The sequence below is a fragment of the Psychromonas algicola genome (assembly GCF_004378355.1).
Classification (GTDB): domain Bacteria; phylum Pseudomonadota; class Gammaproteobacteria; order Enterobacterales; family Psychromonadaceae; genus Psychromonas.
The window spans coordinates 1-53,158 of sequence record NZ_SNUB01000027.1 but is presented as its reverse complement, the minus strand read 5'-3'; the positions used below and the strand labels follow the sequence as shown (position 1 = coordinate 53,158).

52 protein-coding genes are annotated in these 53,158 nt (G+C 37.8%); 19 read left to right on the top strand and 33 right to left on the bottom strand.

All coding sequences use genetic code 11. From position 1 onward, the window contains the following. Window positions 1–177: 177 nt before the first annotated feature. Window positions 178–336 (bottom strand): hypothetical protein, encoded by a 159-nt coding sequence (locus tag E2R67_RS16670; protein WP_166739386.1) that lies wholly within the window; start codon window positions 334–336, stop codon window positions 178–180. A 756-nt stretch (window positions 337–1,092) separates the two neighbouring features. Between E2R67_RS16670 and E2R67_RS12815 the strand changes: the two genes are divergently transcribed. Beyond that, window positions 1,093–2,040, top strand: a complete 948-nt coding sequence (locus E2R67_RS12815; RefSeq protein WP_134291352.1) for an AEC family transporter — start codon at window positions 1,093–1,095, stop codon at window positions 2,038–2,040. A 152-nt stretch (window positions 2,041–2,192) separates the two neighbouring features. Here the strand turns inward: E2R67_RS12815 and ribA are convergent, their stop codons facing one another. Further along, a complete protein-coding gene (ribA, locus tag E2R67_RS12810; RefSeq protein WP_134291351.1) occupies window positions 2,193–2,789 on the bottom strand; it encodes a GTP cyclohydrolase II RibA in 597 nt (198 codons plus the stop codon). Window positions 2,790–3,176: 387 nt separating this feature from the next. On the opposite strand from ribA, the gene folE reads away from it, so the two are divergent. From folE to E2R67_RS12795, 3 genes are all read left to right on the top strand, one after another. Further along, complete coding sequence (folE, locus tag E2R67_RS12805; RefSeq protein ID WP_445177044.1) at window positions 3,177–3,818, top strand: GTP cyclohydrolase I FolE; 642 nt, start codon at window positions 3,177–3,179, stop codon at window positions 3,816–3,818. An 847-nt stretch (window positions 3,819–4,665) separates the two neighbouring features. Further along, window positions 4,666–5,961 (top strand): MFS transporter, encoded by a 1,296-nt coding sequence (locus E2R67_RS12800; RefSeq protein ID WP_134291349.1) that lies wholly within the window; start codon window positions 4,666–4,668, stop codon window positions 5,959–5,961. A gap of 352 nt (window positions 5,962–6,313) precedes the next feature. Continuing rightward, complete coding sequence (locus E2R67_RS12795) at window positions 6,314–7,336, top strand: sugar kinase (RefSeq protein WP_134291348.1); 1,023 nt, start codon at window positions 6,314–6,316, stop codon at window positions 7,334–7,336. A 114-nt stretch (window positions 7,337–7,450) separates the two neighbouring features. On the opposite strand, the gene E2R67_RS12790 is transcribed toward E2R67_RS12795, so the two are convergent. From E2R67_RS12790 to E2R67_RS12770, 5 genes are all read right to left on the bottom strand, one after another. After that, window positions 7,451–8,275: an ABC transporter ATP-binding protein gene (locus E2R67_RS12790; RefSeq protein WP_134291347.1), complete on the bottom strand. Its 825-nt coding sequence runs from the start codon at window positions 8,273–8,275 to the stop codon at window positions 7,451–7,453. Window position 8,276: 1 nt separating this feature from the next. Further along, on the bottom strand, window positions 8,277–9,155 hold the full coding sequence (locus tag E2R67_RS12785) for an ABC transporter ATP-binding protein (protein WP_134291346.1): 879 nt from the start codon (window positions 9,153–9,155) through the stop codon (window positions 8,277–8,279). 10 nt (window positions 9,156–9,165) lie between these two features. Continuing rightward, window positions 9,166–10,980, bottom strand: a complete 1,815-nt coding sequence (locus tag E2R67_RS12780) for an extracellular solute-binding protein (RefSeq protein WP_134291345.1) — start codon at window positions 10,978–10,980, stop codon at window positions 9,166–9,168. A 153-nt stretch (window positions 10,981–11,133) separates the two neighbouring features. Further along, window positions 11,134–12,174 carry an ABC transporter permease gene (locus E2R67_RS12775; RefSeq protein ID WP_208379531.1) on the bottom strand — a complete coding sequence of 347 codons (1,041 nt, stop codon included), beginning with the start codon at window positions 12,172–12,174 and terminating at the stop codon, window positions 11,134–11,136. Window positions 12,175–12,184: 10 nt separating this feature from the next. Then, entirely contained in the window at window positions 12,185–13,210 is a 1,026-nt protein-coding gene (locus E2R67_RS12770; protein ID WP_134291343.1) for an ABC transporter permease subunit, read from the bottom strand. A 412-nt stretch (window positions 13,211–13,622) separates the two neighbouring features. On the opposite strand from E2R67_RS12770, the gene E2R67_RS12765 reads away from it, so the two are divergent. Then, on the top strand, window positions 13,623–14,174 hold the full coding sequence (locus tag E2R67_RS12765; RefSeq protein WP_134291342.1) for a dCTP deaminase/dUTPase family protein: 552 nt from the start codon (window positions 13,623–13,625) through the stop codon (window positions 14,172–14,174). A 215-nt stretch (window positions 14,175–14,389) separates the two neighbouring features. Beyond that, window positions 14,390–14,722, top strand: a complete 333-nt coding sequence (locus E2R67_RS12760; RefSeq protein WP_134291341.1) for a DUF3392 family protein — start codon at window positions 14,390–14,392, stop codon at window positions 14,720–14,722. Between the two features lie 5 nt (window positions 14,723–14,727). Here the strand turns inward: E2R67_RS12760 and E2R67_RS12755 are convergent, their stop codons facing one another. The 11 genes from E2R67_RS12755 to E2R67_RS12705 form a co-directional block, all read right to left on the bottom strand. Further along, window positions 14,728–15,549 carry a GGDEF domain-containing protein gene (locus E2R67_RS12755; RefSeq protein ID WP_134291340.1) on the bottom strand — a complete coding sequence of 274 codons (822 nt, stop codon included), beginning with the start codon at window positions 15,547–15,549 and terminating at the stop codon, window positions 14,728–14,730. 205 nt (window positions 15,550–15,754) lie between these two features. Then, the gene (locus tag E2R67_RS12750; protein WP_134291339.1) at window positions 15,755–16,006 is read right to left on the bottom strand and encodes a TIGR03643 family protein; all 252 of its coding nucleotides are present in this window, start codon (window positions 16,004–16,006) and stop codon (window positions 15,755–15,757) included. 218 nt (window positions 16,007–16,224) lie between these two features. Continuing rightward, window positions 16,225–18,099, bottom strand: a complete 1,875-nt coding sequence (locus E2R67_RS12745) for a methyl-accepting chemotaxis protein (protein WP_134291338.1) — start codon at window positions 18,097–18,099, stop codon at window positions 16,225–16,227. 227 nt (window positions 18,100–18,326) lie between these two features. Continuing rightward, window positions 18,327–19,190, bottom strand: a complete 864-nt coding sequence (locus tag E2R67_RS12740; RefSeq protein ID WP_134291337.1) for a biosynthetic peptidoglycan transglycosylase — start codon at window positions 19,188–19,190, stop codon at window positions 18,327–18,329. Between the two features lie 67 nt (window positions 19,191–19,257). Beyond that, on the bottom strand, window positions 19,258–19,554 hold the full coding sequence (locus E2R67_RS12735; RefSeq protein WP_134291336.1) for an FKBP-type peptidyl-prolyl cis-trans isomerase N-terminal domain-containing protein: 297 nt from the start codon (window positions 19,552–19,554) through the stop codon (window positions 19,258–19,260). A 183-nt stretch (window positions 19,555–19,737) separates the two neighbouring features. Next, window positions 19,738–20,133, bottom strand: coding sequence for a GFA family protein (locus E2R67_RS12730; protein ID WP_134291335.1), 396 nt, complete (start codon window positions 20,131–20,133; stop codon window positions 19,738–19,740). A gap of 79 nt (window positions 20,134–20,212) precedes the next feature. After that, entirely contained in the window at window positions 20,213–20,617 is a 405-nt protein-coding gene (locus E2R67_RS12725; protein ID WP_134291334.1) for a hypothetical protein, read from the bottom strand. A gap of 98 nt (window positions 20,618–20,715) precedes the next feature. Next, the gene (locus E2R67_RS12720) at window positions 20,716–21,123 is read right to left on the bottom strand and encodes a hypothetical protein (protein WP_134291333.1); all 408 of its coding nucleotides are present in this window, start codon (window positions 21,121–21,123) and stop codon (window positions 20,716–20,718) included. Between the two features lie 39 nt (window positions 21,124–21,162). Next, window positions 21,163–21,606: a GNAT family N-acetyltransferase gene (locus E2R67_RS12715; protein ID WP_134291332.1), complete on the bottom strand. Its 444-nt coding sequence runs from the start codon at window positions 21,604–21,606 to the stop codon at window positions 21,163–21,165. A 26-nt stretch (window positions 21,607–21,632) separates the two neighbouring features. Then, window positions 21,633–22,316: a TetR/AcrR family transcriptional regulator gene (locus E2R67_RS12710; protein WP_208379530.1), complete on the bottom strand. Its 684-nt coding sequence runs from the start codon at window positions 22,314–22,316 to the stop codon at window positions 21,633–21,635. Window positions 22,317–22,432: 116 nt separating this feature from the next. Further along, on the bottom strand, window positions 22,433–22,924 hold the full coding sequence (locus E2R67_RS12705) for a MarR family winged helix-turn-helix transcriptional regulator (protein WP_134291331.1): 492 nt from the start codon (window positions 22,922–22,924) through the stop codon (window positions 22,433–22,435). A 173-nt stretch (window positions 22,925–23,097) separates the two neighbouring features. Between E2R67_RS12705 and E2R67_RS12700 the strand changes: the two genes are divergently transcribed. Further along, a complete protein-coding gene (locus E2R67_RS12700) occupies window positions 23,098–24,024 on the top strand; it encodes a DMT family transporter (RefSeq protein ID WP_134291330.1) in 927 nt (308 codons plus the stop codon). Between the two features lie 78 nt (window positions 24,025–24,102). Here E2R67_RS12700 and E2R67_RS12695 read toward each other — a convergent pair whose 3' ends face one another. From E2R67_RS12695 to E2R67_RS12640, 12 genes are all read right to left on the bottom strand, one after another. Continuing rightward, complete coding sequence (locus tag E2R67_RS12695; RefSeq protein ID WP_243837019.1) at window positions 24,103–25,368, bottom strand: allantoate amidohydrolase; 1,266 nt, start codon at window positions 25,366–25,368, stop codon at window positions 24,103–24,105. A 40-nt stretch (window positions 25,369–25,408) separates the two neighbouring features. Beyond that, entirely contained in the window at window positions 25,409–26,641 is a 1,233-nt protein-coding gene (pucG, locus tag E2R67_RS12690) for a pyridoxal-phosphate-dependent aminotransferase family protein (protein ID WP_134291329.1), read from the bottom strand. Continuing rightward, complete coding sequence (locus E2R67_RS12685) at window positions 26,634–28,220, bottom strand: gamma-glutamyltransferase family protein (RefSeq protein ID WP_243837018.1); 1,587 nt, start codon at window positions 28,218–28,220, stop codon at window positions 26,634–26,636. The genes pucG and E2R67_RS12685 overlap by 8 nt, the downstream gene beginning before the upstream one ends. Continuing rightward, on the bottom strand, window positions 28,217–29,413 hold the full coding sequence (locus tag E2R67_RS12680) for an amidase (RefSeq protein ID WP_134291328.1): 1,197 nt from the start codon (window positions 29,411–29,413) through the stop codon (window positions 28,217–28,219). Before E2R67_RS12680 ends, E2R67_RS12685 begins: the two co-directional genes overlap by 4 nt. Window positions 29,414–29,424: 11 nt before the next feature. Beyond that, window positions 29,425–30,432: a bile acid:sodium symporter family protein gene (locus E2R67_RS12675; protein WP_134291327.1), complete on the bottom strand. Its 1,008-nt coding sequence runs from the start codon at window positions 30,430–30,432 to the stop codon at window positions 29,425–29,427. Window positions 30,433–30,485: 53 nt separating this feature from the next. Further along, window positions 30,486–31,304: a MurR/RpiR family transcriptional regulator gene (locus E2R67_RS12670; RefSeq protein ID WP_134291326.1), complete on the bottom strand. Its 819-nt coding sequence runs from the start codon at window positions 31,302–31,304 to the stop codon at window positions 30,486–30,488. A 28-nt stretch (window positions 31,305–31,332) separates the two neighbouring features. Beyond that, the gene (locus tag E2R67_RS12665) at window positions 31,333–32,061 is read right to left on the bottom strand and encodes an amino acid ABC transporter ATP-binding protein (protein ID WP_134291325.1); all 729 of its coding nucleotides are present in this window, start codon (window positions 32,059–32,061) and stop codon (window positions 31,333–31,335) included. Beyond that, a complete protein-coding gene (locus E2R67_RS12660; protein WP_134291324.1) occupies window positions 32,048–32,698 on the bottom strand; it encodes an amino acid ABC transporter permease in 651 nt (216 codons plus the stop codon). The genes E2R67_RS12665 and E2R67_RS12660 overlap by 14 nt, the downstream gene beginning before the upstream one ends. An 11-nt stretch (window positions 32,699–32,709) precedes the next feature. Next, entirely contained in the window at window positions 32,710–33,378 is a 669-nt protein-coding gene (locus E2R67_RS12655) for an amino acid ABC transporter permease (RefSeq protein WP_134291323.1), read from the bottom strand. A 25-nt stretch (window positions 33,379–33,403) separates the two neighbouring features. Then, window positions 33,404–34,195 (bottom strand): transporter substrate-binding domain-containing protein, encoded by a 792-nt coding sequence (locus E2R67_RS12650; protein WP_134291322.1) that lies wholly within the window; start codon window positions 34,193–34,195, stop codon window positions 33,404–33,406. Window positions 34,196–34,431: 236 nt separating this feature from the next. Beyond that, on the bottom strand, window positions 34,432–35,364 hold the full coding sequence (puuE, locus tag E2R67_RS12645) for an allantoinase PuuE (RefSeq protein WP_134291321.1): 933 nt from the start codon (window positions 35,362–35,364) through the stop codon (window positions 34,432–34,434). Between the two features lie 173 nt (window positions 35,365–35,537). Next, window positions 35,538–36,608, bottom strand: a complete 1,071-nt coding sequence (locus E2R67_RS12640) for a BMP family ABC transporter substrate-binding protein (RefSeq protein ID WP_134291320.1) — start codon at window positions 36,606–36,608, stop codon at window positions 35,538–35,540. 245 nt (window positions 36,609–36,853) lie between these two features. On the opposite strand from E2R67_RS12640, the gene xdhA reads away from it, so the two are divergent. The 4 genes from xdhA to guaD are packed head-to-tail and all read left to right on the top strand — an operon-like array spanning window position 36,854 to window position 43,036. After that, entirely contained in the window at window positions 36,854–38,407 is a 1,554-nt protein-coding gene (xdhA, locus tag E2R67_RS12635) for a xanthine dehydrogenase small subunit (RefSeq protein ID WP_134291319.1), read from the top strand. Next, the gene (xdhB, locus tag E2R67_RS12630) at window positions 38,394–40,745 is read left to right on the top strand and encodes a xanthine dehydrogenase molybdopterin binding subunit (protein ID WP_134291318.1); all 2,352 of its coding nucleotides are present in this window, start codon (window positions 38,394–38,396) and stop codon (window positions 40,743–40,745) included. Before xdhA ends, xdhB begins: the two co-directional genes overlap by 14 nt. A gap of 4 nt (window positions 40,746–40,749) precedes the next feature. Beyond that, window positions 40,750–41,664 carry a xanthine dehydrogenase accessory protein XdhC gene (gene xdhC, locus E2R67_RS12625; protein WP_134291317.1) on the top strand — a complete coding sequence of 305 codons (915 nt, stop codon included), beginning with the start codon at window positions 40,750–40,752 and terminating at the stop codon, window positions 41,662–41,664. A gap of 49 nt (window positions 41,665–41,713) precedes the next feature. After that, a complete protein-coding gene (gene guaD / locus E2R67_RS12620) occupies window positions 41,714–43,036 on the top strand; it encodes a guanine deaminase (RefSeq protein ID WP_134291316.1) in 1,323 nt (440 codons plus the stop codon). Window positions 43,037–43,095: 59 nt separating this feature from the next. On the opposite strand, the gene E2R67_RS12615 is transcribed toward guaD, so the two are convergent. Genes E2R67_RS12615 through E2R67_RS12605 form a run of 3 tightly spaced genes read right to left on the bottom strand, consistent with a single transcriptional unit; the run spans window position 43,096 to window position 46,663 of the window. Further along, window positions 43,096–44,022 (bottom strand): ABC transporter permease, encoded by a 927-nt coding sequence (locus tag E2R67_RS12615; protein ID WP_134291315.1) that lies wholly within the window; start codon window positions 44,020–44,022, stop codon window positions 43,096–43,098. Further along, complete coding sequence (locus E2R67_RS12610) at window positions 44,023–45,114, bottom strand: ABC transporter permease (RefSeq protein WP_134291314.1); 1,092 nt, start codon at window positions 45,112–45,114, stop codon at window positions 44,023–44,025. Next, on the bottom strand, window positions 45,107–46,663 hold the full coding sequence (locus tag E2R67_RS12605) for an ABC transporter ATP-binding protein (protein ID WP_134291313.1): 1,557 nt from the start codon (window positions 46,661–46,663) through the stop codon (window positions 45,107–45,109). The genes E2R67_RS12610 and E2R67_RS12605 overlap by 8 nt, the downstream gene beginning before the upstream one ends. Before the next feature lie 477 nt (window positions 46,664–47,140). On the opposite strand from E2R67_RS12605, the gene uraD reads away from it, so the two are divergent. The 8 genes from uraD to E2R67_RS12565 all read left to right on the top strand — a co-directional run bounded on the left by uraD (window position 47,141) and on the right by E2R67_RS12565 (window position 52,703). Further along, window positions 47,141–47,641 carry a 2-oxo-4-hydroxy-4-carboxy-5-ureidoimidazoline decarboxylase gene (gene uraD / locus E2R67_RS12600; RefSeq protein WP_134291312.1) on the top strand — a complete coding sequence of 167 codons (501 nt, stop codon included), beginning with the start codon at window positions 47,141–47,143 and terminating at the stop codon, window positions 47,639–47,641. Then, entirely contained in the window at window positions 47,638–48,000 is a 363-nt protein-coding gene (uraH, locus tag E2R67_RS12595; RefSeq protein WP_134291311.1) for a hydroxyisourate hydrolase, read from the top strand. The genes uraD and uraH overlap by 4 nt, the downstream gene beginning before the upstream one ends. A 70-nt stretch (window positions 48,001–48,070) precedes the next feature. Further along, window positions 48,071–49,273 carry a urate hydroxylase PuuD gene (locus E2R67_RS12590; protein ID WP_134291310.1) on the top strand — a complete coding sequence of 401 codons (1,203 nt, stop codon included), beginning with the start codon at window positions 48,071–48,073 and terminating at the stop codon, window positions 49,271–49,273. A 651-nt stretch (window positions 49,274–49,924) separates the two neighbouring features. Further along, the gene (locus tag E2R67_RS12585) at window positions 49,925–50,398 is read left to right on the top strand and encodes a hypothetical protein (RefSeq protein ID WP_134291309.1); all 474 of its coding nucleotides are present in this window, start codon (window positions 49,925–49,927) and stop codon (window positions 50,396–50,398) included. A gap of 102 nt (window positions 50,399–50,500) precedes the next feature. Continuing rightward, the gene (locus tag E2R67_RS12580; protein WP_134291308.1) at window positions 50,501–50,917 is read left to right on the top strand and encodes a GNAT family N-acetyltransferase; all 417 of its coding nucleotides are present in this window, start codon (window positions 50,501–50,503) and stop codon (window positions 50,915–50,917) included. 89 nt (window positions 50,918–51,006) lie between these two features. Then, complete coding sequence (locus tag E2R67_RS12575; RefSeq protein WP_134291307.1) at window positions 51,007–51,813, top strand: alpha/beta fold hydrolase; 807 nt, start codon at window positions 51,007–51,009, stop codon at window positions 51,811–51,813. Window positions 51,814–51,884: 71 nt separating this feature from the next. After that, entirely contained in the window at window positions 51,885–52,361 is a 477-nt protein-coding gene (locus E2R67_RS12570) for a GNAT family N-acetyltransferase (protein ID WP_134291306.1), read from the top strand. A gap of 24 nt (window positions 52,362–52,385) precedes the next feature. Beyond that, on the top strand, window positions 52,386–52,703 hold the full coding sequence (locus E2R67_RS12565) for a hypothetical protein (RefSeq protein WP_134291305.1): 318 nt from the start codon (window positions 52,386–52,388) through the stop codon (window positions 52,701–52,703). Window positions 52,704–53,158 lie beyond the last annotated feature (455 nt).

Genomic DNA, 53,158 nt, shown 5'->3' with positions numbered 1-53,158 from the left:
GACTTTAATCCCTTTGATGCTTTAAGGGCGAATGCTTCTAACTCTTCTTTTTTCATAATTACCTATCCTTAATATGATTAAGTTAATGATAGGCAATTACACAGATTTTAGGACAGGGTCAAATCGCTCACCTCATTGTAAAGCTGCGATTTATAGCTTATTGCTAAAATCGCAACTTTATTCTTCCGATGTTATTTTTCTAAGCGCTTCATAAGCATCCTCCTCTACTAATTTATTTATATTAATGTCTACCGAATCGCTCCAAAGCTCTAATTCAAGCTGAATCGAAGAACACTGCGGTACAAAACTATTTCCTAATTGATTTTCTCTTTTCAAATTTTTCTCCATTATCTTCATTAACAAACTCATTAACTGATGACACTAGTTTAAAACATAAAAACAATGATCACAATCATTCCAATAGGAAAAACCTATCAATTAAACTTTAAATATAATGAATCATTTTTGATTGTGATAATTAACGAAATCCAGACTGCTTTTTATCTATTTAAGCGCTAAAGAAAACTAACGGTTAGGCCTTGCTTTTGTCTTTTAAAAATACTTATCCAAAAATTTATTAGAAAATCAATGTTCAATACGACTACGACAGCCCCGTCGTTTAGCTTTCCCAAACGGTGAAGGACTTTCAGCAACAGCAAACAGGACGTTTGCTGTAAGTTCATCCGGTGCATGGACGCACCGTATGAACTGGTGCGTTAGGAAAGCCCTTTATTGTTTGGAACAGAAAGCGATTCGGTGGCCAGTTTCTTTGTATCCTTTCTTTTCTGGTAAAAGAAAGGGTATCGCCGACAGGGCGAAAACACTGCTAACCAATACCTCACAGACAGGATGAGCGCAGACGAAGTCAAATGGTGATAACTCTCTTTGCTTATTACGGGTAAAAACTTTCTATTAATTAAATCTAAGATAAAAAAATGAAGGTTTTCCCTCCGCCCCACTGTTAACAACATTATCAACACAACTAAACAATTTTGAGATCGATTTGATATATACATTACATTTTCACTCTCATATACTAACTCTTCTTAGGTACTCCACCTTGACACGGCACTCCATTTTTAAGGCTCAGCAATGAATACGATTATTTTCATTTCACTGGTTATTTTGCTTGGTTTTTTAACGGGTCAAATCTTAAAACGTCAATGTCATCAGTACGTCGACCAAATTAGAACATTAACCGTATTCATTGCCATGCGAGTGACGATCCCATTATCGGTTATGTTAGCGATTTGGCAGTTAGATATTCAAAGCTGGTTATTTGCTTGGTTACCTGTCATTGGTACCACTTTTCTATTATTAGGGTTTGTCATCGGCTGGTTAGTGTCGAGATTCTTTAAGCTTAAAGATATTCAACATGCGGTAGTTGCACCGGCTGGTAGTTTTACCAATATGGGCGCTATTGGTGCTTTTGTTGTTTTTGTTTATTTAGGGGAATCTGGCTTTGCGCTTGTGCCATTGTTCAAACTCTTTGAAGAAGTGATCTATTTTGCTTTTTTATTCCCTTATGCAAGTAAGTTTTCAGCACAGCCCAACCTAAAAAAACGTAAGATATGGCAGGATCCAGTGCTACAAACCATGTTTGTGGCTTTGTTACTGGGAGCAACATTAAACTTAACGGAAATGACAAGACCTGACTGGTTTAGCTCTGTCACATCTGTGCTTATTCCTACGGGCACATTCAGTTTAATGATATCGATTGGTTTAGTTTTTCGTTTTAAAGCGATATTTCAACATTGGCGAATTGCATTAACATTATCATTATGTAAACAAATACTGTTGCCTATTATCGTATTAGGATTGATTCTAATAAGCGGACAAGCACATTTCTATGAGGGCTTGATGCTACAAGTTGCCGTGGTGCTTTCCGCAATGCCAATTGCATTCCTTGTGATTTTACCAGCTGCGCTCTATAAATTAGATCAAGATTTAGCCAATGCTTGTTGGGTGTTTAGCTCGCTCACTTTTCTTGTTATGTTGCCCTTTTTTCCTTTTTTGTTAACTTGGCTTCAGTCATTATGATGAATAAATCATAACGAACAAAAAAGGGGTTTAAAAAGTGCCACATAAATTATAGGGATAACAGATTGGCGTTAATTACTGGAGAAAAGTGATGTTCATTCTCTGGCTTTAACACTCTTTTTTAAAAAAGTTATGCCCAATTAACGACTCTCTTAATCGATTTTTAAATCGTGTTTACCATGAGACTTTTTACAACGTAAATAGCTACTGTTACCCTCTTTTAGGTGTAAAGCCGTATTCACTTGTTCAACAATATTAAAATCATCTTTTAATGCATTAATCTTTTTAGGGTTATTGGTAATCAAACGTAAATCGGTAATTTCTAACGCTCTTAACATTAGCGCAGCGTCTTCGAAACTACGTGCATCTTCTTCAAAACCTAAATGTTTATTGGCTTGATAGGTATCCATGCCTTGGCTTTGCAACACATAAGCATCCATTTTGTTATATAAACCAATGCCACGCCCTTCTTGACGTAAATAAAGGATAACGCCCCCCTGATCTTTCATCAGATTAATAGTTTCATCTAACTGCTCACCACAATCACAACGAGAAGAGTGAAAGACATCACCCGTTAAACACTCTGAATGCATTCGTACTAATGGTACCTGTTGATTTTTATCTGCTTGCTGAAAAATTAACGCAATATGTTCATGGTTTTCGTCAAACATAGTAAAGGTCGCAATCTCTGCATCTATATCACTGTGTAGGCCAACTTTCAGATTAATTCTTGCACGTATTGTATTCATGGGCTTCTTTATCAAATTAACAAAGGCGCTTTATTAGCGCCTTAAATATTATTATCTATTAACTTAGTATTGGGATATTTATCTCATTTTCAAGTAATCTTCACACTTATTATTAAAAGTGCAGCGTAATAGACCTAAGTGTTGTTTTATCATTTAAAATATTTCTATTAAAAAATCACAACTAATTCGATACTTAATATAGTTACAACTCCCACCGTTGAGTAAGCACAGATGACCCCAAAGCCTAAACAATGACAGCCTCTTTGCTTATTGTGGTAAAAATACATAACATACACTTCAAACGAAGTAACAAGATAATTGAACTCCCAAATAGATCTGAACAACTATTAATTTATTAAAAGAGAAAATATGTCAAAGCCAGCAGTAATGTTAAGTGAAGCAGCGATTCAAGTACGCGATGCGCTTATTGAGTGTGGATTAGAAACACCAATGATTGAAAATAAATACAGCCCTGCGGAACGTAAAGTAAAAATAGAAGCGCATATGCGGGCGGTTTTAGAGTTAATGTCATTAGACTTAACGGATGACAGTTTAGTCGAGACACCTAAGCGTATTGCAAAAATGTATGTTGATGAAATATTTTCAGGGTTAGATTATGCTAACTTTCCTAAAATCACCATTATCCAGAATAAAATGCATTTCGATGAAATGGTTAAAGTTAGTGACATCACAATGATGAGTACTTGTGAGCATCACCTTGTGACAATTGACGGTTTAGCAACCGTTGCCTATTTACCCAAAAAGAACATCATTGGTTTATCTAAAATTAATCGTATTGTTCGTTTTTTTGCTCAACGACCACAGGTACAAGAGCGCTTAACACAACAAGTCCTGGTTGCTTTGCAAACGCTACTAGAAACTAAAGATGTGGCCGTTAAAATTGATGCGGTACATTATTGCGTTAAATCTCGCGGAGTGATGGACTCAACCAGTTCCACAACAACCACTTCTCTTGGCGGTATTTTTAAATCAAACCCAGCAACGCGCCATGAGTTTTTGCATCCGTAAAGGGCTTAAATTAGGAAGAAGTGCGAGACATCCAAGCATTGATATCTAAAGTATCAAGTTGTTAACAATAATATTGTTCAATACGGCTGCGACAAAATTTAAAACACTGAATATAAATATCGAACTAACAATAAATTCAGGCTAGACCTAAAAGCTTTATCTCCCTCTTAATAAGGGTTTATCTATACAGAGAATTTAACAATGGCTTTGCCCTTTAAAACGGGCTTGCTTATGTGGAACAGAAAAAAGACGCAGGATATATTAATAATATCAGGCGAATTTGTATGAAAGTCGAAATAACGGAATATTGTAAAGTTGAGTTTTAGTTTTACAAATATTCAGCAGATAGAAGCAAAATAACCTCAATGTAAGTTCACACTTCATTGAGCTCCTCACTATGAATGCCTTTTTGCAATAAAAAATAAACCTTAAACAAAACTTCTAAGCTAGCTATTATTATGTGTTCTTAATATCCTCCAATATAAATGCTCCGAAAATTGATCTCAAATTAGCACTTATACTCCCTTCTTCTATTTACATTTTAAACATATGTATTACAAATAAAGATCAAAAATAAAATAATGTAAACAATTACAGAGACATATGTTTTATTTTTATAATAGATCATTAAATCACATGTATTACAAATTGTTATTAATGTTATTATTATTCTCTTACTTCGACTAACTAAATATAAATTAGATACTCATTATTAATTAATAGTCTCGTAAAGTTAACGCTTCATTATGGATGAGAGGTGTAATGCTTTTTAGAAAGCATTTATATGGAATGGAATATAAATACGCAGTGTCATTATACTGCACCTCAACATTTTATAGGAACAATAATGAAATTGAAAAACTTAAGGTGGTGGGTAATTGCTTTGATCGCATTAGCCACCATAATTAATTACATTGACCGTTCAGCGCTTAGCGTATTATGGCCAGATATCGTAAAAGATCTTTTCCCTCATAAATCTGTTTTAGAGCAAAAACAAATTTATGCCAATATCTCAATTGTATTTATTTTATCGTATGCTTTTGGCCAGGCTATATTTGGAAAAATATTTGATTGGCTTGGTACTCGTATTGGTTTTGTACTATCAATTGGTGTTTGGTCACTTGCAACAGCAGCTCATGCTTTTGCGCAAGGCGTGCTTACTTTTAGTATTTTCCGATCTATTCTTGGTATTGCTGAAGCAGGCAACTGGCCGGGTGCAGCAAAAAGTAATGCAGATTGGTTTCCCACTAAAGAGCGCGCTTTGGCACAAGGTATCTTTAATTCAGGTGCAGCTATTGGCGGTATTATCGCGATCCCATTGATTGCATATTTAACAGCTTTCTTTAGCTGGAAAATGGTATTTGTGATCATTGGTATTACTGGACTTTTATGGTTAATTCCTTGGATTATTTTAGTAAAAGCACCACCTAAATTACACCCTTGGATCACTGAAGAAGAACGAGAATACATTCTAACGGGTCAACGCACTTCTGAAGTTGAAGAAAAAGAAGAGGATGAATATAACCCATCAACAAGCGAGTTATTAACTCGTAAAGAAAGTTGGGGTGTTATTATTGCGTCAGCCGCTATCGATCCAATTTGGTGGTTATTTGTATTTTGGATCCCAATCTACCTTAATGAAGTTTATGGTATGGACGTTAAGTCTATTGGTATTTACGGTTGGGTTCCTTACGTAGGCGCAATGATTGGTGCTTGGTTTGGTGGTTTACTTGCTCAAAATCGTTTAAAAGCCGGTTGGAATGCCAATAAAACACGTAAATTAACCATTACCTTAGGTTGTGCGATCATGCTACCTGCTTTATTAGCAATGGCAGATCCTGGCGCACCTACCAATGCGGTTATTATTATGGCAATCATTTTATTTGGTTTCCAAACTGCGATTGGTAATGTTCAGACACTACCAAGTGATTTATTTGGTAAAAAAGCAGTAGGAACGCTTTCAGGTATCGCTGGAATGGCAGCTAAATTAGGTGCGCTAGGCTTAACTGCTTTAGTACCTATTTTGACCGCTGGCGGAAATTATACTCCTGCCTTCGTTATCGGTGCATCATTAGCCATTATTGCTGCGGCTTCTGTTTGGATTTTAATACCTAAGATTGAACCACTAAAAAGTAAGAAATAATTTTTAACGTTTAAAAAGAAGACTACTTGTTACAGTAGTCTTCTTTATTAATAAATATCGACTCTGTCATTTTTAATTTAAATCAATAGATTAACCTTACGTTTTTTATATACTCACCACTTGGTAAGTTCACCTCAAACGGTACACCAACTGCCCCAAACTCAATAAAAAAGACGGTATTTCATAAACCGCCCTACTGATTGTGCGAATCGATAGTTGATTGCTCTACTTAAGGTGCTCATTACTAACTATTAGCTTTGTTTTATCACGAAGCACTGGGGATTAAATTGACTTCAATTTCGATGGAAAAGTTAATCTGCTCCCCTATTCTCATATTTAAAAGGACCAACCGATGAAAGTATTAACATTTGGCGAAATGATGCTGCGTTTAAAACCATCAGGGTTTGAACGTATTCAACAAACGAACAACTTCGAGGCGGCTTACGGTGGCGCAGAAGCGAACGTCGCCGTTTCTCTTGCACAATTAGGACATGATTCAGCATTCTTAACTAAACTACCAGATAATCCATTAGGTGAAGCGGCAATCGGTTCATTACGAAAATACGGTGTTGATACTAATTACGTATTACGCGGTGGTCCTCGATTAGGTATGTACTTTTTTGAAAAAGGAAACGGCGCACGCTCAACGGGTGTTGTTTACGATCGTGCGGGAAGTTCAACGGCGACAGCTAAAGCGAGTGAATTTAATTGGGAGACATTATTAAAAGATATTGGTATTTTTTACTTTTCTGGCATTACTCCTTCTATTTCTAAAGAACTAGAAAATGCATTAAAAGCTGCACTCGATTACTGTAAAGCTAAGCAAATAAAAGTAGTTTGTGACTTAAATTATCGTGGAAAAATGTGGAAGCCAGAGCAAGCTCAAAAAGTAATGGCTGAATTAATGCCTTTTGTTGATGTGTGTATCGCTAACGATGAAGACTTTGAGGCTATGTTAGGTATTCGTGCATTTGATGGCGACCTTTCACATGGTATCGATCAAAAACAGGATTTCTTAAAAGGCATGCAGGAAGTCACTAAACGATACCCTAACTGTAAAGTTGTTGCGAGTGTATTACGTAATATCAATTCTGTAGAACAAAGTGATTGGATGGCGATTTTATACCAAAATGAATCTTTCTATGAAACGCCAACACATAACATCAATGTGATGGAAGGCGTTGCCGCTGGCGATGCTTTTGGTGCAGGTTTATTACATGCAATGCTAAACAAACTTGACCCACAAGAAAGCATCGAATTTGCCATTGCTGCCAGTGTACTTAAACTATCAATTAGTGGCGATTACAACTTAGTCACTGAAACTGAAATTCGTGCAGCAATGCAAAAAGGCAGTAACGCACGCCTAAGTAGATAGTTTTAATTGATACCGATAATTTCTTGGTTTCATAGAATAATTTACTCTTGGCTGTAAAAAGAAAACCATGTCTTATATAGACATGGTTTATTTGAGAATCACTTAAGAAAGGACTTATCGAGTGTTTGCGAGCAATCTTTTTTTGCGCTGACTTGGATGCGTAATTGGAATCGCATCTAACAGACGCTTGGTATAATCATTTTGTGGATTAGCGTAGATTTCTTTTACCAACCCTTCTTCCACAATTTTGCCTGCATTCATCACAATGACTCTGTCAGAGATGTGCTTAACTACAGACAAGTCATGAGAAATAAATATCATGGTTAGATTCATTTCTTGTTGCAGGTCGAGTAATAAATTAAGAATTTGTGCTTGAATTGACACATCAAGAGCTGACACGGACTCATCACAAATTAATAATTTAGGCTTAAGTGCAATGGCTCTTGCGATGCCAATACGTTGTCTTTGTCCACCTGAAAACTCGTGCGGATAACGTGTGACAGATTCTGCAGGCAATCCCACTTTTTCAAGTAATTCTTTTACCCATTCTTTTCGCTGTGCAGGTGTTCCTTGCTTATGAATAATAAAAGGTTCTTCTAGAATCATTCCCACAAAATGCCTTTGATTTAAAGACTCTAATGGATCTTGAAAAACGATTTGCATTTCTCTTCTAAGTTGTCGCATTTGCAAAGCATTGCAAGCAGAAATATCTTCTCCTTCAAACAGTATTTTTCCTGCTGTCGGTTCAATTAATCTTAAGATGGTTCTGCCTAACGTACTTTTTCCACAACCTGATTCGCCCACTAATCCCAGCGTTTCTCCTTCTGCAACGGAAAATGAAACATCGTCAACAGCTTTAATTGTGTACCCTTTACGGAAAATGCCTTTACCGGAGATAAAGTGTTGTTTAAGACCTTCGACTTTTAATAGTTCTTGCATTTTATATTCCTAGATCCCCAGTAAATTCAGGAAATTCAGCAGGATCAATCGGTGCTATTTTGATTTTCTGCTTAGGTTCATCATCCATATTTGGCATTAAGCTCAATAAGCGTTTGGTATAAGGATGTTGAGGATTGTCAAAAATAGAAAAAATATCAGCATTTTCAACGACTTTACCGCCGTACATTACTGCAACATCATCACAAATTTCAGCCACAACACCGAGATCATGCGTGATAAATATCATCGCCATCCCAGTTTCATCTTGTAGCTCACGCATTAATTCGAGAATCGAAGCCTGAACCGTTACATCTAATGCTGTGGTTGGCTCGTCACAAATCAAGATATCTGGTTTGCAAGCTAATGCCATGGCAATCATGACACGCTGGCGCATGCCACCAGATAAATTGTGTGCGTATTCAGCAAAGCGCTTTTCTGGCATCGGAATTTTAACTTTACGCAACATTTCAATTGCATGATTTTGTTGTTCTTTTTTGGACAACTCTGGTCGATGCAACTTTAAGACTTCAACAAGTTGACGACCAATCGTATGAACAGGATTTAAGGCTGTCATCGGGTCCTGAAAAATCACTGAAATGCGGTCTCCACGGATCTCGTGCATTTCATTCACAGACAAATTAGTTAAATCCGTGCCTCGAAAGTTAACTGAACCACCAATAACGCGACCATAGGGTTTAGGTAATAACCCCATAATCGACATTGCGGTAACACTTTTTCCCGAGCCCGACTCCCCCACCAAACCAATGGTTTGACCTGCTTTAACGTCAAAGCTAACGCCATGCAAAACTTTTGAGATGCCATCGTCGGTTTGAAATTCAGTTTCTAATCCGCGTACTGAAAGTACAATATCTGCTGACATACTAATAACCTTAAAGCTTGAAGTTTCTGTCAATGAAAGTCACAGGCTCAAAGGCCTTACCGTCTTTCATCGCTGCTAATGTTGCTTTTTTCTCATCAAGGTCGATCCAGAAGTTACTGATTTCTGTAGGGTCAAACATGATATAGGTTTTGCGAGTCATTGCGTTTTTAGGGAACTTGACCCAACGCCAGTAACCTTGGCGATCGTAAGGAACCATATAACCAGGTGCAATAACATGAGCAGCAGTTACCATTGCTTGGATATCTCGTGAAATCTGTTGTTTTTTTGCTAAATCAAACTCTGTTTTATAAGCCATGATCTTCGCATCTAACTCTGGAGAGCTAAAGTTAGTGAAGTTGTTCGTTTGTGCTTTATTTGCATTGTCTGAATGGAAGTATTCCCAATACGCTGGAATTGAACCACTACCCATATTTAAGAACGCAAGTTCATGTTTTTTCTCAAGCATATATTTGAATGATGAAGAGCCATCAACAAGGTTCATGGTGAATTCAAGACCTGCTTTTTTCGCTTGCTCTTTTAAGTAAGCGATACGAGGAGTCCAAGTTTGGTAACCATAAGTCACAGAAAAACTTAAGCGTTTACCTTCACTATTTTGTCGAATGCCATCAGGGCCAATTTGATCGAATCCCGCTTTAGCAAACAGTTTTGCAGCTTTTTCTGGCTCAAATGCAGCTGGTTTTGGTTTTTTAACATCGTAATCACCGTGACCCGTTCCCATTGCGTGTGGTTTACGTGAATAATCGCCACGTAGAACATTTTTAATCATGCCATCATAATCTGTTGCAGAAACGATACCTTCACGAATAATAAGATCAGAAAGCAGTGGCTTAGCAACATTCATCCATAGGCCACCCGCACCTTCTTCTAACTGGTTATATCCCCAAAATTTATGGATATAACCTTTTTGGTATGGTTCAGTATCAGCTTTGTTATGCCATAAATCAGGCAGTATAAGACCAAAAGTATCAAGCAGACCTTTTTCAAAATGTTTACGTGCAATGTCATTATCACGAATAACAGTGAAACTAATTTTTTCTACGTTATAACGATTCTTATTGTAGCGATTGCTATATCCCCACCAATCATCAACGTGTTTAAAGGTGATGCTTTTTCCTTTTTTAATCTTATCAATATAATAAGCAGCCGTTGTTGGCTCTGCTTTAAAGTTATATTTACGGACAAAATTGTCTGACATACCATCTTTATTTTTATCAGTAATAGACTTGAAAAAATGCTTTGGACGAGGTTGAAGACTACCAGTATCAATCATTAAGTTATCACGATCTTTTTTACTTACTGTTTTAACAGCAATGGTGTAATCATCATACTTAACAATAGTATCAAGCTCCGTTGTGTAATATTCATTGTACCAAGGTGCAACAATATCTTTTGAGCGGTAATAAGTAAGAATAAACAAATAATCATCTGCCGTTACCTTTTCACCGTCTGACCATTTAGCTGCAGGATTTAATTTAAAGTAAACGGTTTTATCATCTTTGCCGTACGCCCAAGACGTTGCTAAACCAGGGATCCATTTAAGTGTATTCGGATGGCGAGAAACAAGCGCTGGCGCGTTATCCAACATATAACTACGAAAAGCACCATTAGAGTCTGGACCAACTGTGCGCAATGTTTGAGGAAAGCTTAGGATGTAAGAACGTAGAGTTCCACCTTGTTTCGCTTGCTCAGAAGCAAATAGCGGCTCATTCTGATTTGATATCCAATCCAAGTCCGCTGGTAGCTGCTCTGACGCTGCATTAAAAGTAAACAATGACAAGAGGGAGATAATTGTAATACGTTTCATTCTGTATTCTTCCTTATTTAATATCTAAATATAATTTGAACAACGGGCTAACTTTAATATCACTTACTTTTTGTAAGCCTTTAAATAAAATGAATAAGTTTGATAAAAACTTCCTATAAACATTTAGTTATAATGTCCAAATTTATTGCTTTATTAGGTATATCTTGTGTATTTTTTAGGGTCAAAAGCAGCTCTTACCGCTTCACCGATAAAAGTAACCATAACCAGTACTGAAACAATAGATGTCACTACTGACATCACAATCCATGGCGCATCAAGGTTTGATTTCCCTTGTTGAAGTAACTCTCCCCAACTTGGCGTTGGAGGCATTAAACCTAAACCTAGAAAATCTAGAGCCGTTAATGCTGTAATATTTGAGGCAATAGTGAAAGGTGCCAAAGTCACAATCATTACCATGGTATTAGGTAATATATGTTTGAAAATAATACGAGGTGTTGATGCGCCTAACGCTTTAGCAGACTGCACATATTCTCGCGCAGCCTCTTTATAGGTCATGGTACGCATATACCAAGTGATCCCCATCCAGCTAAAGACCACGTTAATCATGACGAATAAACCAAATGTTGGCTGAACCACAGAGACAAGAATCATGATCACATATAAAAATGGCACCATTGACCAAATCTCTATAAAACGTTGGCTTAGTAAGTCGAATTTCCCACCAAAAAAACCCATAGCACAGCCCATGGAAATACCAATAATATAGGAAAGTACCATGGTCATTAATGCAAATCCCATTGCCGTTCTGAATCCATAGACCAATCGAGCTAACACATCTCGCCCAATGATATCTGTGCCCAAATAATGTTGAGTTGCTGAATCAGGGGCTAATGGTGGATAGCTTGCGCCATTAAAATCTTGTTCATAGGCATTCCAAGGAACAAGTGGCATAACAACATAGTTATCACTGTTTTCTTCTGCTTCAAATTGTTTTTTAAGATCTCTATAATTCACTTCTGCGCTGTAATTTAAGCCAAAATCTTTACCTATATAAACATCAGAAAAAATGGGAAAGTAAGTATTTCCTTGGTAACCAACCATTAACGCTTTGCTATTAATAAATAGTTCTGCAACTAACGAAAGCAACAATAAGGTAACAAGTAAAAGAAAAGACCAATATCCACGTTTAATTTCTTTAAAACGGTTAATTTTTTTTACGGTTAGTGGGTTCAAAGTCATCTCCTTAAGATCCAAATCTAACGCGAGGATCGACGATAGCAACACAGATGTCAGATAATATGTTACCGAGCAGTAGCATCGCGGCATTGATTGCGACAATACCCATTACAACAGGATAATCACGCTCCATAATGGATTCATAACCCAGTAAACCAATCCCGTTAATATCAAAAATAACTTCAATTAAAAATGAGCCTGTCATAAAAAATAATAATGAATTACCAAAATGGCTAGCAACAGGGATCAAGCTATTACGTAATGCGTGTGTTCTCACCGCAGTTTTAAATGGCAAGCCTTTAGCAATGGCTGTTCGGATGTAATCGGAGGACAGGTTTTCCATTAAGTTGTTTTTCATGGTCATGGTTAATGTTGCGAAATCGGCAATCAAATAACAAGTTAGAGGAAGCACGGCATGCCACATAATATCAGCAACTTGTTCCGATACGGTTTCTAAGTCGTCAAAACTATCGCTAACAAATCCGCCCATGGGGAACATTTCAATATTGAAAGCAAACCATGTGATTAAAAGTACACCAACGATATAACCAGGAAGTGCATAACCAACAAAAATTAAAACAGAAGAAACGGAGTCAAACACGGAACCATGCTTAAGTGCTTTAAAGTAACCTAATGGAATAGAAATAAAATAACTGATGAAAAAAGTCATCCCACCATAAAATAAAGAAACAGGTAAACGTTCAGCAATCATATCGGTGACAGGCTCATAATAACGTGTAGATTCACCAAAATCGGCATGAAGCAATTTATTAAGCCATTCTGTATAAGCAGTTAAAACAGGTTTATCTAGTCCATAAAAAGCGTTTAGCTCAGCCATTTGGCTTTCAGATAAAGCCGAGTTACTACCAGCCACCTTATGTGAAACAGTTCTATCCGATTGAGAATTCATTTGCGATAACATTCTTTCGACGGGCCCCCCCGGTACAACACGAGTGATTGCAAAAATCAGAATAGTAATCCCTAAAAAAGTAGGAATAACAAGGGCAAGGCGCCTTAAGAAATAAGCTAACAAAATATTTAATCCTTTTTTGTGAATTCATTTAACTGGTAAATACAATAAAGATAAAATTACATATTTTAATTAATTACAAGAAAATTAACTAAAAATAGAATGAGATTGAAGAGTCCTTTTTTAAGCTACTAGGATTTTTTAAAATCATGATGAAACATACCATAAAATATTGAAGATGAATTAACTTAAGCTCTTTGGAGCTCTCCATGTATTAAGAAGTTTCTAACATTAAACGGATGCTATTGAGAACTACTAAAACGTATAACTATTAACAACTCTATTCGCTTTATATAACTCCGATATAACTTTTTATGCTAATTTGTTAAAGCTTTACTCTTTGAGGCCGTTAAGTATATTAATTAACAGAATCTTAAAATAAAAAACCAAAGCAATTTTTCTAGGAGAAAATGACATGAAAAAAATGATCAAAACAGCTATCGCCACAGCAATCACAGCGTTATCGTTCAATGCACATGCTGAGGGTATCGCGGCATCACCTTTTACTTACCTTGAATATTCAGTAGGGACTGTAGATTATGATTACACAGGAGCAGATGATGGAGATTACTCTGCTTTATCTGGCTCTTTAGAATTACCTATGCTGCTTATACCAATTCTATCAGCTGAGTTAATTGATTTTGATGATTTGGACATTACAAAATTGGGTGCGGGCTCTTATCTCCAATTTGGTGATGCAACACATCTTTATGGTCTTGTTCACTACAATGATTATGATTCTGACTTTTTTGATAATGACTTCTCTTTAACAGTAGGCGTGCGTCATGCTGCTACGGAAAATTTATACATTAATGCAGCAATAACAGAATATACTGATAACGATTTTTTTGATGGAGTTAAATTATCAGTAGGCTACCATTTACATCAAAACTTCTCTGTATCAGCAAATTATGCGGCACTTGACTCTTCTGATGTTCTTTCTATTGGTGCTAGATTAAGCTTTTAACTGTAAAACCAATATACCCCTTACTTAAGCTGAATATATTAGCTTAAGTAAGGGGTTATTATATAAAATTAGGCACCTTTACATTCAATACAATGTTTTAACACCACAAATCAATAGATATTTTCAGCTAACCACCCCACCCAATGAGTACGATAAAGTATTGATCTGAATTTTTATCAAAGTAGTATTAAGCTTACGATTCTAAGAGGCATAATATGAATATTATTTACGATCTTAACTTACAACTAGCTCGACATATGAATTTACACCTAAGCGATATTGCTCTCGCGATCGTTGCAACATGCTTAGTGATTTATGGTAATAATCTTAATAATTATATTAAACGCACCGTTTCATCGTGGATTTTTATCGCGCGCATCTCGGCTTTTATTATGATGTGTACTTTTGGATATGGATTATTAACAGTTTGGCTACAGCCTGTATTAGAGATGCTATTGAAATATATTTCTTTACCTTATTTACCTATCTCAATCGCAGCTATTTTTTGTATGTTGGGTATTTTGGCAGAAAGAAAAAGACAGGTATAAAACAGCTAAAATACGACTTTATTACGCCCATTGTTTTTTGCCACATAAAGATTGTCATCAGCTTGTGCAAATAAGGCATCTGTTGATTGGCCACATGCACTGTAGTTTGAGACGCCAAAACTACAGGTAATGTCTCTCATTAAGAAAAAAGCATCGGCCTCCTGCCCCTCTTGTGAAGAAATTTGAGACTTGTTAATATCAATTGCAGTAACTTGGCTTAAGCCGTAATGCCCTAGATGTAATCTATCTTCAATTGTTTTACGTACACGCTCAGCAACACTAACAGCTTCATCTAAATTGCTATTAGGTAATAATATAAGGAACTCTTCTCCACCAAAACGATAGGCATGATCAGCTGGACGGATGGCTTCTCGAATCAACTGCCCAAATAAGGTTAACGTATCATCGCCAACACTGTGTCCAAAATTGTCATTAACCTCTTTAAACTTATCTAAATCACACATCACTAGTGAAAAGTCCGACACCTGATCATGATAAATTTGCTGTTCAAGACTCGCCAATTTACGCTGTAAATATTCTTTTTTGCGTAAACCGGTTAATAAATCGATAGAAAGGGAGTGGATAGCATTAAGATTTTTTGCAGCTAGATCAAAACGTTCATCAGACATATGCTGATTATGTGAATCCAAGAAGTCGTAATTCATAATATCACGATAAAAAACATCACATTGTTGCTCAAGTGAATTACGATTTTGATCCTGTTCAGAAGGTTTTTTAATAAAGGTTAATAGATTTAAAAAAGCATCGCCAAAGCGATACCCTTTATCTATTTGTAGTGATTCACCTTGATGGTTTAATACCTCCATTGTTACTTCCTTAATCACTATTCATCTCAACTATGGCAGATTATTGTACACGAATGTCTGTAATATTAAGACTTTCTATACATTTCTTGGAAAGAATATCACACCCTCGAAAAACAGACTCTGAAATTTTATAGTCCTATAGAATAGGTAAGACGTTAGGATCACCAGTCAGTTATGAGTTTAAAGATCATGTAGAAAGTTAATATTATCTATTCTTATATTGAGTTGGACAATAAGCTCTTTTAACTTCAGGAGATCTTAATTGAATATGTTTTGTTTTTCGGCCAGCAACTCGAGTACGCCAGATTTTAAAACTACCAGCCTTCATATTTTGACGCATAAATTGCACCACTTTCTTTTCATTTAAACCAAACTGCAACTCAATCGCTTCAAAGGGAGTTCTATCTTCCCAAGCCATTTCGATAATTCGGGATGTCTCGCTGTCTGTTAGTATCATAATCAAAGCCCAATCAATTGAATAATAGTGTAAACAATTAATACGGAGGAGAGCTCATTAGGGTTTAGTTTTTCATCGAGCTAGTCCATATGACACCCTCACAACCCTTTTCATATTAAAGAAGCACAAGAATGAATGTTACAAAAAAACGGCCTGTGTTTGCACACAAGCCGTTTTAGTATTAATAGCAGTAATAGTTTAACTTGTTTTAGTTTTTGTTAATCCATCACTTTAAAGAAGCCGATATCATCTTTTTGTGTTTGAGCTAGCTGCGCTAATTCTGTTGCAGCTTGCAACGCTTGATTAATTGACTGTACATTTTGCTGTACTAAGTCAAAGGCTTCCGTTGTATTTTTCGAGATATCTTCAGTTACACCAGTTTGTTGAACAGATGCAGTTGCTACCATCGCATTAATTTCAGATATTGCTTTAGTTGCTTGAGCGATATCTTCAAAGGCTGCTTTAACTTGATCAGCAAGTACTACAGAGCCTTCAATTAAATCAACATTCTGCGTCATATTGCTGCTAGCTTTTTCTGCTTGCTGTTGTAATTTAAGAATAATATCTTGAATACTAACTGTAGATTGTTGAGTTTTCGATGCCAAGCTACGTACTTCATCAGCCACAACCGCAAAACCACGCCCAGCTTCACCAGCACGAGCCGCTTCAATTGCCGCGTTTAAAGCGAGTAAATTTGTTTGGTCTGAAATACCATTAATAACATCGATAACAGTAACAATTTCAATTGTGAATTTTCTTAGCTCATCAACAATCATCGCAGTTTCTGCAACAGAAATACTAATATCGTTTGTTAATGCGATATTTTTCTCAAGTGTTACTTTCCCGCTTTCAATGTTACTTAAGCTGACTTTAGTTTCATCTTCTGCACTTACCGCTTTACTACTCACTTCTTGTGATGTTGTTGATAGTTCGTAAATCGCCGTTGATATTTGCTCAACTTGTTGTTTTTCACTTTCCATGTTCTTCAAGGTATCGTTCATGACTGCATTTAGCTCTTCAGAGGAAGAGGCAACACTTTCTGATACTTTCAATGAATTACATACAATTTCAGATAATTGATTTGAAAGTGCAACAAGCGAACGATAAATACCAGTATCTTTAGGTGACGGAGTTAATTTATCTCTTAAATCCCCATCAGCCATTTTTTCAATCAACTTAGCAATATCTTCTGGCGCACCACCAACTGGTTTTAATACCAATTTATCCATCACTACAAGCAAAATTAAACATGCGATAATGAAACAAACAAGTCCAATGATTAGAGAGTATAAAAGCTGCGTATTTGCACCTTTAGTAATTTTACTTGTTTCAATAAAAGTAACGTAGCTCCAACCATTAATATCCATTTGCCCCCAGAATGCAGAGACTTCTTCTTTTACTCCATCGATTTCAATTTTGTATGAAAGCTCAGGTGTTTCTGGTGTAAATTGTTCATAACCAGGTCGTAAATCTAACATTTTTTGACCAAGAGCATCTTCATAAGGTGCAATAATAACCGTGCCGTTATCAGTATATACAAATAGATCTTTTCTATCTTTTATATCAACTAAAAAGGTATCTAGCTGAATTGTTGTCATCAATGCCACATTAGCATTTACTTTATAAGCAATGGCAACAAAACGAAGTCCCTTTGACATATAGGTAGAAGATACATAAAAATCCTCATTTCTATCAAAAACGGCTTTATAATAACTACGTCCTTTATAATCTTTCCCAGTATTTGAACCATCTCTTCTGTAAGAAGAGCCGGATTTATCAAATAAATAAACACCATTACTACGTTCTTTAAGAATACCGTATACCGCGCTCATACCCGCTGCATTTTTAGGAGATAATTCTGGAGCACCAACTTCATGTTCTTCTAATTCAATAGAAGACAAGACTAATTTGTAGTTTTCAAATTTTTCTTTAATGCCCGCTTCTAATGTTGCATTTTTTTCACGAAGTATTTCTTTATTTAGATCCATACTTTCTGTTCTAAAAGCCAGAAAGTCTAAAAGAGCAATAGTGACAATAATTGCTGCGACGATGGCGCCAAGAGCAAGAATGACCTGTAGTTTAAATTTTTTCATATTTGAAAATCCTATTAGTTCTTTTCAAGGTATAAACAACGTAATACAACAAAGTGATGAATCTCATGATTATTATAAAGACTTTACGTTATTTACAGCCCCCCAAAACAAAGGGCTTCATTTAATATAGCAAAGATATTAGGAAATTCTAATTAAATAAAAAAAACAACAAAAATTTAATAAAAAGTTCACAAGTAATTGTTTGCAAAATTTCTGTTTTAGTTCAACTAGTTGAAGAAATAGTTCCATTTTAAATAACTTTGATATTGATTAGGGCTGATATATTCTTTATACAACATATCGGAGAAAATACGTCTCAACTTCCTTTGGTGCCGGGGTGCTAAGTGCTTGTTTTGAAAGATGCTGTAATGGTATTTACGTGGTGATGGTAACATAATTGCTAAAAATGCCCCCTCTGCCGCATTTATGTCTGCGGGGCTTTTACCAAAATAGTATTTTGAAGCATGTTTCACACCGTAAATATCAGGACCAAACTCAGCAACATTAAGATATAGCTCTAATATTTCATTTTTAGAAAGGTGTTTTTCTAGCTCTCGCGTCGTAAAAAGTTCTGATAGTTTACGACTAAAACTCTTCGAATTAGATCGCATATATACATTTTTAGAAACTTGTTGTGAAATTGTCGAGGCACCATAACTTAATTCTCGACGCTTTATATTTTCTCCAATTGCACTAATTAACGCATCCCAATTAACCCCTTTGTGTGAGAAAAACTGTCCATCTTCACTCATCACAATGGCATATAAAAGATCACGATTAACATTATCAATACCAACCCATTGGTATTCTTTTAATTTAGTTTTAGACTCTATTTTGCTTTGTACACTCTCTACGGCCACTTCACGCACATGTTGAAATGGCACTTTTTCTAAATCAGGCACTTTACTCAACACGCTGTAAAAATATAAGCATACAAGCAATAACAAAAGCCAAACAAAGGCACCGGTAAGCATTAATGTATTTTTAATCATGCGCCATGGTTTGATCATCATTGAATACAAATGTGGCTTTAATCTTTCTTTTACCGTTGGATTAGTAAAAGTCACTATCGCTTTTTGAGGTTTTTTCATTGAAAGCCTTATTTGGTTCTAATAACTAAAACGAAGTCTTTTATGAGATAAAAGATACTTGTTTACTTTAGTTTTCATTACCTTCTAATTGCATCAATTTAAATGCATTATGCGCAGCTTGCATTTCTTCTATGCTTAAACGTGGTTCACGGCCACTATTTGCATCTTCAATCGCTTGACGTACAACATCGACATCAAAAGTGATGCCAGCATCTTGAACTTGAGAAGCACTCCCAAAAGCAAACATATAGCTCACTTTCTTATCAATGGTATCCAACTCCATTTTTACAGTCTCTTCCGTATTGCACCCAGCTAGCAAAAATGTTGTCGTAAAAATGGTAGTAAAGACTATTTTTTTAATCATGAGGACTTCCGTATATAAAATAAAAGAGAATAGATTATAACGAATTGAAGCAAAGTAAAACAAAGAGCTACCAAAGATAGTGTGAAGCAACTGATAAATATTTATTTTATTAAACACTTACTCAATCTTTCTTATTGTTGTCACACAAAGCGCTAATAACTAATTATAAAAAATGAAATAGAGCTATCTATCTGCTGGATGATTCACACCATCATTAGTCACAACATCACCGAGTTCAAAGGGGTTAACGCCTTCAAGGCAACCAATATTATACCCGTATTCATCAGGGCTAGAACGACGTTGATGATGGGTGTAAATACCGCAGTTAGAGCAAAAATAATGTTTCGCTGTATTAGTATTAAATTGGTAAAGTTTAAGAAAACTTTCGCCTTCAACAATCCGAATACCATCTAATGCAACGGAGGCAACTATCGCACCTTTGCGTTTACAGATAGAGCAGTCGCAACGTCTAGGGTTTTCAATGCCATTAGGTAATGTTAATTCCAGTTTTACCGCGCCACAATGACACGTCGCTAAGTGCTTTTCTTGAATCTGAGCAGTACCGACAGATTTGATCATTAAGTTCACTCCTTGATTTATAATCTAGCTATTTGCTGCTTGCTTAAAAATACTCAAATAAATTATTAGCATTTTTTTATTAAGGTAAATCCAGACATGTAAATGAATCTGTTTGTATGGCTCCACCTTGATCGATTTTATAAACTAATATGCGTTCACCGCATTCCATATCCCAAGGTTTACAATAATTATAACTAATAGAACAAGTTCCATTGATACAGCCCGCACTCAGAGTCGTAGCAGTATGGCTCATGCTATCTCCGACCATTTTGGCAAATAACTTTCCAACATTTCGCTCTTCTTCATTGCTACAAGCAAAATTTTCATCTGTAATTTGCACATTAGATACAGCAATAAACTGAGATAGTTGAGTTGAGCTTGTATTCTCGTAATGAACATCAGCATAAAAGTCGATAAACTTTGAATACCAACCAATAAAGAAAAACAATGTTGAGAGCACAATAATAATAAGTATATTTTTCAAGGACGTTACCTATCTCGTTGTTGGCTTGATGAATACGTTAAAGCGTAAATAGATTTTAAAATACTATTAATAGGCATACCTTTCAAAAAGTTAAGAAGTTAGGCATCTTTTCCATAGTATTCATAATTTTCTTGTAATTTAAATGTTTTCGCTAATATAGGTTGTATTTCTTTCAACCAGGTTAGTGATTTTTCAGAGTGCCTTGTGTGCGCAATGATAACAACTGTCTTTCCAATGTCAGATTTAACAGCCAAACCTACATAACCAGTACCTTTAGCTGGCTCCATTTCATATAACTCAAGAATGATGGCTTCAGAACACTTTGCCGAGATGCTTCTATTATTTTTGATGCAGCCGAAAAGGTTAAGCTGATCATTTCGCCAAGCAACGAATTTATTTTTGTAAAATTCGTTATATTGTTGCTTTACTTCAATAGGTGCTTGCTCTTCTAACGGAATATCCGCTTCAACATCAATTGGTTTATTTATTACAATCCATTCGTTCATGATATTACACTCAATGTTTTTTTAATCGATATTTAGTGGTTAGGTATTGTTAGCAACACGCTCCATGTACACAAACTGGGCGTCTTCAGCTACGACTTGAAAACCAAATCGTCGATATAAACTCCCCACTCGACTGCCTTGCAAATAGCATAATTTCACTGGCTTTTGTTGCTCATCAGCCAATACTAAGCATTGATTTAAGATTTGACTGCCAATACCTTTACCGTGAAAGGCTGGTAATAAAAAGAACCTGCAAAAATAGAAATGCTCACCTTTATCTTGAAGTAAATAACAGCCTACTGCTTCTTCTGATATTTCAATGACTTTGGGGCGATCTTCATTCCATTCATTTTCATGCATATTGCGTTGGAATTTTTCATCCCAACCAAAAACAGATTTAATAAGATCAAATTCGGCTGCTTTTTTGAGTTCGAATAAAAATTCAAAATCACTACTTTGCGCTAAGCGAGTGGAAAATCTCAAACTAGCCTTCTAATAGCAATAAACATCTATTCTACGCCACAGCCTTTCAAAATAATTTGAGTGAGTAACTCAATCCCTTGTGCATAATCTTCATCATCAAGGCATTCTTTTTTCATTAAGATGCCCATTTGTAAACCGTGATCGGCATAAGCTTGGGTTGTTGACCAAAGCATAAACATTAAATGTTCAGGATTTGCTTGATCGATCCATTTTTTATCCATCCAACTGCGGAAAACGTCGCAAGTACGATCAAACTGATCTTTTAATTCAGCTTCTAAGGGTGCACGTAGAAAGTGTGCACCGTGAAGAATATCTGCAGCAAAGATGCGGGAAGCATTTGGGTTTTCTCTAGCTTGGTTAACTTTAGTGGAAATATAACTTCTTAAAGCATCTTTAGGGTGCATATCAGCAGTCATTTCATTCATGTTTTCCATCCAAATGGTTAACAAACGATTAATGACCGCTTTATAAAGCCCCTCTTTGGTTTTGAAGTAATAAAGCACATTCGCCTTAGGCAGACCAACGGCTTCTGCAATGGAAGCCACTGTCGTACCACGAAATCCTTGTTCAGCAAACATATCTTCTGCTGCATCAAGAATTTGCTGTAAGTTATCTTCGCGTATTTCGGTTAATTTACGACGAGGCTGTTCGCTTTCTTTTGCTATTTTTTTATTTTCTTTTGGGGCGGCTTTCTTCGCTATTTTTGGCATAAACAAGACGTCTCTTAATTAAAATAATTTTATTTAGATACACTGATTTAAAAACATTTAACAAATTTTAGGCTTTAAGGCACGCACCATTATAGCCAGTTAATTAACAAAAATGCTTACGATACGTTTTCAAACTGCTCTAACCATTTGTTTAATGTACCATTTAATAAGAGTTTGTCTTCAGAACTTAATGATTTAATTAATTCATCTAATACTGAGACATGTACTTCTATCGCTTCATCTATTAACGTACGCCCCTGATCTGTTAACGCAACGGTAACGCTACGGCGATCTTCTTCACTATGACAACGACTCACTAGACCTTTGTCTGCAAGCTTATCTAAGCGGTTAGTCATTGCGCCCGAGGTTAATAATAACGCCTCTGTAAGCTCCGAAGGTGTTAAGGAAGATTTATTTGCCGCCCTTCTTAATGCAGCGAGCACATCGAATTCCCCCAAAGTAAGCGAAAAACTTTTATGGCATTGAGTTATGTGGGTTTCTATATGTTTACTAATACGCAATAAACGACCGATTAATGCCATTGGCGTTGTGTCTAAATGTGGTTTTTCTTTTTGCCATTGCTCAACCACTAGATCTAATTTGTCCAAAAAAAGCCTCTTTCTATTTTTTATAACCCTAGGGTTTAAATATATCTTAATACAAAGATACTTTACAAGAAGAAAAAACAAGTGCAGAATCCACTACCTTCACATAAAGATACTTCACAAGAAACAAATTTATTAACCACTTATACTATTCGTAAAAGATTAGAGATACAAACATGAATATATTATTAGCAATGGTTGCCACCTTTTTCTGGGGCACAACCTATGCCGTAACTCAATACACATTAGAAGGTTGGCCGCCATTATTATTGGGTGCCATTCGTGCTTTACCTGCTGGTTTAATTTTATTAGCCATTAAGCCAAGTTTACCGAAAGGCTATGATTGGGTTGTATTATTGCGTTTGGGGGCGATTAATATTGCACTATTTTTTGGTTTATTATTTATTATGGCGCAAACATTACCTGCAGCAATTTCAGCAATGGGAATGATTTATGTTCCCGTTTTTGCTATGTTTTTCCATTGGTTAGTGCTTAGGAAGGCACCTTCTAAGTTACAATTATTTTCAGCTTTATTATTAATGGTTTTGGCTTGGCAGTTGTTTGATCCACAAAAAGTTCCTTTGAACGGTGTTGGTTTAGTCGCAATGATAACTGCCATTGGTTGTATTATCATTGGAAGCAATCTAACCCAGTCACTCAGCAACCGTATCGACTGGTGGACGGTATTAACTTGGCAGCTTATTTTAGGTGGTGCTTTGTTAACTATTTTGGCAAGCTTGCAAGCAACGGCTTACCCAGAACAATACGTTAATTCGTTAACTAATCTTAACATGCTCAATATTACTGGCTTGTTATGGTTACTCTCACTTAATACAGCGATTGCTTATGGTTTATATGTTTGGTTATTACGACGAATGACAGTGGTTGAATTTACTTTTGCAGGCGTGACAAACCCAATTGCAGGTGTTTTATCTGGGCTTGTATTAATGGGAGAATCTTTTAATGCGGAACAATATACGTTAATGGCTGCAATTATTTTAACTTCGTTAATATCACCTTTAGTGGGTAATTATCAAAAGAATCGAACCAATAAAAAAGCGAATAAGGCAGTGAATACACCAACACCTTCGCTTGCAGATTAACTTTTACAAATTAACTAAAGCAAAAATCGGGCGTGGTTATTAAAATCACGCCTAATTGATTAAACAGTTAATTAAAAACTAACTGTATTTAATTGCCATCTTCTTAATCATTTCTACTAAACAATCGAGTGCAACACCTACATCGCTTTCGATCACTTGCTCTCTTGGGTGATGGCTAATGCCTTTTTCACAACGTACAAATAACATACCGATATCAGTGATGTTAGTCATTACCATGGCATCATGTCCTGCACCACTGGCAAGGTAAAAAGCAGCTTTTCCTGTTTCCGCTTCAACCACTTCACCCCATAATTGCTGTAAGGTTTCATCACAAGGTACTGCTGTTGCTTTGTAGAGCTGCTCACTTTCAATGCTTAAGTTTCTGCGTTTAGCAATTGCATCTAATTGTGCTAATAATTCAAGCGTACTGGATTCCAACACATCTTGCTTTAAACTTCGAATATCCAATGTAAAAGTTGTTTCACCGGGGATCACATTCACAGCACTTGGTTTGACATCGCACTTACCGACAGTTGCTACAACATCGTGTTGCATAGCATAGGTTTCAATAGCTAAAATCATTTCAGCCGCACCGCAAAGTGCATCTTGCCGCATATCACTTGGAACGGTTCCGGCGTGTCCCGCCATACCACGCAATGTAAATTGATAACGCTTAGCGCCAGCAATACCAGTAACCACTCCGACAGCAAGATCTCGTTCTTCTAACACAGGACCTTGTTCAATATGCACTTCTAAATACGCTAACGTATCTTGCTTAGTACGCGCATCATTGCCAACTTCATCTGGTGATAATCCAAAATTCGTTAACGCTTCACCCATGGTAATTTGGTCTTTATCTTTAACCGCTAACCAATCCTGTTGGAAACAACCAGCAACACTACTGGAACCAATTAACGTGGTATTAAAACGTGTTCCTTCTTCATCGGCAAAGGCAACCACATCCACATGAAAAGGCAAATCAACATCCGCTAAAACATTTAAGGCTTCTAGGCCAATTAATACCCCTAAATTGCCATCATATTTACCTGCGTTACTCACGGTATCACTATGTGATCCGATGATCAGTGTCGGTCGTGTAGGATTTTTTGAAAGCTTACGCCCCCATTGATTTCCCACGCTATCTTGCCAAGTCTCAAGCCCAGCTTGTTGCATCCACACACCTAATTGTTGATGTGCTTGTTTATGTTCTGGTGTTAAATAAGCACGCAACAATCCACCTTGCATGGCGGTAAACTCAGCCATTCGGTCACACTGTTGCATTACTTTTTTAGCGGGCGCTTGCTTATTTTTTTGCATATTGTTTTGTATATTAGACAAAGCCATTTACCCCCTATCTGTTACTTGATGCATATTAACTTTCATATTAATTAGCGTAATGTGTCATCGCAGCTAACACCGCTTGGCCTGGATTAATCTTCGCTTTATATTTTAATAACAAGGCTTCTAATGACACTAACGTTGTTAATACACATTCTTGACGCGCGTTATAACCCATCGTACCAATACGCCAAATTTTTCCGTGTAGTGGACCAAATGAAGTGCCAATTTCAATACCAAAACGATGTAATAACTCCATACGTAATTTATCACCATCCAAACCAGCTGGAATATAAACACCTACCACGTTATTCATCTTGTATTGTTGATCACCAAACAAAGTTAATCCCATTGCTTTCAGACCATCCGCCATGGCATCACCGGCTTGCTTATGACGAGCCACAACATTATCAGCCCCTTCTTCTAAGAATAAGCGTGCGCATTCACGGGCTGCATATAACATGCTTGTAGATTCGGTATGATGGTTTAAACGTTCAGGTCCCCAATAATCCATGATCATCGCTAAATCAAAATAGTTAGATTGGATCATCGTTTCTGCACCAGCGGTGTGATGATCAGCACGGATACCTGCTTCAATATGTTTACGGCGATTAATCACTTCTGCGCAACGGTCACTTAATGTAATTGGCGCGCTACCTGATGGGCCGCCTAAACATTTTTGTAAACCAACAGAAACTGCATCAAGATGCCATTCATCTGCTTTTAATTCATTACCCGCAATCGACGCTGTTGCATCACAGTAAAATAGAATGTCGTTACGTTTACAAATCTCACCAATCTCTTTTAGCGGTTGGTTCATTGTGGTTGAAGTATCACCCTGTACCGTTGCTAATAATTTTGGTTGGAATGTTTTAATTGCTTCTTCTACTTGCTCTGGCGTACATACTTTGCCCCATTCAACATCAATGGTTTTTACAACACCGCCCACACGCTGAACAATTTCACAAAGCAAATGACCAAAACGCCCCATTACAGGAATCAATACTTTATCACCCGGTTTTAAAATCGACACCAACACCGCTTCAATACCTGAACGCGCAGTACCATTCACTAATAATGTTTGTTGGTTATTGGTTTCAAATACACCACGATATAGGGATTGAACTTGATTCATATAACCCGTCATCACAGGATCGTACTGACCTACTAATGCAGATGAAATCGCTTGGTGTACACGCGGATAAGCATTGATTGGACCCGGTCCCATTAATAAACGCTGTGGAGGATTAAGGGTTTCGAAAAGGTTTGTGCTACTCATAAATATCTCCAATTAAACTGCTTCCATCACTACGGGGATCACTGGTTGCTGATGTTTTGCCTTGTTGATCAAGTACAATTGCACCTGCGTGCCCCATTAATTCGTTATTATCTTCTACAAAAGTTACGTCATGCCCAAGCTCAATAAGTTGCTTTGCACTTTGCTCATAAAGGCTTTGTTCTAAACGCAAATTATTGGTGGTGTCGCCCCACGTTCGTCCTAATAACCAACGCGGTTTAGCAACCGCTTCTTTTAAACTATCGCCTTGATATAAATAGCGACTGAATAAACAAGCTTGTGTTTGTGGCTGTCCTTCTCCGCCCATGGTGCCGTAGACCATCCGACGTCCATCTCGTAATTCAGCATAAGCAGGATTGAGCGTATGAAACGGCTTTTTACCCGGCGCTAAAACATTATGATGGTTAGCATCAAGGTTGAAACTTTGGCCACGGATATTCCATAAAATCCCCGTACTTGGTAATACAACGCCAGAGCCAAATTCCCAGTAAATGCTTTGAATAAAACTCACCATAGTGCCGTATTGATCCGTTGCGCCCATCCAAACGGTGTCGCCCACTTTAGCTTGATGTGGCCAAGGAAGCGCTTTATCTAAGGTAATATTACTCACACATTGTTGGATTTTTTGGTCGCTCAAACAATCTTGTAAGGGTTGTTTTAAATATGCTTCATCGGTAATCAATTGATCACGAATGATAAATGCTTGTTTGGTGGCCTCCACCAGCAAATGCATATGATCGAGTTCGTTGTCGGCTTGTTCAACTAATTGATCATAAATTGCTAGAATCAACAATGAAGCTAAACCCTGTGTAGGCGCTCCAAAGTTATAGAGCTGACCTTTTGAGATTGAAACCGTTAATGGCTCAACCACTTTTGCTTGATGAGCATGAAAGTCAGCCAATGTAATTGGGCTACCCGCTTCCGCTAATTCTTTTGCGGCTTTTTGTGCTATTTCACCACGATAAAAGTCATCTAATCCTGCTTCAGCTAAACGCTTAAATGTCGAAGCTAAAGCAGTATTAACGACTTTATCACCCACTTTTAATGTACTTGAATTAGGTAAATAAAGATCAGAAAAAGCATTAGATGATTGCAAACGTTGTAATGTTTTTTCACTGGCATTGACTAAACTTTGTGTGACTTCAATACCTTGCTCAGCTGCATCAATCGCAGGTTGTAATAATTCGCTGAGGCTGAATTTTCCAGCATTGATTTGTAATGCTTTTTCCCAACCAGAGATAGTACCCGCCATGGTAATGGCTGATTCACCGCCACTTTCAGGTAACGTATCGCCATTCGCACGATAAGCATCAACATCAATCGATAGACTTGCAGCTCCGCAAGCATCAATAGCCACAGGCTTTTTACCCGCTTCACAAATCAACCAAAACCCATCACCACCAATACTGTTCATATGCGGATATTGCACAGCGATCATGGCAGCAGCTGCCACCATGGCTTCACTTGCCGTTCCACCAGCATCTAATACTGATTGGCCTGCTTGTGTTGCTTTATGGTGAGATGAAGTAAATGCTGTTTGCGTTTTCATATCAGGCTTCATGACAGACCACCTTCAATTAAGTATTTTGCAGTTTCAAAAAGGTCATTCTCTGACTCAGGTAAGCCTAATAAAGAAATACCACAAGGGCCTTCTTGCAAACCAGACATAGGTAAATGTAATTGTGGAAAACCACTTAAACCCGCAACACTAGTTAACCCCATTAAATCAGAACGATATTGATCTAGCTCTTCACCCGCTAAGGTTAAACTTGGAGGACCAGAAGGCGTAGTGGGCACTAACCATAAACCATCTTGTTGTTTGAACCTTTTACATAATTGTTTATGAAAATGCTCTTGGTTTTGTTTCGCTTGGTTATATTGTTCGATGGTAATATCACGAGACCATAATACGCGCAGGTAAATACTCGGATCCAAAGTGTGTCCATGTTCAGCTAACCATTGGTCATGTTCTTGGATAATTTCATAACCTTGAATAGTGCGGAACAATAAACTTAAGACATCTAAGTTAAGACCATTTTCAGCAAGAAAATCACTCTCTAATAAAACCAGACCCGCACCTTTACAACAAGCTTTTAATCGTTTTAAACGCGGCTCACTAAGATGTGCAGCTAAACTTTTATCAAGATACAAAATTTTAGCAGCCGTGCCCTTAGACTCAGTTGTATTGAGTGTATTGAACACCTTTTCCATTAACAAAATATCGCGAGTGAAAATACCCGCAGTATCAAAACTTTCTGCTAATTGAAAACAGTCCTTTAAGTCGAACTGATTGAGAGTGGGTCTTAAACCATATAAACCACAATAACTTGCAGGCACACGCACTGACCCCCCCGTATCGGTACCAATTGAAAAGTCAGCCTCTTTATTAGCAACGGCAACTGCGCTACCACTAGATGAGCCACCAGGCAAACAATTAGGCGCAATAGGATTAACAGGCGTACCGTAATGGATATTTTGACCGTTCAAACTGTAAGCTAACTCATCGGTTTGTACGCGACCAACACACTTTGCCCCACTCAATAACAATGATTGAATAACCGGCGAAGTATTAACCGCGGCCTTATGAGTATCCAACCAAGTAGGATTGCCCGCACCGGTTTTATAACCCGCCACATCAAACAAGTCTTTAAACACAAAAGAGTAACCCGATAAATCACCATCTTTAATAAGCACTAAAGATTGTGGCCCTTGTTCGCAGTAGATGCGTTTATCTAACGATACTAATTCATTCATAGCCTAAAACCTTATTTCTCGCTTGCTGCTAATTTTTCGTTATCTTCTTTTTGTTTTACGTAACGGTTCGCTAGCATAGCGCAATAGAAAAGCTGAATTGGGTGATAAAGCATAATAGGTAATAACAACATACCTAATCTTGGATCACCTGCAAAAATCACTTTAGCCATTGGAATCCCTGCAGCGAGTGTTTTTTTAGTGCCACAGAAAACCGCGGTGACTTCATCTGCTAACTCAAAACCACAACGGCGTGCACCCCACTGAATTCCATGTACCATGAATAACAAAATGAATAGGCAAAGTGCGAAAGAAATAGCTAATAATTCGATTGAGAATTCAGACCAAATACCGTTTGAAACAGAGTCAGAAAACGCATTGTAAACAATCAATAAAATCACGTATTTATCGACTTTTCCAACCATTGATTTATGTTTTTCAGCAAAGGTTAATAAGTAAGGTCTCGCTAACTGCCCTAAAATCATTGGTAATAAAAGCAGTTTTGCAATTGAAATAACAGATGCCATTAAATCAAGCTCAACACCTTCAAACCCCATAAATAGTTGAATGAGTAACGGCGTAATGAAAATCCCTAAAATACTTGAAAGCGACGCATTAAAAATCGCAGCAGGTACATTACCTTTACCTACACTGGTCATAGCCACCGATGATGAAATCGTACTTGGTAGAGCAAATAAATAACAAAAACCAAAAGCCAGTGCAGCAGGCATATAAGCTAAGAAGGTTTCACCAAAGATCACCCAAATTAAAGGGTAAAAGAGGAAAGTCGCTAATTGAATATAAATATGTAAACGCCAGTTACTAATGCCTTCTTTAATTTTTTTAGGCGACAAACCTAAACCGTGTAAAAAGAACACCAACGCAACACCTATCCCAGTTAATAGGTCAAGATGGATCCAACCTCCAGAACGGCCCACACTCGGCGTTAATACCGCTAAAAGAATAGCGACAACCATGCCGACTAAAAACCATTCTTTCTTTAATTTATTCACTATATTCATAAAATTACACTTACTTCTAATAAAATTGAGGTTGATTGATGATTAACAATTAACTATTCCAACTCATCGAGTCGAGAATAACTAGCACTGATTTTTCCACTAACTTTTACTGCTTCACTATTTAAAAATTGATAAGTTTGATTCGATAAATAAGAAATCAAACTCATAGGTACTGCATAACTGTCTAAAGACACTTGATTACTCATATAACACACTAAAAAATGTGATACTTTTTGAGCATACTTTTGTCCAGACTGATCACTGATTAATAAACAATTATGTTCAGAGAGCAAATCGATGATCTTGGAGAAATTAGTAACCCTTCGGCGAATACCAATAACGATAATAAAATCATCTTCTTCAATAGAAGCGAGATCTTCGCCAATGGTTTGCCCGGGTAAAGGTAATAAATCGACCCCTCCGCGACATTGCATCAGTTGCTGTCTAAAATGCATAGCTAAAGGGTAACTATTACGGTAACCAATGATTTTAATGCGCTTAGCATTTGCAATTCTGTTAATTAATGGCTTTAAATCCATTTCATTGAGTTGCGCCCATAACTGCTCTAATGAGCGCATTTCTTCCTGTAAACCCGATCCTTCGAGAGCATCCATTAATAATGGTTCTCCTTGATCTCGAGCCTTCAGTAATTCAGTTCTTAATTCGGCATGATCTTCATAACCTAATGAACGAATAAAACGACTTACAGTCGTTTTAGATACTGAGCAAGCCTCAGCAATTTCATTGGTCGATAATATTAAGACTTTATCAGGATGTGCCTGTAAGTAGTCCGCTAAACAACGGTTACTTTTTGTAAAAGTAGGATAATGTTTAGTAATTCGCTCGCTTAGCGGGTTATTCGTTCTTGTCATTAAGCACTCTCAAATTGAAATCAGTCGTTTATCTTACAACAGAAAGGAAGCTTTGCAATTCAGGTGTTTGAGGATTAGCAAAGACTTCATCACTTGCGCCCGTTTCCCATACTTTACCTTGATGCATAAATACAACTCTATCACCAACATCACGAGCAAAGTTCATTTCATGTGTCACTAAAATAAGTGTCATACCTTCTTCTTTTAATTGCTCTAATACATGCAATACTTCGCCTACTAATTCAGGATCAAGCGCCGACGTGATCTCGTCACATAGCAAGACTTTGGGAGACATCGCTAATGAACGAGCGATTGCAACACGTTGCTGCTGTCCACCAGATAAATTCGCTGGATAAGCATCTAATTTGTCACCTAATCCTACTTTTTCAAGTAATTTTTTAGCTAAGGCTTTGCACTCTTCAGCATCTTTTTTTAATACCAGCTGTGGTGCTAACATGACATTTTCAGCTGCAGTTTTATGCGGAAAAAGATTAAAACTCTGAAATACCATACCCACGCTACGACTCAATAAACGTAGTTTTAATTCATCGTCTTCAACCGCTTGATTACCTACATAGATGGCACCTTCTTGAAAGCTTTCTAGACCATTAATACATCTTAATAAAGTACTCTTACCCGAACCACTACGCCCAATGATAGAAATAACTTCACCTGCTTCCACTTTAAGGTCAACACCTTTTAAGACATGGTTTTCGCCATAATATTTATGGACTTTATCGATACTAACGAGTGGCATGATTTTTATTCTCCAAATAACGAGCTAAAACAGATAGAGGGAAACAAATAATAAAATAAAGTAAAGCGACTAACCCAAACACTTTAAAAGGTTCAAAAGTTGCGTTGTTTAACATGGTTCCTGCTTTGGTCAGTTCTACAAAACCAATGATAGAAGCTAAGGCAGTGCCTTTAACTATTTGCACAGAAAACCCGACTGTTGGTGCAATTGCCATTTTGATTGCTTGAGGAATAATCACGTGACGCATAGTTTGAGCATAAGTAAGCCCTAACGTACGACAAGCTTCCCACTGCCCTTTAGGCAATGCCTCTATACATGAACGCCAAATTTCGTGTAAATAAGCACTACTAAATAAAGTTAAAGACAAAATAGCAGCAGTCCAAGCATCAACATCAATGCCCAGTAATGACAAACCAAAAAAGGTTAGAAACAACTGCATTAGTAGCGGAACACCTTGAAATATTTCTACATAAACCTTAAAAAACACATTTAATGACGCATATTTAGCACTGCGTAAAAACGTTAAAATCAATCCAACAAGACCACCACCGATAAAAGCGAATAACGATAATAAAATTGTCCATCTAGCAGCTAACAATAGATTTCTCAAAATATCCCAATCAGTAAATTGCATCATAATTTTATTCCTTATAACGCTGGCGCTTTAAACATTACTTTACTTAATAAAGTAAATGCTTGGCGCATCAAAATAGCTAAGAAGAGATATATCACGGCAGTTACAATATATGATTCAAAGCTTAAGAATGTTCGGGATTGAACAAAATTGGCTGCAAAAGTAAGCTCTTCAAGCGAGATTTGTGAGACCACTGAAGACCCTAACATGACGATAATGCATTGACTCACCAAAGCGGGATAAACACGCTGATAAGCTGGAGGCAAAATAATATGTATAAAGATCTGACGATAAGTCAACCCTAACGTTCTTCCTGCTTCCCACTGTCCTTTAGGCGCGGCAAGAATACCTGCTCTAATAATTTCAGCGCTATAAGCCCCTAAATTAAAAACAAGTGCAATAATACCGGCTTCCCATGCGGAAAGTTTAAGACCTAATGCGGGCAAACCAAAAAAGATAAAAAACAGTTGCACAATAAAAGGGGTATTTCTGGTCATTTCGATATACACAGCACAAATACTACTTAACCAACGCTGCTGACTTATTCGGCCAGCGGCACAGTAAGTACCCACAAGTAACCCCAAAATAGTTGAAATCACAGTAATTTGTATCGTCATGCCGATGCCTGACAAAAATGTTGAAAAATAAGGAACTAACCCAGAAAAATTTACCTGATAGTCCATAATACCCCCTTCTATTAATGACAGACTATGCAGCTAGATCCGCAGGAAATGGTGCTTTAAACCATTTTTGAGAAAGTTCTTCTAGCACGTTATCTTGCTTAGCTTTTTTCACTAAACGATTAATCTCTTTAAGTAAAACGGCATCACCTTTCATTACACCAATGTAACAAGGAGAGTTCTTTAATAAAAATTTTGTCTTAGGTGCTTTACCAGGAAAACGATTAGCAATCTCAGTCACGACTAGATTACCCGTTGCAATAAGGCTAACTTGCGATGATAAATAAGCAGACAATGTTGAGTTATTATCTTCATAACGGTGAATAGTTGTTGATTTAGAAACTAATTTGCTTAGTTCTATATCTTCCACTGAACCACGTGTGACACCAACAGTTTTATTAGCAAGATCGTTTGCAGATGAGACTTTTACATCATCAGCTCCGAATACACCTAAAAAGAAGGGCGCATATGCTTCACTAAAATCGATCGCTTTCTCTCTTTCTGCATTTTTACCTAAACTCGATATAACAAGGTCTGCCTTACGAGTTTGTAAATAAGGAATTCGATTCGCACTAGTAACAGGAATCAACTCTAACTTAACCCCTAATTGTTCAGCTAAATAAGCCGCCATATCAATATCATAACCTTGAGGTTTAAAATCCGTTCCAATAGAACCAAAAGGAGGAAAATCCTGAGGAACAGCGACTTTTAACACACCTTTCTTTTGAATAGATTCTAATTGATTTGCTTGAGCAGAGTGAACCGTCAGTATTAGTAATAATGACGCACACGCACTTGATAGTAATTTACATAACTTCATTTTATATCTCCGAAAAATTAACTAATTGATAAAACAATTGAAACAACCAATCGCAATCTTGCAACGATTGTGCCAATTTAAAATGAAAAATTACGGCATAGAAAACAATAAGTTAAATAAAAACTATAATTAAATTTTGAACGAACTCTAAATAGAGTGGTGCAATGAGTCCCACAAATGGTGCAAACGCACCAATCATGTGTTGATTAAGTTTCCGATTTAAAAAGAATCAAGTCTTAAATTGAATAAGGATGCTCTTTCATCCAATGTATTGCGATATCTTCGCGTTTAGTTATCCAAACATCATCGAATGATTGCACATAATCGAGGAATTTTTTGAGCGCCATAAAACGACTTGGTTTACCGATAATGCGACAATGCAATCCGATCGACATCATCTTAGGTTTTGTACTTCCTTCTGCATAAAGGCAGTCGAAGTTATCTTTTAGATAATTAAAAAATTCATCGCCATGACTAAATCCAAAGGGAGATGAAAAACGCATATCGTTATTATCTAAGGTATAAGGGATCACTAAATGTGGGCGTGTTTTCTGTTCATCAGTAACATCAGCAACTTGCGTCCAAAAAGGTAAGTCATCACCGTAATAATCTGAATCGTAAGCAAGCTCTGGATGCTCAGCGACTAATGCGCGAGTATTAGGGGAATCACGCCCAGTATACCAGCCCATCGGCATTTTCCCGGTTAACTCAGTGATAATCTTTAATGCTTCAGCCATATCATGACGTTCTTCTTGTCTCGACGTCTTTTGATAGGAGATCCACTTTAAACCATGACAAGCAATCTCATGGCCATCTTCAATAATTGCTTGAGTGACTTCAGGGTTACGCTGTAGTGCAGTTGCAACAGCAAAGACCGTTAATGGCAATTCACGTTTTTTGAATTCATTTAATACACGCCAAACACCTGCACGAGAACCATATTCGTATAAAGACTCCATACTCATATGACGATCGGCATAAGCTTCTGCACCGGCCATTTCAGAAAGAAAGGTTTCTGAATGTTGATCGCCATGTAATACACAATTCTCGCCGCCCTCTTCGTAGTTCAGTACAAATTGGACTGCAATTTTGGCTTTATTTGGCCAATTTGCGTCGGGCACATTGTCTCTACCATAACCAATATAATCACGCGGGTTGTGTTGATCCATATATTGTTCCTTTGAGCTTCGGGCTCTGATTTATGAATAATCTATTGCTAATCATCTATTTAAACTCGGTTGAGTCAGGAGACGCTTAGCAATACATTATAAAAAATGAATAAAGGAGGTTTGCATCAAGCTAAACCTCCAATCAATCATTGTTCATTAATGGTTAAATGTGTTTATTTTAATTTACCGTCAACACCTTCAACGTAGTAATCCATACCCAATAATGCACCGTCTTGCATGACTTCACCGGCTTTAAGAATTAACTTACCTGATTGGTCTTTAATTGGACCTGTGAATGGATGGAATGTACCTGCCACGATTTTGTCTGAAAGTGCTTTAACTTCATCAGCTACTTTCTTAGGAACCGCTTTATTTAATGGTGCAATCTTAGTCATACCCGATGCTAGACCTTCCCATACATCACCAGACTTCCAAGTACCATCCATTACTGCTTTAACTTGTTTCTCGTAAAAACCATGCCAGTTATGAATAGCCGCAGTTAATTGTGCAGTTGGACCATAAGCACTCATATCTGAATGATAAGCAACGGCGTAGATACCTGCATTTTCAGCCGCTTGAACTGCTGCTGGTGAATCTGTGTGGAAAGTGATCACGTCTGCTTTTTGATCGATTAAGCTGTTTGCAGCTTCACGTTCTTTTGCAGGGTCAAACCAAGTATTTACCCAAACCACTTTAACTTTGATATCTGGGTTTACTGAACGTGCACCTAGTGTAAATGCATTGATACCACGTACGACTTCAGGAATTGGGAAAGCACCGATGTAGCCTAGTACATTTGATTTTGACATATAACCCGCAACCACACCTGTTAGGTATCGTGCTTCATAAATGCGGTCAAAGTAAGTCCCTACATTTTTAGAGCGCTTGTAACCTGTCGCATGTTCAAATTTAACATTAGGGAAATGTTTCGCTACTTTTAATGTTGGATTCATGTAACCAAAAGACGTTGTGAAAATAAGTTTATGACCACTTTGTGCAAGCTGCGTAATAACACGCTCAGCATCTGGACCTTCAGCTACGTTTTCGATAAAAGTTGTTTTGATTTTATCGCCAAACACTTTTTCTAAATTTAGACGCGCTTCATCATGTGTATAAGTCCAACCTGCTTCACCAGTAGAACTTACGTAAACAAAACCAACTTTAAGTGGTTCGTCATCAGCATGACTGAATGCTGCAAAGCTTAAACTGAGAGTTAAGCACAACATTTTGAAAATCTTACTCATATTCCTTCCCCTATTATTTGTATTTTTATGTTAAAAATTATTTAACATCGCTTTATCAGACCGACAACATATTAATCTATGTAGTCACTACTGTATTCATTTTCTATGCCAAACTAAGGTTGGTACATTGTATGCAAGCAATAAACTGACCAAATGGTCAAATTCTTTTAAATATTTTAAATTTAATGCAGAATGCATAGCTAAAGCCTTATTTAACAAGGCATAAGCGATAGAGAGAGGTTAACGTGATTCAGTTTTTACTTAACGATGAAATGATTGAATTAAAATCATTTGCGCCAAGCTTGAGCGTTTTAGACTGGTTACGCACCAATATGGGGAAAGTGGGTAGCAAGGAAGGATGTGCATCGGGTGATTGTGGTGCATGTACTGTTGTGATCGGTGATTTAATCGATGGACAATGGCATTACAAAAGCATCAATGCTTGTTTAATGCTATTAGGTAACTTACATGGAAAGCATGTTATTACTGTTGAAGCGCTTAGCACTACTATCAACCCAGATGTTGAAGATTTACATCCAGTACAAAGAGCCATGGTTGAATGTCATGGTTCACAATGTGGATTTTGTACTCCCGGATTTATTATGAGCTTATTTGTGCTTTATATGAATCACACAACTTATCCAGGAAAAGAAGCCGTGATCCAAGCGCTAGGTGGAAACCTATGTCGCTGTACCGGTTATCAACCGATCTTAAAAGCCGCTGAACAATGCTTTAGTTACGAAAATGATCCAATAAAAAACATAGCGCATGAAGATCATCGCTTTACTCAACAAGTTAAAAAACTAACGGAATCACTGCAAACATCTTTAGCAGCAAATCAAATTCCTTTAATTGAACATGGTGAACAGCATTTCTATTTACCGCAGAGTTTAACGCAATTATGCCAACTAAAAACAGCTTATCCTGAAGCGCAGTTTGTCGCGGGAGCAACGGACTTATCAGTAGAGTTTAGCCAACGACTCACTTATCAAGATCAACTTATCTCAGTGCGTTACTGTCAAGAGTTAATGCAATTTGAAAATGATGACACAGGCTTACATATCGGTGCAGCCTTACCTTACAGTGAATTTGTGGAACGCTTTTGTGAAGTTTACCCTGAAGCACATGAGCTATTTGAACGTTTAGGTTCATTGCAAGTAAGAAATGCAGGCTCACTCGGAGGCAGTATTGCTAACGCTTCTCCCATTGGCGATCCGGCTCCTTTATTAATTGCTTTAAATGCAGCCATTGAAGTACAAAGTACTCGTGGAAAGCGTGTACTCGATTTAGCAGAGTTTTTTGTAGATTATCGTAAAACCCAATTAGCTGAAGACGAAGTGATTGTGGCGATTCATGTACCTAAACGAAGACCAACGCTTAAATTAAGCTGCCACAAAATTTCAAAACGTATTGAAGATGATATTTCTGCAGTTTGTTTAGTATTAGCTTACCAATACGACGATGAAACAATACAGAAAGCACGTTGCGCAATGGGCGGAATGGCAGCCACGCCAGCGTTAGCTAAAAACGTAGCAGAAGCATTAAATGGTAAAACATTAACCTTAGAAAACCTGCAATTAGCAGCAGAGCAAATTGAAGTCGATTTTCAGCCTTTATCTGATGTACGCGCATCCTCTGAATATCGCATACAAGTTAGCAAAAACTTATTTTCTAGAATTTGGTATCAAACTCAAGAAGCGCCTCAATTCAAAAGCGCCAATCTTCACACTTCTAATGCTGTTCAAATTACCAATGCAGCGCCAATAATTCATACAAGGATCAACCATGCGGCACTTTGAAACAGACAAACCTAAAGGCCCTGCTGGCAACGCAATTGGTCGTTCTTTTGTACATGAAAGTGCAATTAAACAAGTCGCAGGAAAAGCCTTTTACATTGATGATAAAGCAGAAGATGTAAATAGTTTACATGCTTATCCAGTCTTATCGACCATAAGCTGCGGAAAAATATTATCAATTGATACTAAACCAGCGTTAGCTGAAGCAGGTGTTATTGCGATTTATAGTGCGAAAGATATTCCGGGTAAAAATGATGTCAGCCCAGTTTTCACAGGTGATATTTTGTTAGCTGAGGAAGTCATTGAATTTCATAGCCAACCTATTTTATTAGTGGTTGCAGAAAGCTATCAAAGCGCACGTATTGCAGCTCGAAAAGTAAAAATTGAATATGAAACATCAACGCCCGTGCTTGATATCAAAGAAGCCATTGCCAAAGAACATTGGGTTCGTCCCCCTCATGCCTTACACCGAGGTGATGCACAACAATCGATTATTGATTCAGCACATCAAATCAGCGGTGAATTAACTGTCGGCGGTCAAGAGCATTTCTATTTAGAAGGGCAAGTCAGCATTGCTTCACCTACGGAAGACGGCGGCATGTTCATTGAAACATCTAGCCAACATCCAAGTGAAGTTCAGCATTTAGTGGCCAAAGTCCTAAACCAACCCTTCAATTATGTGACTGTAGAAATGCGTCGTATGGGCGGTGGCTTTGGTGGTAAAGAAACACAAGCCGCACCGTGGGCATGTTTAGCTGCAATAGCGGCTTATTATACGGGCAAGAAAGTGAAAATACGCTTAGCGCGTGGCGATGATTTCCGAAGCACAGGTAAACGCCACCCTTTCTATAATACCTATCAAGTTGGCTTTGATGACGATGGTTTAATCTCTGGTGTAGATATTAACGTCAATGGTTTCTGTGGTTACTCTGCAGATTTATCTGACGCGATTGTTGACCGTGCATTGTTCCATGCGGATAACGCTTATTATTATCCCAATGCGCATATCAATGGTAATCGCTGTAAAACCAACACGGTAAGTAACACTGCATTCCGTGGATTTGGTGGCCCACAGGGCATGATAGTCGCAGAACAAATTCTTGATGATATCGCGTATTACCTTGGTAAAGATCCATTAGACATTCGTAAACTGAATTTATATAAACCGGGTCGTGATTTAACGCCTTATAAACAAAAAATCGATCAGTTTATTTTAAAAGACATGATTGAACAGGTTGAGCAAGAAAGTGATTATTGGTCTCGTATGCAAGCGATCAAAGACTTTAATAAAACCTCACCAATTATTAAAAAAGGCTTGTCACTCACGCCTGTCAAATTTGGTATCTCATTTACCGTTCAGCATTTGAATCAAGCTGGTGCATTGCTTGTGATCTATTCCGATGGCAGTGTCCATGTGAATCATGGCGGTACGGAAATGGGGCAAGGTCTAAATACCAAAATTGCACAAATAGTCGCGCAAGCTTTATCCATCGATATGAAACATATCTTGGTCAATGCAACGCGAACAGACAAAGTGCCGAATACCTCACCAACAGCCGCTTCAAGTGGAACAGACTTAAATGGTATGGCCGCTTTAAACGCTGCGAATATCATTAAAGAAAGATTAATCGAATTTGCTTGTGAACACTTTGAAGTGAACAAAGACACAATCCAATTTGTTGATAACCAATTAATTCACGATAAAGGCAAAATTAGCTTTGCTGAGTTAATTCAGTTGGCTTATATCAATCGTATTTCATTGTCAGCTACGGGTTTTTACGCAACACCTGAAATCTATTACGACAGAGAAAAAGCAGAAGGTCGTCCTTTCTTCTATTACTCTCACGGCATTGCATTGAGCGAAGTAGAAATCGATTTATTAACCGGTGAAAATACGCTAACTCGCGTAGATATTTTGCATGATGTGGGCAATTCAATTAATCCTGCATTGGATATCGGACAAATCGAAGGTGCCTTTATTCAAGGTATGGGCTGGTTAACGACTGAAGACTTACGTTGGAATGAGAAAGGTGAATTAGCGAGTAATGCGCCAGCTACTTACAAAATTCCAGCGATTGGTGATACACCTGCCGAATTTAATGTAAAGCTCTATGATTCACAAAATCCTGCAACAACGGTATTCAAATCTAAAGCCGTCGGTGAGCCGCCATTTATGTTGGGGATTAGCGCTTGGAGCGCAATCCGTAATGCTATAGCAAGCATTACAGATTACAAATATGCACCAAGTTTAAATACACCAGCCACCGCTGAATGTATTTTAAATGCGGTGCAGGTTGCCCAGCAATGGCAACAAAAACAGCAGCAAAAAAACCAAGGATAACAGTATGCTAAATAGTTCTATACAAGATCATAATCAAGCTTCTGCTCAAGGTTTACATCCACATAGCTGGTTGCAAGCAATCAACGAACTTGAAGCTAATGGTGACACGTATGCATTGATTACCGTATTAGGTACTTCAGGTTCAACGCCGCGTGCGATTGGCACGAAAATGGTGATCAGCGAAAAGAATATCTACGCCACCATTGGCGGTGGCCATTTAGAGTTTAAAGCGATTGAACATGCTCGAGAACTATTGAAGCAAGAGCAAACTTGCCAAGCCGTTGAAAACTTTCAACTCGGTGCAAGCTTAGGGCAATGTTGTGGTGGAACGGTTGTGGTGTTGTTTGAAGTGTTTGTGAATGACAAAATGCATTTAGATATCTACGGCGCAGGCCATGTAGCACAAGCTTTGATCCCTATTTTAGCGCAGCTGCCAATTCGCATTCGCTGGATTGATAGCCGTGCCGATCTTTTCCCTGCAGAAGTACCAAGCAATGTTCAAAAAGTTATCGATGAGCAACCTGTCGACCAAGTTAAATCAGCGAAAAAAGATAATGCCTTTTTGATATTGACGCATAACCACCAGCTAGACTTTGACCTTTGCCAAGCCATTCTTAAACGCGATGATGCTTTGTGGATGGGCGTTATAGGTTCAGACACTAAAGCCAAACGATTCCAATATCGTTTAACTCAACGTGGATTTTCAGAGCAACAAATCGAGCAGATGATTTGCCCTGTTGGTTTAAAAGAAGTCACAGGAAAACTACCGATGGAAGTGGCGATTGCTATTTCAGGACAACTCGTTGAATTGTATCAAAGCCAACAAACGAAACAGTCTAATCAGCAAGGCGCACAATGGAAATCGTTAACCAATAACCTAATTCATTTAAGCGCAGAACAAGTTAAAGCAGCAGGTTAATACCAAACACATTATTTAATGTAATTGGTAAAATTTAGAGGCATTTGAGATGACAAAAGCACAAGAAACGGTATTAGTATTCGGCGATGTTTTAGACTTTATTGGCGATCCAAACAAACTTGGAGAGCAGGCTCATCGTTACTTCTCACCCGGTGCATTATTAATTAAAAATGGAAAGGTGCTAGAAGCTGGCGACAAAAATGACATCCAGAATAAACACGCAAGTCTCTTAACGGACTCAAAAGTTGAAATTAAAGATTTCACGGGACAATTAATCCTTCCGGGCTTAATTGATACTCACATTCATTTTCCACAAACTGAAATGATTGGTGCCTACGGTGAGCAATTATTAACTTGGCTAGAAAAACACGCATTCCCAGCGGAACAACAATTTCACGATAGCGAATATGCAACCGGAATAGCCAATATTTTCATCGATGAACTATTACGTAACGGAACCACCACTGCTTTGGTATTTGGCACGGTTCACCCACAATCTGTCGATGCATTTTTCACTGAAGCACAAAAACGTAATTTACGTATGATCGCAGGTAAAGTGATGATGGATAGAAACTGTCCTGAAACCTTATCTGATACCGCTGAAAGTGGTTATCAAGAAAGCAAAGCACTGATTGAAAAATGGCATGGTGTTGATCGTTTAAGCTATGCAGTGACACCTCGTTTCGCTCCGACTTCAACTAAAGCACAGCTTGATAACTGCGGTAAATTACTCAAACAATATCCAGATGTTTATTTGCACACGCACCTTTCAGAAAACAAAGATGAATGTAAATGGGTACAAAGCTTATTTGAAGAAAATCAAGATTACCTAAGCGTTTATGAGGATGCAGGTTTAGTGAAGAAACGCGCTGTATTTGCGCACGGTATTTACTTATCAGATAGAGAATATAAAAGCCTAGCAGACAACCAAGCAGCTATATCACATTGCCCAACGTCTAACCTCTTTATTGGCTCAGGATTATTTAATTTAAAAGCCTGTGAAGAACATGACGTTACCGTTTCCATGGGCACAGATGTGGGCGGCGGCACCAGCTTTTCATTATTTCAAACCTTCAATGAAGCTTACAAAATACAACAATTACAAGATAACTCACTTTCAGCATTTAAAGGCTTGTACTTATCTACGTTAGCAGGCGCAAAAGCGTTAGATTTAGAAGGGACGATTGGTAATTTCCAACCAGGATGTGAAGCTGATTTTATTGTATTAGATAACTCGCCAACACCTTTTCTAACCTTTAGATTAAAACAATGTAAGGATTTAGAAGAAAAGCTATTTACCTTGATGATGTTAGGCGATGATCGCTGTATCAGTGAAACCTTTGTGATGGGAAAAAGTATCTACAAAAAATAACCAATGAGAGTTGTATAAGGCTGTTACTTTCACAACCTTATACAACTTATTCAAACTGATTAACTATTCTTATGCCACGGTTTACCCAATGCCATTGGCTCGAACAGTTTTAAGCGTTGTTTATCACGACTCAGCATCACTAATACCACTAAGGTAGCTACATAAGGCATCATCGCTAATAGGTTAGAGGAGATTGACCAATTAAGCCCTTGCGCCACAAGATGCATAATACTCGCAAAACCAAATAGATAAGCGCCCAATACAATACGCTCGATACGCCAGCTAGCAAATACCACTAAGGTTAACGCAATCCATCCTTTACCTGACACCATGCCTTCCGTCCACATTGGTGTATAAGCAATCGATAAATAACCACCTGCTAGTCCAGCCATTGCACCACCGAACATCACCGATAAATAACGAATGCGCATTACAGGCAAACCAATATTACTTGCTACCGTTGGATCTTCACCCACAGCGCGAACCGACAAACCTTGGCGGTGATAACGGAAGAATAAATACACAACCACAATCAGAACCCAGCTCAGGTAAACAATCGCATTTTGCGCAAATAGTGCTTTACCTATGATTGGGATATTTTGTAATTCCGTTTCCACTAAAGCAGGTAAAACAGTGATTTGCTTACCTTCATAATCATTACCTAAAAAAGCAGATAATCCGGTACCAAAAATAGTTAAGGCTAACCCAGCCGCTACTTGGTTCGCATTAAGGTGCAATGCAATAAAACCAAATAACAATGACATTGCCATACCCACCAGCATTGCAAAAACGAAACCAAGAAAATGATTATCCGTATGGTACATCGCAATAAACCCAGCGACTGCCCCCATCAACATCATGCCTTCTTGACCTAAGTTTAAAACGCCACTTTTCTCACAGACCATTTCACCTAATGCAACCAGTAAAAGCGGTGTGCCTGTTAGGATCATGGCGAATAAAATATTGGTGATTAAATTGATATCCATTTATTTATCTCCTTGAGTCGCTGTTGAGAGAAAACGAGGTAAGGTAAACACCACTCGATAACGGATCAACACATCACATGAAAGTAGGAAGAACAAAATCAATCCCTGCAAAATCCCAGTAATTGAACGTGGTAGATTCAACACCATTTGCGACATTTCGCCACCCATAAAGATTAACGCAATCAGCAAACCTGCTAGCGTGATCCCCAACGGATGCAAACGTCCAAGAAAGGCAACAATAATCGCAGAATAACCATAACCCGGAGAAATAGCAGGAATTAATTGCCCTGTTGTCCCCGTCACTAATACAGCTCCAGCCAATCCTGCCAGCGCACCGCCGACCAAAAACACCATCACGGCTAGTTTCGTTTCTTTGTAACCCGCCATACGTGCTGCAGGTTTATCCAGTCCAAGCACTTTAATTTGAAAACCTAAAAAGGTTTTGCTCATAAATACCCAAACCACAACCAGAGCCAATAACACTAATAACAAGCCGACATGCAAACGTGTACCTTCAAACAAAATAGGTAACAAAGTACTATCGCCAAACAAAGCACTTTCAGGGAAGTTATAACCGTTAGGATCTTTTAATGGTCCATAAACCGCCCACAGTAAAGTATTCAACGCGATGTAATTCATCATAATGGTGACTAAGGTTTCATTACAATTTAAACGCAGGTTAAGAAACGCCGAAATACCCGAACAAATCATCCCGCCGACCATACCTGCAATTAACGCTAATGGCATTGCCCAAAGGCTTGTTGAATCAACAAATTGTAATGCCATTGTTGAACTGACCACGGCACCTAATAATAACTGCCCTTCGGCACCGATGTTCCAAATAGAAGCGCGATAACATAGGGCTAAACCATAGGCACAAAGTAAGATTGGAATGGCAACCACTAATAATTCGGTAATACCGTACCAATCTGCAATCGGACTAATAAAGAAAGTATAAAGCGCAAGTACAGGATCTTTTCCTAATCCCCAAAATAAAAAGGTACCTGCAATCAAGGTTAAAAACACTGCTAACACAGGAGATAAATATCCCCACTTAACCGAGGCTTGACCACGTGCGACTAATTTAATCATGAGTTAGCACTCCTTGCTTACTTTCTACATTCGTTGATGCAGTATCAAAATCACCTGCCATCCATTGTCCTAACTTCACTAACGGTAACGCTTCAGGCTCTAAGAAATCAGAAAGCTCACCATCACACAGCGCACCTAAACGGTCACAGACTTTATAAAGCTCATCTAAATCTTCAGAGACAATTAAAATCGCACAACCACGATCCCTTAATTCCAAAATCGCTTGATGAATTGCCACTTGTGCACCAATATCCACTCCCCATGTAGGATGTGACATTAATAAAAACAACGGTTCTTGCTCCACTTCTCGTCCAACAATAAACTTCTGTAAATTACCACCAGACAAACTTTCAGCCGCATCATGATTACCAGCGGTTTTCACCTTGTATTTTTCAATAATATGGTCTGCCAATGCAGTAATATTCGCTTTGTTTAAAAAACCATGTTTCACTAAATCTGAATCAAAACTGGTTAACAACGCATTATCGCGTAAATCTAATTCAGGCACTGCACCTCGCCCTAAACGATCTTCTGGTACAAAAGCCATGCCTAAACGACGACGCGCTAAAGGCGATAAATGATCAACAAAATCACCCGCAAACTTAATGGCTTTTGAATGACGGTGAATTTCTTCGCCCGATAAGGCTTTAAACAATTCATCTTGTCCGTTACCCGCAATACCCGCGATGCCAACGATTTCACCCTTTTTAACCTGTAAATTAATGCTTTTAAGTGCGATATCAAACTGACTTAACGCCGGTGTTGATAGGTTTGCAATATCAACAAACACTTCCCCGCCCACTGCGCGTCGGCATTCATTACTAATGGCAATATCGTCACCGACCATCATACGCGCGATAGATTCCGAGGTTTCATCTTTAGGGTTACAATGCCCTGTCACTTTACCCGCTCGTAGAATGGTTGCGGAATCACAAAGCTCTGTCACTTCATGTAATTTATGGCTAATAAATAGAACGGAACAACCTTCTTTGGTCAGTTGTTTTAGTGTTTTGAATAGGTCGTCGACTTCTTGCGGTGTTAATACTGAGGTAGGTTCATCTAATATGAGTAGTTGCAGATCCAGTAACAAACAACGCACAATTTCAACACGTTGACGTTCACCTGTGGATAAACTTGAGATTCGGCGCTCAGGATCCAGTGGCATGCCATATCGTTCCGATGTTTTTTTAATACGCGCCGCTAAGGTTTTAGGGTTACCAGCTTCTGCGCCTAACACCAATGCAATGTTTTCGGTAACGGTTAACGTTTCAAATAAAGAGAAGTGTTGAAACACCATACCAATGCCTAAGCCTCGAGCAACAGCAGGTTCGCTAATCGACACTTCCTTGCCATTCCACACTATCGTGCCAGCATCGGGTTTAACCACACCGTAAAGCATCTTCATTAAGGTACTTTTTCCGGCGCCATTTTCACCTAATAAAGCATGAATTTCACCATGCTCTATATTTAGAAACACGTCATCATTGGCTTTACAACCGGGGTATTCTTTAGTGATCCCAAGCATCGCTAAACGCTTAACATTATTCATTGATAACTCCCTATTTTACACCCACTTTTTAAAGTGAAATTATGATTTGGCACGTTACGTGTTTAACAATACTAAGAGCCCATAACAAAATATTTAATATCAATATAAACAGGTTGATTTATTTAATAGTTAAAAAAGAAAAACACTTCCTTTTTTACACAACCTGTCCATTTGGTCAAAGTTGGTATGATATTAGCAATAACCTTACCAGTTATTAAATAATTGCATTGTGCGTGCTAGCGCGCCGTAAGCATAAGAAGCCTTATGTACCATGCAGGTTAACCTTAGAGAACATTAAACAAAACTCGCTTAATGTCATTATTTAATAAAAGCTGAGACAGTGAAAAATGGGCATTCGCACTAAATACGTTCATTTTAAGCTTGTAGCGCACCATTAAAGGGCTAAAACTCACTCAAATAGCACCGTTTAATGCGTTACGTGATAGCTAATCATATTTATTTTGCAAAGGAATAGTAATGACTTTAGATCAAATCAACAAGGCGAATTCAGAGCAAATTTACAGCCTCTTCGAAAACTGCTGTTGCGCGCCAAATTGGATACAAAAAATGATCGATGCTCGCCCTTTTTCAAGTAAAGAGGCTGTACTTGAGGCTTCAGAAAAGAATTTTGCACAACTTGTTGAAGCAGATTATCTCGCCGCTTTTGAAGGACACCCGCAAATAGGGAATTTAGAAACGCTTGCTAAAAAATACGCAAATACATCAGGTAGTGCAAGCCATGAACAATCTGGCATGTCTGCCGCTCAAAAATCGGTGCTTGAAGAGATGCAAGCACTGAATATCGAATACCTAGAAAGATTTGGCTTTATCTTTATTGTGTGTGCCTCAGGCAAAAGCGCACAGGAAATGCTGGATCTCATTAAAAGTAGAATCAATAACGATCGCCAAAGCGAACTCACTATCGCTGGTAACGAACAAGCAAAAATCACCAAAATACGTTTGGAAAAATTATTATGAATCAGAACCCAATTACGACACATATTCTCGATACATCACAGGGTAAGCCTGCTGCCAATGTACAAATTAAACTATTCGTTTTACAAGGTAAAGAATGGGTTACATTGTCTTCAGCCCTGACGAACCAAGATGGTCGCATCAACGATTGGCAAGATAACAGCTGGTATCAAGACGCAGCCATTGAAGATCTTTTTGGCACTTATAAAATCCTTTTTGAACTCGACCCATATTGGGAAACACAAAGCGCACCTGCTTTTTATCCAAGTGCTGAAATCACTTTCCGATTACAAGATGAAAGACATCATCACATCCCACTTTTACTCAATGCATTTGGTTACTCAACGTACCGAGGCAGTTAATTTATTCCCTTTGCTTGTAATAAGAATAAATAGATAAAACAAAAATAATTAGAAAAAGAAGGTAACTATTATGGGAAATTATTTAATTGAAATTGCGCACTTAGTATTGCGTTATTTTCACGTCATCGCAGGTATTGCATGGATCGGTGCATCATTTTATTTTGCATGGTTAGATAACAGCTTACAAACGCCACCCAAAGAAAAACAAGACAAAGGCATCAAAGGCGACCTGTGGGCAATACATGGCGGTGGCTTTTACGAAGTTGCGAAATACACCAACGGCCCAGAAAAAATGCCAACTACATTACATTGGTTTAAATGGGAAGCTTATACGAGTTGGATCACCGGTATTTTATTATTCAGTTTACTTTATTACGTAGGCGCAGATGCGAACTTACTAGACAGCGCGAAGAGTGACTTAAGTAAGTTTGCCGCTATTACGACTTCGCTTGCAAGCATTGCAATCGGGTATATTGTTTACCGCTTATTATGTAACTCGCCATTAGTTAAAAATGGCTACTTATTCACAGCAACTATAATTGCACTACTTGCATTATGGACATGGGGATTTGATCAATTATTTGCAGATAAAGCCGTTTATATTCATATCGGTGCATTAATTGGTACGTGTATGTCGGGCAATGTATTTCAAGTTATCATGCCAGGACAACGCTACCTTGTGAAAGAAGTAGAAGCAGGTCGAATTCCAGATCCAGCTGTAGGTTTAAAAGCGAAGTTATGTTCAATTCATAATAACTACGCAACCCTACCAATCATCTTCATTATGCTAAGTAACCACTTTTCACATACCTACACGCATCAATATGGTTGGGTTGTATTAGTCGCATTAATTGTTATCGGCATGTGGATCAGACATTACTTTAACCTTAAGCATCGTCACATTAACAAACCGTCGATTTTGGTATCTGGTATCGCTGCATTCTTTGCGGTCATGCTAGCCATTGCACCATGGGAAAGCTTTGAAACTAAAGTAAATACAGTACAAGTGTCAGATCAGCAAGCATGGACTATCATCGAGCAACATTGTACTGAATGTCACAGCGCAACGCCGACATCTCCGTTATTCACTAGCGCACCGCTAGGCTTTACCATTGATTCTATTGAAGCCGCACAAACGCACTCAGACAACATCTACACGCGTGCAGTGATCAATCAAGATATGCCATTAGGCAATATGAATAATATGACACCAGAAGAGCGCAAAACCCTAGCGATTTGGATTGAGAATTATCGCGTAGCGAAAGGGAAGTAATAACGATGGTTTGGTCAGTTGGATAACTGACTAAATCCTTCTGCTGATTCCCACAGTCCTTTGTGGGAATGCAAACTGTCAATTTGTATGGGTTGGGCTCGTCTACGCTCGTCATTGCTTTATAAATAATATTCGCTTTTTGTTTCGCCCTGTCGGCGACTCTACTTTCTCTCTGCCAGCAGAGAAAGTAAGCCAAGAGACTGGCACCGAATCACTTTCTATTCCAATCTACTCATTCATTTTAAACGTACCGTTTCGGACGTGCAAAGGACACGCATAGCTTAGTCCGCTCATAACACTATGCTGTCGCATAAATCACTCCATGCACTAGCCGAAACTAAGCCAAACGTCCTGTTTGGCTTTGCTAAAATAAGCTCCCAGATTGGGAAAGTTCAACGGTGGGGATGTCGTAGCCGCATTGAGTCATGCTCTATTATTTATAGGAAAACTTAATTCCGTGTCTCTACAGTAAACACGGAACTTTTCCGCCTTTCCACATGAGAAAGGTTTTATGTTTTCATTTAATAGTTTGATTTAATGCTTCATTACACTAAAGTAATGCCTAATTTATCAAATTAAACTATTCCGTATTTCCACCGTAAATACGGAATAATTCGGCTTAGTTACGCTGTTAGGCCTCAAGGAGGAACTATGAATGATATTGCATACGAACAATTTATTAATGTTGAAGCTGAAAAGTTAATTGAAATATTTGTTGGAGATGTTGATCAATTAGTTCAAATATTAAAAGCTCACCTGTATACAGAAAACTTTCTTGAAAAAATCATTTTAGCTACTTTAATTCGTGGCGATAAACTTATTGAGAAAGGTAATTTTTCATATCATCATAAACTTTTGATTTGTGAATCCGTTGATGCTCTACCTGATACGTTAGTATCTAGCTTGAGAAATTTGAATAAACTACGAAATAAATTTGCGCATCAAATGGATATGCAAATATCAGAGGCTGATGTGACTAAAGTAGGTAGTCCATTAGGTAATGAATATACAAAACTAAAAAAAGGTAAAGAGGGACGTGTTGGGTATTTATATTCCACATTATTAGTCACAATATGTTCAAAGTTAGCAAAAATTGCTTATCATATTGAGCATGAAAATGCCTAACAAGCACTTTAAACGGAACAAAAACAGTTGGCTGTTTCGCTCCGCTACACAATTATAGCCAACAATTTTTGCCCGCTTAAGTGGGCGTTACGAGGAGTGAATATGGATTTTATTCAGTCTGATAGGTTTGAAGAATCAGTTGCGATAATAAAGAAGAATATGGCTCCATATTACAAAGAGCTAAATTTGGTATGGGATGATGAAGCAAAGTTATCTCGTTATAAGGAATGCTCTCTCTGGGTTATTAAAATTATGAACACCGAAGTCGGGTTCTACATGGCTTACGAATATGAAGGAATGTTTTATATCGCTGAACTTCATATTGATTCAAATTATCGCAACAAAGGATATGGTACTGAAGCACTATCCAAAATTCGAGAAATCGCGGCAGAAAGTGGATATAAAGAAATTCGTGTTGGCGCTTTTAAGAACAGTGGTGCACTGAAGCTATATGAGAACTTTGGCTTTAGAAGAGAGGGCGAAACAGAATATACCCATGAGCTTGTTGCAACCACGTAACAAGCGCATGAAATATCGCGCACTCCGTGCGCTGGACTCGCAACAAGTTGCTCGCCATTTATGCGAGCGTTAGTGTTTAAGGAATATAAATGAAATCTGCGTGGTTGCTTTTTAGTCTTTTTTTTCCAGTGGTTGTTTTTGCCAAGTCTAGTTTAGTCACGGTAAATGGCTATGATGTCGAATACGAGATGGCTGGTAATGGCAAACATACCGTATTCTTAGAGGCTGGAGGTTCAGCAGGTTTATCTGATTGGGACCCTATTTTCAAAAGTCTTGCCAAGAACACTCGTGTTATTCGTTACTCTCGGATTGGAAACGGTGGCTCAGAGCTCGTTGTGAAGAATTATAGCTCTGAGGAGTATGCTGAAGAGGCTCGTTTAGTTCTTGAAGCTCTTCACATTAAAAAACCAGTAGTTTATGTGGCCCATTCATATGGCGCTTACATCGCTAGACGCTTTGCTGCTACCTATCCTGAATGGGTTTCCGGGTTAATGCTAGTTGAGCCAGCTTCAGAACATGATGTTGATATTATGAGAAGAATTGATCTTACTAAAGCAGAAAAAGAAATTGCTCAAGTGAAACTGGACGATATGAAAAACGGAATGTCTAACCAATACCTAGATTTCTGGGCTAAACGACCACTGCCCGGTTATCCAGAGATACAGGATATTCCTGTAACAGTCATTGCATCAATAAAAAAATATGAAAATCCTCCATTACTCTTTTTCACAGATGAAGCACGGGAAATGTGGGGAGAATTACACTCTGAATGGGCAAACGCATTTCCACAAGGAAAGGCTGTATTAACAAACAAGAGTTACCATTTCCCACAGAAAGATGAGCCAGATATGGTCGTTCAGGAAGTCATCGACTTGTTGGGGAGAATTAAACACTAACAAATGCAGTCAGCGGATTCGCTTCGCTCTCCGCTGCTGCAAGCGTTATAACTCACGAAGAGGTTCATAATATGATTAGTATTCGTTTGGCTAAATTCTCTGATATAGAGTCATTAATTCCCCTAAATTCTGAGGTGCAGTCATTACATATTGATATTGCTCCAAGTGTGTTTTGTGAAGTTAAAAAAGATGAGCTATCGAAGTGGTTTCAGGAACAAATTGAAGACTGTAATACGCAATTATATATTGCAGAAAATAGTAGAAAAGTTTTGGGTTACCTGATTATAAAAGTCATTAAACGCCCTAGTAATCCATTTATGCTTAAACAACATTACGCATACATTGATCACATGTGCGTAGATTCAGAATATCGAGGCAATGGGATCGGCCGTAAGCTTATTTCTGTTGCTGTTGCCTTTGCAAAAGACAGTGGAATAGGCCACATAGAACTAGATGTGTGGTCAAAAAATATCAATGCTAAAAATGCTTATAAAAAAATCGGATTCGAGGCTAGTAGAGAAAAGCTTATTTGCAAGGTTGAGTTATAACAAGAAAATCAACAAGGAGAAGTCATGGTTGAGTGGACTAATTTAACTGGTTGCTTTGGTGAAGGAACTCAAAACCCTTCAGACGATGATTTAAAGAAAGCTCTTAGTGAGCTTTTTAAATCACAAGATAACGAGCATCCAGATGCTTGGATAGAGTATGGTTCAGAAAATGGCCCGCTATATTCTGTATCTATATTTTCTAGTGGCTATGCACTCTACACAAAATACAGTGATGCAGACATGAGTGATGAGCTAGAAAACAAAAAAATTGAAAACGTAACAGAAGATTCTGCATTCGCTCTATGGAAGAATCTTATGGATGGTAATGAATCAAAAATATAACAAATATAGCCACAGGAAAAATAGTCTTCCCCCACTTTAGTGGACACCTTCTCATTACACTGAGGAGGTTATGTTGAGTAATCAACAAGAAGGAAAAGATTTTTCACTTGTTGGAAAGAGGACTTTGGACCGGCATTGATGGCAATTCGAAAAGCCTTAGATCCTCGTATTCAGCAGTGGCGTCAAATTAAAAAGTACGGGACATCCAAACATTGATTTCTAAAGCATCAATAGCTTAAGATAAACAGATTATTCAATGTGGCAGTAAGGTATTAAGACGTAATAATGAACATACGTAAATATTCACAACGAGATTACCATCAGAAGAAAAAGTCTTGGACATATATGGTCACTCTTTGTAAATCAAGTTCAAATTGATTTTTATTTATTATTTCACTGTCGATATTGTATAAAAAACTCGTCACCCTTCATTATTAAGGGATAACCTTTCTGGT

What these genes read in the sequence shown, in the direction of transcription:
- E2R67_RS12755 (WP_134291340.1), bottom strand. Translation starts at nt 15,549, where the DNA reads ATGGAGGTATTAAACCATCAAGGTGAATCACTACAAATAGATAAAGGG.
- E2R67_RS12745 (WP_134291338.1), bottom strand. Translation starts at nt 18,099, where the DNA reads ATGAAAAAATTTAAACTACAGGTCATTCTTGCTCTTGGCGCCATCGTC.
- E2R67_RS12650 (WP_134291322.1), bottom strand. Translation starts at nt 34,195, where the DNA reads ATGAAGTTATGTAAATTACTATCAAGTGCGTGTGCGTCATTATTACTA.
- guaD (WP_134291316.1), top strand. Translation starts at nt 41,714, where the DNA reads ATGACAAAAGCACAAGAAACGGTATTAGTATTCGGCGATGTTTTAGAC.
- uraH (WP_134291311.1), top strand. Translation starts at nt 47,638, where the DNA reads ATGAATCAGAACCCAATTACGACACATATTCTCGATACATCACAGGGT.
- E2R67_RS12800 (WP_134291349.1), top strand. Translation starts at nt 4,666, where the DNA reads ATGAAATTGAAAAACTTAAGGTGGTGGGTAATTGCTTTGATCGCATTA.
- E2R67_RS12700 (WP_134291330.1), top strand. Translation starts at nt 23,098, where the DNA reads ATGAATATATTATTAGCAATGGTTGCCACCTTTTTCTGGGGCACAACC.
- E2R67_RS12740 (WP_134291337.1), bottom strand. Translation starts at nt 19,190, where the DNA reads ATGAAAAAACCTCAAAAAGCGATAGTGACTTTTACTAATCCAACGGTA.
- E2R67_RS12565 (WP_134291305.1), top strand. Translation starts at nt 52,386, where the DNA reads ATGGTTGAGTGGACTAATTTAACTGGTTGCTTTGGTGAAGGAACTCAA.
- pucG (WP_134291329.1), bottom strand. Translation starts at nt 26,641, where the DNA reads ATGAGTAGCACAAACCTTTTCGAAACCCTTAATCCTCCACAGCGTTTA.
- E2R67_RS12750 (WP_134291339.1), bottom strand. Translation starts at nt 16,006, where the DNA reads ATGATACTAACAGACAGCGAGACATCCCGAATTATCGAAATGGCTTGG.
- E2R67_RS12610 (WP_134291314.1), bottom strand. Translation starts at nt 45,114, where the DNA reads ATGATTAAATTAGTCGCACGTGGTCAAGCCTCGGTTAAGTGGGGATAT.
- E2R67_RS12640 (WP_134291320.1), bottom strand. Translation starts at nt 36,608, where the DNA reads ATGAGTAAGATTTTCAAAATGTTGTGCTTAACTCTCAGTTTAAGCTTT.
- E2R67_RS12685 (WP_243837018.1), bottom strand. Translation starts at nt 28,220, where the DNA reads ATGAAGCCTGATATGAAAACGCAAACAGCATTTACTTCATCTCACCAT.
- E2R67_RS12615 (WP_134291315.1), bottom strand. Translation starts at nt 44,022, where the DNA reads ATGGATATCAATTTAATCACCAATATTTTATTCGCCATGATCCTAACA.
- ribA (WP_134291351.1), bottom strand. Translation starts at nt 2,789, where the DNA reads ATGAATACAATACGTGCAAGAATTAATCTGAAAGTTGGCCTACACAGT.
- E2R67_RS12590 (WP_134291310.1), top strand. Translation starts at nt 48,071, where the DNA reads ATGGGAAATTATTTAATTGAAATTGCGCACTTAGTATTGCGTTATTTT.
- xdhB (WP_134291318.1), top strand. Translation starts at nt 38,394, where the DNA reads ATGCGGCACTTTGAAACAGACAAACCTAAAGGCCCTGCTGGCAACGCA.
- E2R67_RS12675 (WP_134291327.1), bottom strand. Translation starts at nt 30,432, where the DNA reads ATGAATATAGTGAATAAATTAAAGAAAGAATGGTTTTTAGTCGGCATG.
- E2R67_RS12730 (WP_134291335.1), bottom strand. Translation starts at nt 20,133, where the DNA reads ATGATCAAATCTGTCGGTACTGCTCAGATTCAAGAAAAGCACTTAGCG.
- E2R67_RS12575 (WP_134291307.1), top strand. Translation starts at nt 51,007, where the DNA reads ATGAAATCTGCGTGGTTGCTTTTTAGTCTTTTTTTTCCAGTGGTTGTT.
- E2R67_RS12605 (WP_134291313.1), bottom strand. Translation starts at nt 46,663, where the DNA reads ATGAATAATGTTAAGCGTTTAGCGATGCTTGGGATCACTAAAGAATAC.
- E2R67_RS12790 (WP_134291347.1), bottom strand. Translation starts at nt 8,275, where the DNA reads ATGCAAGAACTATTAAAAGTCGAAGGTCTTAAACAACACTTTATCTCC.
- E2R67_RS12580 (WP_134291308.1), top strand. Translation starts at nt 50,501, where the DNA reads ATGGATTTTATTCAGTCTGATAGGTTTGAAGAATCAGTTGCGATAATA.
- uraD (WP_134291312.1), top strand. Translation starts at nt 47,141, where the DNA reads ATGACTTTAGATCAAATCAACAAGGCGAATTCAGAGCAAATTTACAGC.
- E2R67_RS12680 (WP_134291328.1), bottom strand. Translation starts at nt 29,413, where the DNA reads ATGAATGAATTAGTATCGTTAGATAAACGCATCTACTGCGAACAAGGG.
- E2R67_RS12585 (WP_134291309.1), top strand. Translation starts at nt 49,925, where the DNA reads ATGAATGATATTGCATACGAACAATTTATTAATGTTGAAGCTGAAAAG.
- puuE (WP_134291321.1), bottom strand. Translation starts at nt 35,364, where the DNA reads ATGGATCAACACAACCCGCGTGATTATATTGGTTATGGTAGAGACAAT.
- E2R67_RS12735 (WP_134291336.1), bottom strand. Translation starts at nt 19,554, where the DNA reads ATGATTAAAAAAATAGTCTTTACTACCATTTTTACGACAACATTTTTG.
- E2R67_RS12795 (WP_134291348.1), top strand. Translation starts at nt 6,314, where the DNA reads ATGAAAGTATTAACATTTGGCGAAATGATGCTGCGTTTAAAACCATCA.
- E2R67_RS12815 (WP_134291352.1), top strand. Translation starts at nt 1,093, where the DNA reads ATGAATACGATTATTTTCATTTCACTGGTTATTTTGCTTGGTTTTTTA.
- E2R67_RS12655 (WP_134291323.1), bottom strand. Translation starts at nt 33,378, where the DNA reads ATGGACTATCAGGTAAATTTTTCTGGGTTAGTTCCTTATTTTTCAACA.
- E2R67_RS12570 (WP_134291306.1), top strand. Translation starts at nt 51,885, where the DNA reads ATGATTAGTATTCGTTTGGCTAAATTCTCTGATATAGAGTCATTAATT.
- folE (WP_445177044.1), top strand. Translation starts at nt 3,177, where the DNA reads ATGTTAAGTGAAGCAGCGATTCAAGTACGCGATGCGCTTATTGAGTGT.
- E2R67_RS12710 (WP_208379530.1), bottom strand. Translation starts at nt 22,316, where the DNA reads ATGCCAAAAATAGCGAAGAAAGCCGCCCCAAAAGAAAATAAAAAAATA.
- E2R67_RS12720 (WP_134291333.1), bottom strand. Translation starts at nt 21,123, where the DNA reads ATGAACGAATGGATTGTAATAAATAAACCAATTGATGTTGAAGCGGAT.
- E2R67_RS12780 (WP_134291345.1), bottom strand. Translation starts at nt 10,980, where the DNA reads ATGAAACGTATTACAATTATCTCCCTCTTGTCATTGTTTACTTTTAAT.
- E2R67_RS12785 (WP_134291346.1), bottom strand. Translation starts at nt 9,155, where the DNA reads ATGTCAGCAGATATTGTACTTTCAGTACGCGGATTAGAAACTGAATTT.
- E2R67_RS12760 (WP_134291341.1), top strand. Translation starts at nt 14,390, where the DNA reads ATGAATATTATTTACGATCTTAACTTACAACTAGCTCGACATATGAAT.
- E2R67_RS12670 (WP_134291326.1), bottom strand. Translation starts at nt 31,304, where the DNA reads ATGACAAGAACGAATAACCCGCTAAGCGAGCGAATTACTAAACATTAT.
- E2R67_RS12765 (WP_134291342.1), top strand. Translation starts at nt 13,623, where the DNA reads ATGAAAAAAATGATCAAAACAGCTATCGCCACAGCAATCACAGCGTTA.
- E2R67_RS12660 (WP_134291324.1), bottom strand. Translation starts at nt 32,698, where the DNA reads ATGATGCAATTTACTGATTGGGATATTTTGAGAAATCTATTGTTAGCT.
- E2R67_RS12695 (WP_243837019.1), bottom strand. Translation starts at nt 25,368, where the DNA reads ATGGCTTTGTCTAATATACAAAACAATATGCAAAAAAATAAGCAAGCG.
- xdhC (WP_134291317.1), top strand. Translation starts at nt 40,750, where the DNA reads ATGCTAAATAGTTCTATACAAGATCATAATCAAGCTTCTGCTCAAGGT.
- E2R67_RS12665 (WP_134291325.1), bottom strand. Translation starts at nt 32,061, where the DNA reads ATGCCACTCGTTAGTATCGATAAAGTCCATAAATATTATGGCGAAAAC.